The organism is Curtobacterium sp. PvP017 (assembly GCF_054060195.1).
In genome coordinates this window covers 56,071-112,232 of sequence record NZ_JBSSCY010000001.1, presented here as the reverse complement: position 1 = coordinate 112,232, position 56,162 = coordinate 56,071, and the positions used below count along the sequence as shown (strand labels likewise).

At 72.0% G+C, this 56,162-nt stretch carries 56 protein-coding genes and 1 pseudogene (1 of these 57 running past the window's edge); 34 read left to right on the top strand and 23 right to left on the bottom strand.

The window, feature by feature from the left end; genetic code table 11:
- Positions 1-64: 64 nt before the first annotated feature.
- On the bottom strand, positions 65-1,075 hold the full coding sequence (locus tag ACVKXF_RS00555; protein ID WP_396290168.1) for an alpha/beta hydrolase: 1,011 nt from the start codon (positions 1,073-1,075) through the stop codon (positions 65-67).
- A gap of 124 nt (positions 1,076-1,199) precedes the next feature.
- Here ACVKXF_RS00555 and ACVKXF_RS00550 point away from each other — a divergent pair, with 124 nt between their 5' ends.
- On the top strand, positions 1,200-2,054 hold the full coding sequence (locus tag ACVKXF_RS00550) for a PPK2 family polyphosphate kinase (protein ID WP_340197904.1): 855 nt from the start codon (positions 1,200-1,202) through the stop codon (positions 2,052-2,054).
- Positions 2,055-2,322: 268 nt separating this feature from the next.
- Complete coding sequence (locus ACVKXF_RS00545) at positions 2,323-4,425, top strand: DEAD/DEAH box helicase (protein WP_456794523.1); 2,103 nt, start codon at positions 2,323-2,325, stop codon at positions 4,423-4,425.
- 156 nt (positions 4,426-4,581) lie between these two features.
- Here the strand turns inward: ACVKXF_RS00545 and ACVKXF_RS00540 are convergent, their stop codons facing one another.
- Complete coding sequence (locus ACVKXF_RS00540; protein WP_222659529.1) at positions 4,582-5,091, bottom strand: mycothiol transferase; 510 nt, start codon at positions 5,089-5,091, stop codon at positions 4,582-4,584.
- A 48-nt stretch (positions 5,092-5,139) separates the two neighbouring features.
- On the bottom strand, positions 5,140-5,682 hold the full coding sequence (locus ACVKXF_RS00535; RefSeq protein WP_456794522.1) for a MarR family winged helix-turn-helix transcriptional regulator: 543 nt from the start codon (positions 5,680-5,682) through the stop codon (positions 5,140-5,142).
- A 203-nt stretch (positions 5,683-5,885) separates the two neighbouring features.
- Between ACVKXF_RS00535 and ACVKXF_RS00530 the strand changes: the two genes are divergently transcribed.
- The 4 genes from ACVKXF_RS00530 to ACVKXF_RS00515 all read left to right on the top strand — a co-directional run bounded on the left by ACVKXF_RS00530 (position 5,886) and on the right by ACVKXF_RS00515 (position 11,982).
- Positions 5,886-6,491: a hypothetical protein gene (locus ACVKXF_RS00530; RefSeq protein WP_123310232.1), complete on the top strand. Its 606-nt coding sequence runs from the start codon at positions 5,886-5,888 to the stop codon at positions 6,489-6,491.
- 92 nt (positions 6,492-6,583) lie between these two features.
- A complete protein-coding gene (locus ACVKXF_RS00525; RefSeq protein WP_456794521.1) occupies positions 6,584-7,765 on the top strand; it encodes a S24/S26 family peptidase in 1,182 nt (393 codons plus the stop codon).
- 78 nt (positions 7,766-7,843) lie between these two features.
- Complete coding sequence (locus ACVKXF_RS00520) at positions 7,844-9,007, top strand: metallophosphoesterase family protein (RefSeq protein ID WP_456794520.1); 1,164 nt, start codon at positions 7,844-7,846, stop codon at positions 9,005-9,007.
- The gene (locus ACVKXF_RS00515; RefSeq protein ID WP_456794519.1) at positions 9,007-11,982 is read left to right on the top strand and encodes an AAA family ATPase; all 2,976 of its coding nucleotides are present in this window, start codon (positions 9,007-9,009) and stop codon (positions 11,980-11,982) included. Before ACVKXF_RS00520 ends, ACVKXF_RS00515 begins: the two co-directional genes overlap by 1 nt.
- 31 nt (positions 11,983-12,013) lie before the next feature.
- Here the strand turns inward: ACVKXF_RS00515 and ACVKXF_RS00510 are convergent, their stop codons facing one another.
- Together ACVKXF_RS00510 and ACVKXF_RS00505 are read right to left on the bottom strand one after the other, a co-directional pair.
- The gene (locus ACVKXF_RS00510; protein ID WP_185021323.1) at positions 12,014-12,190 is read right to left on the bottom strand and encodes a hypothetical protein; all 177 of its coding nucleotides are present in this window, start codon (positions 12,188-12,190) and stop codon (positions 12,014-12,016) included.
- Entirely contained in the window at positions 12,187-12,999 is an 813-nt protein-coding gene (locus ACVKXF_RS00505; protein ID WP_340197896.1) for a class E sortase, read from the bottom strand. The genes ACVKXF_RS00510 and ACVKXF_RS00505 overlap by 4 nt, the downstream gene beginning before the upstream one ends.
- 92 nt (positions 13,000-13,091) lie before the next feature.
- Here ACVKXF_RS00505 and ACVKXF_RS00500 point away from each other — a divergent pair, with 92 nt between their 5' ends.
- Positions 13,092-13,520 carry a GNAT family N-acetyltransferase gene (locus ACVKXF_RS00500; RefSeq protein WP_456794518.1) on the top strand — a complete coding sequence of 143 codons (429 nt, stop codon included), beginning with the start codon at positions 13,092-13,094 and terminating at the stop codon, positions 13,518-13,520.
- Positions 13,521-13,529: 9 nt separating this feature from the next.
- Here the strand turns inward: ACVKXF_RS00500 and ACVKXF_RS00495 are convergent, their stop codons facing one another.
- Positions 13,530-14,459, bottom strand: coding sequence for an EamA family transporter (locus ACVKXF_RS00495; RefSeq protein ID WP_456794517.1), 930 nt, complete (start codon positions 14,457-14,459; stop codon positions 13,530-13,532).
- A gap of 36 nt (positions 14,460-14,495) precedes the next feature.
- Here ACVKXF_RS00495 and ACVKXF_RS00490 point away from each other — a divergent pair, with 36 nt between their 5' ends.
- The 6 genes from ACVKXF_RS00490 (at position 14,496) to ACVKXF_RS00465 (ending at position 20,612) form a co-directional block, all read left to right on the top strand.
- The gene (locus tag ACVKXF_RS00490) at positions 14,496-15,617 is read left to right on the top strand and encodes a CPBP family intramembrane glutamic endopeptidase (protein WP_456794516.1); all 1,122 of its coding nucleotides are present in this window, start codon (positions 14,496-14,498) and stop codon (positions 15,615-15,617) included.
- Between the two features lie 9 nt (positions 15,618-15,626).
- Positions 15,627-17,480 carry a DNA helicase RecQ gene (recQ, locus tag ACVKXF_RS00485; protein WP_456794515.1) on the top strand — a complete coding sequence of 618 codons (1,854 nt, stop codon included), beginning with the start codon at positions 15,627-15,629 and terminating at the stop codon, positions 17,478-17,480.
- A 91-nt stretch (positions 17,481-17,571) separates the two neighbouring features.
- On the top strand, positions 17,572-18,318 hold the full coding sequence (locus ACVKXF_RS00480; RefSeq protein ID WP_123310215.1) for a lysophospholipid acyltransferase family protein: 747 nt from the start codon (positions 17,572-17,574) through the stop codon (positions 18,316-18,318).
- A 135-nt stretch (positions 18,319-18,453) separates the two neighbouring features.
- The gene (locus ACVKXF_RS00475; RefSeq protein WP_148061676.1) at positions 18,454-18,810 is read left to right on the top strand and encodes a hypothetical protein; all 357 of its coding nucleotides are present in this window, start codon (positions 18,454-18,456) and stop codon (positions 18,808-18,810) included.
- Between the two features lie 256 nt (positions 18,811-19,066).
- Entirely contained in the window at positions 19,067-19,672 is a 606-nt protein-coding gene (locus ACVKXF_RS00470) for a M23 family metallopeptidase (RefSeq protein WP_456794514.1), read from the top strand.
- 91 nt (positions 19,673-19,763) lie between these two features.
- Positions 19,764-20,612 (top strand): NAD(P)-dependent oxidoreductase, encoded by an 849-nt coding sequence (locus ACVKXF_RS00465; protein WP_456794513.1) that lies wholly within the window; start codon positions 19,764-19,766, stop codon positions 20,610-20,612.
- Between the two features lie 7 nt (positions 20,613-20,619).
- On the opposite strand, the gene ACVKXF_RS00460 is transcribed toward ACVKXF_RS00465, so the two are convergent.
- The gene (locus ACVKXF_RS00460; protein WP_123310207.1) at positions 20,620-20,823 is read right to left on the bottom strand and encodes a hypothetical protein; all 204 of its coding nucleotides are present in this window, start codon (positions 20,821-20,823) and stop codon (positions 20,620-20,622) included.
- A 10-nt stretch (positions 20,824-20,833) separates the two neighbouring features.
- The gene (locus ACVKXF_RS00455; protein ID WP_456794512.1) at positions 20,834-21,358 is read right to left on the bottom strand and encodes a MarR family winged helix-turn-helix transcriptional regulator; all 525 of its coding nucleotides are present in this window, start codon (positions 21,356-21,358) and stop codon (positions 20,834-20,836) included.
- Positions 21,359-21,521: 163 nt separating this feature from the next.
- On the opposite strand from ACVKXF_RS00455, the gene ACVKXF_RS00450 reads away from it, so the two are divergent.
- A complete protein-coding gene (locus ACVKXF_RS00450; RefSeq protein WP_185021219.1) occupies positions 21,522-22,415 on the top strand; it encodes an alpha-E domain-containing protein in 894 nt (297 codons plus the stop codon).
- A 177-nt stretch (positions 22,416-22,592) separates the two neighbouring features.
- Here ACVKXF_RS00450 and ACVKXF_RS00445 read toward each other — a convergent pair whose 3' ends face one another.
- Both ACVKXF_RS00445 and ACVKXF_RS00440 read right to left on the bottom strand, forming a co-directional pair.
- Positions 22,593-23,939: an MFS transporter gene (locus ACVKXF_RS00445; protein ID WP_456794511.1), complete on the bottom strand. Its 1,347-nt coding sequence runs from the start codon at positions 23,937-23,939 to the stop codon at positions 22,593-22,595.
- Complete coding sequence (locus ACVKXF_RS00440; RefSeq protein ID WP_111085532.1) at positions 23,936-24,346, bottom strand: MarR family winged helix-turn-helix transcriptional regulator; 411 nt, start codon at positions 24,344-24,346, stop codon at positions 23,936-23,938. The genes ACVKXF_RS00445 and ACVKXF_RS00440 overlap by 4 nt, the downstream gene beginning before the upstream one ends.
- Before the next feature lie 94 nt (positions 24,347-24,440).
- On the opposite strand from ACVKXF_RS00440, the gene ACVKXF_RS00435 reads away from it, so the two are divergent.
- The gene (locus tag ACVKXF_RS00435) at positions 24,441-25,193 is read left to right on the top strand and encodes an SDR family NAD(P)-dependent oxidoreductase (RefSeq protein ID WP_123310199.1); all 753 of its coding nucleotides are present in this window, start codon (positions 24,441-24,443) and stop codon (positions 25,191-25,193) included.
- Between the two features lie 102 nt (positions 25,194-25,295).
- Here ACVKXF_RS00435 and ACVKXF_RS00430 read toward each other — a convergent pair whose 3' ends face one another.
- Both ACVKXF_RS00430 and ACVKXF_RS00425 read right to left on the bottom strand, forming a co-directional pair.
- Positions 25,296-25,565 (bottom strand): hypothetical protein, encoded by a 270-nt coding sequence (locus ACVKXF_RS00430; RefSeq protein ID WP_456794510.1) that lies wholly within the window; start codon positions 25,563-25,565, stop codon positions 25,296-25,298.
- An 11-nt stretch (positions 25,566-25,576) separates the two neighbouring features.
- On the bottom strand, positions 25,577-26,737 hold the full coding sequence (locus tag ACVKXF_RS00425; RefSeq protein ID WP_456794509.1) for an anion permease: 1,161 nt from the start codon (positions 26,735-26,737) through the stop codon (positions 25,577-25,579).
- 87 nt (positions 26,738-26,824) lie between these two features.
- On the opposite strand from ACVKXF_RS00425, the gene ACVKXF_RS00420 reads away from it, so the two are divergent.
- The 4 genes from ACVKXF_RS00420 (at position 26,825) to ACVKXF_RS00405 (ending at position 29,661) form a co-directional block, all read left to right on the top strand.
- The gene (locus tag ACVKXF_RS00420) at positions 26,825-27,697 is read left to right on the top strand and encodes an alpha/beta hydrolase (protein WP_340197886.1); all 873 of its coding nucleotides are present in this window, start codon (positions 26,825-26,827) and stop codon (positions 27,695-27,697) included.
- Between the two features lie 68 nt (positions 27,698-27,765).
- Positions 27,766-28,119 carry a GNAT family N-acetyltransferase gene (locus ACVKXF_RS00415; RefSeq protein WP_456794508.1) on the top strand — a complete coding sequence of 118 codons (354 nt, stop codon included), beginning with the start codon at positions 27,766-27,768 and terminating at the stop codon, positions 28,117-28,119.
- 9 nt (positions 28,120-28,128) lie between these two features.
- A complete protein-coding gene (locus ACVKXF_RS00410) occupies positions 28,129-29,178 on the top strand; it encodes a lipoate--protein ligase family protein (RefSeq protein WP_456794507.1) in 1,050 nt (349 codons plus the stop codon).
- Between the two features lie 153 nt (positions 29,179-29,331).
- On the top strand, positions 29,332-29,661 hold the full coding sequence (locus ACVKXF_RS00405; RefSeq protein WP_123340175.1) for a hypothetical protein: 330 nt from the start codon (positions 29,332-29,334) through the stop codon (positions 29,659-29,661).
- Positions 29,662-29,688: 27 nt separating this feature from the next.
- On the opposite strand, the gene ACVKXF_RS00400 is transcribed toward ACVKXF_RS00405, so the two are convergent.
- The gene (locus tag ACVKXF_RS00400) at positions 29,689-29,976 is read right to left on the bottom strand and encodes a GNAT family N-acetyltransferase (RefSeq protein ID WP_456794506.1); all 288 of its coding nucleotides are present in this window, start codon (positions 29,974-29,976) and stop codon (positions 29,689-29,691) included.
- A 90-nt stretch (positions 29,977-30,066) separates the two neighbouring features.
- On the opposite strand from ACVKXF_RS00400, the gene ACVKXF_RS00395 reads away from it, so the two are divergent.
- The 3 genes from ACVKXF_RS00395 to ACVKXF_RS00385 all read left to right on the top strand — a co-directional run bounded on the left by ACVKXF_RS00395 (position 30,067) and on the right by ACVKXF_RS00385 (position 33,380).
- A complete protein-coding gene (locus tag ACVKXF_RS00395) occupies positions 30,067-30,921 on the top strand; it encodes a DNA-methyltransferase (RefSeq protein ID WP_456794505.1) in 855 nt (284 codons plus the stop codon).
- Between the two features lie 103 nt (positions 30,922-31,024).
- Positions 31,025-32,833, top strand: coding sequence for an alpha/beta hydrolase (locus ACVKXF_RS00390; RefSeq protein WP_456794504.1), 1,809 nt, complete (start codon positions 31,025-31,027; stop codon positions 32,831-32,833).
- Between the two features lie 40 nt (positions 32,834-32,873).
- On the top strand, positions 32,874-33,380 hold the full coding sequence (locus ACVKXF_RS00385; protein ID WP_456794503.1) for a hypothetical protein: 507 nt from the start codon (positions 32,874-32,876) through the stop codon (positions 33,378-33,380).
- Between the two features lie 109 nt (positions 33,381-33,489).
- On the opposite strand, the gene ACVKXF_RS00380 is transcribed toward ACVKXF_RS00385, so the two are convergent.
- From ACVKXF_RS00380 to ACVKXF_RS00370, 3 genes are all read right to left on the bottom strand, one after another.
- Positions 33,490-35,931 (bottom strand): MDR family MFS transporter, encoded by a 2,442-nt coding sequence (locus ACVKXF_RS00380; protein WP_456794891.1) that lies wholly within the window; start codon positions 35,929-35,931, stop codon positions 33,490-33,492.
- A 145-nt stretch (positions 35,932-36,076) separates the two neighbouring features.
- Complete coding sequence (locus tag ACVKXF_RS00375) at positions 36,077-37,321, bottom strand: glycoside hydrolase 5 family protein (protein ID WP_456794502.1); 1,245 nt, start codon at positions 37,319-37,321, stop codon at positions 36,077-36,079.
- Positions 37,322-37,334: 13 nt separating this feature from the next.
- Positions 37,335-38,384 (bottom strand): LacI family DNA-binding transcriptional regulator, encoded by a 1,050-nt coding sequence (locus ACVKXF_RS00370; protein WP_340197878.1) that lies wholly within the window; start codon positions 38,382-38,384, stop codon positions 37,335-37,337.
- A 122-nt stretch (positions 38,385-38,506) separates the two neighbouring features.
- Between ACVKXF_RS00370 and ACVKXF_RS00365 the strand changes: the two genes are divergently transcribed.
- From ACVKXF_RS00365 to ACVKXF_RS00345, 5 genes are read left to right on the top strand one after another with little or no spacing between them, the layout of a single operon-like run.
- Positions 38,507-39,796, top strand: coding sequence for an ABC transporter substrate-binding protein (locus ACVKXF_RS00365; protein WP_456794501.1), 1,290 nt, complete (start codon positions 38,507-38,509; stop codon positions 39,794-39,796).
- A 30-nt stretch (positions 39,797-39,826) separates the two neighbouring features.
- Positions 39,827-40,765 (top strand): carbohydrate ABC transporter permease, encoded by a 939-nt coding sequence (locus tag ACVKXF_RS00360; protein ID WP_340197877.1) that lies wholly within the window; start codon positions 39,827-39,829, stop codon positions 40,763-40,765.
- Positions 40,766-40,803: 38 nt separating this feature from the next.
- A complete protein-coding gene (locus tag ACVKXF_RS00355; RefSeq protein ID WP_123293697.1) occupies positions 40,804-41,658 on the top strand; it encodes a carbohydrate ABC transporter permease in 855 nt (284 codons plus the stop codon).
- On the top strand, positions 41,655-43,955 hold the full coding sequence (locus ACVKXF_RS00350) for a glycoside hydrolase family 3 protein (RefSeq protein WP_456794500.1): 2,301 nt from the start codon (positions 41,655-41,657) through the stop codon (positions 43,953-43,955). Before ACVKXF_RS00355 ends, ACVKXF_RS00350 begins: the two co-directional genes overlap by 4 nt.
- The gene (locus tag ACVKXF_RS00345) at positions 43,943-45,226 is read left to right on the top strand and encodes a glycoside hydrolase family 125 protein (protein WP_456794499.1); all 1,284 of its coding nucleotides are present in this window, start codon (positions 43,943-43,945) and stop codon (positions 45,224-45,226) included. Before ACVKXF_RS00350 ends, ACVKXF_RS00345 begins: the two co-directional genes overlap by 13 nt.
- 39 nt (positions 45,227-45,265) lie before the next feature.
- Here the strand turns inward: ACVKXF_RS00345 and pgm are convergent, their stop codons facing one another.
- The 7 genes from pgm to ACVKXF_RS00310 all read right to left on the bottom strand — a co-directional run bounded on the left by pgm (position 45,266) and on the right by ACVKXF_RS00310 (position 51,614).
- Positions 45,266-46,885, bottom strand: coding sequence for a phosphoglucomutase (alpha-D-glucose-1,6-bisphosphate-dependent) (pgm, locus tag ACVKXF_RS00340; RefSeq protein ID WP_340197873.1), 1,620 nt, complete (start codon positions 46,883-46,885; stop codon positions 45,266-45,268).
- A 92-nt stretch (positions 46,886-46,977) separates the two neighbouring features.
- Entirely contained in the window at positions 46,978-47,223 is a 246-nt protein-coding gene (locus ACVKXF_RS00335) for a hypothetical protein (protein ID WP_123310162.1), read from the bottom strand.
- A 127-nt stretch (positions 47,224-47,350) separates the two neighbouring features.
- Positions 47,351-48,013 carry a class I SAM-dependent DNA methyltransferase gene (locus ACVKXF_RS00330; RefSeq protein WP_123310160.1) on the bottom strand — a complete coding sequence of 221 codons (663 nt, stop codon included), beginning with the start codon at positions 48,011-48,013 and terminating at the stop codon, positions 47,351-47,353.
- On the bottom strand, positions 48,014-48,643 hold the full coding sequence (locus ACVKXF_RS00325; protein ID WP_340197871.1) for a TIGR04282 family arsenosugar biosynthesis glycosyltransferase: 630 nt from the start codon (positions 48,641-48,643) through the stop codon (positions 48,014-48,016).
- Positions 48,640-49,434, bottom strand: coding sequence for a glycosyltransferase family 2 protein (locus ACVKXF_RS00320; RefSeq protein WP_456794498.1), 795 nt, complete (start codon positions 49,432-49,434; stop codon positions 48,640-48,642). Before ACVKXF_RS00320 ends, ACVKXF_RS00325 begins: the two co-directional genes overlap by 4 nt.
- Positions 49,435-49,644: 210 nt before the next feature.
- Entirely contained in the window at positions 49,645-50,715 is a 1,071-nt protein-coding gene (locus tag ACVKXF_RS00315) for an NAD-dependent epimerase/dehydratase family protein (protein WP_456794497.1), read from the bottom strand.
- Entirely contained in the window at positions 50,712-51,614 is a 903-nt protein-coding gene (locus tag ACVKXF_RS00310; RefSeq protein ID WP_456794496.1) for an MTAP family purine nucleoside phosphorylase, read from the bottom strand. Before ACVKXF_RS00310 ends, ACVKXF_RS00315 begins: the two co-directional genes overlap by 4 nt.
- Before the next feature lie 105 nt (positions 51,615-51,719).
- Between ACVKXF_RS00310 and ACVKXF_RS00305 the strand changes: the two genes are divergently transcribed.
- From ACVKXF_RS00305 to ACVKXF_RS00275, 7 genes and pseudogenes are all read left to right on the top strand, one after another.
- Positions 51,720-52,946, top strand: coding sequence for a molybdopterin molybdotransferase MoeA (locus ACVKXF_RS00305; protein ID WP_456794495.1), 1,227 nt, complete (start codon positions 51,720-51,722; stop codon positions 52,944-52,946).
- Complete coding sequence (moaC, locus tag ACVKXF_RS00300; protein WP_456794494.1) at positions 52,943-53,503, top strand: cyclic pyranopterin monophosphate synthase MoaC; 561 nt, start codon at positions 52,943-52,945, stop codon at positions 53,501-53,503. The genes ACVKXF_RS00305 and moaC overlap by 4 nt, the downstream gene beginning before the upstream one ends.
- Positions 53,500-54,012 carry a MogA/MoaB family molybdenum cofactor biosynthesis protein gene (locus tag ACVKXF_RS00295; RefSeq protein ID WP_456794493.1) on the top strand — a complete coding sequence of 171 codons (513 nt, stop codon included), beginning with the start codon at positions 53,500-53,502 and terminating at the stop codon, positions 54,010-54,012. The genes moaC and ACVKXF_RS00295 overlap by 4 nt, the downstream gene beginning before the upstream one ends.
- The gene (locus tag ACVKXF_RS00290) at positions 54,009-54,458 is read left to right on the top strand and encodes a molybdenum cofactor biosynthesis protein MoaE (RefSeq protein WP_456794492.1); all 450 of its coding nucleotides are present in this window, start codon (positions 54,009-54,011) and stop codon (positions 54,456-54,458) included. Before ACVKXF_RS00295 ends, ACVKXF_RS00290 begins: the two co-directional genes overlap by 4 nt.
- A 34-nt stretch (positions 54,459-54,492) precedes the next feature.
- A complete protein-coding gene (locus ACVKXF_RS00285; RefSeq protein ID WP_456794491.1) occupies positions 54,493-55,089 on the top strand; it encodes a hypothetical protein in 597 nt (198 codons plus the stop codon).
- Between the two features lie 97 nt (positions 55,090-55,186).
- Positions 55,187-55,585, top strand: coding sequence for a PLDc N-terminal domain-containing protein (locus tag ACVKXF_RS00280; protein ID WP_456794490.1), 399 nt, complete (start codon positions 55,187-55,189; stop codon positions 55,583-55,585).
- 258 nt (positions 55,586-55,843) lie between these two features.
- Positions 55,844-56,162: pseudogene (locus ACVKXF_RS00275) on the top strand (ATP-binding cassette domain-containing protein) (its annotated part continues 150 nt past the right edge of the window); the annotation flags it as partial.

Below are 56,162 nucleotides of genomic sequence, written 5' to 3'. Positions count from 1 at the left end.
GGCGAGAAGTGTCGCTTCAGCGGCACACAGCCAACCCGCGGTCGTACCTCCACCGGCCCGCGCGTCAGCCCAGCTGGGTCCGCAGGAACGTCGCCACGCGTCGGCTCATCGCCTCGTCGAGCTGGGCGATCGAGTGCGCCGTGCCCTCGACCTGCACGAACGTCACCGGCACGTCGTTCGACCGGAGCGTGGCCGCGAACTCCTGCGACTCCCACAGCGGGATGAACTCGTCCGTCGAGTGCCCGATGAAGAACGGTGCCGTGTCCGAGGTCACGTGGTACTCCGGCGACGCACGGGTGGCCGCCGGACACTTCGCGTACGTCCGGCAGCCGAGGTAGAGCAGCTGCTTCCGCTGGAAGGACGCCGACACCCCGTCGGCCCGGGTCGAGCGTGACGTCAGGTTCGTGGGGCCGCTCAGGTCGACGACCGCACGGATCCGGTCGCCCTCGGCGTACGCGGCGGACTCGTGGTCGGTCACCGCGAGCATCGCCGCGAGGTTGCCGCCGGCGCTGCCGCCGAACACGCCCACGCGCTGGGAGTCGACGTCGTAGGTCTCGAGCGTCGCGGGACGGAACACGTAGTCGAGCGCGCGGCGCACGTCGTCGAGGCCGGCCGGGAACGGGTCCGTCGGCGCCAGCCGGTAGTCCACGTTGAACGTCACGAAGCCCTCGGACGCCAGGTACTTGCACACCGACCGGTACGCAGCGGTCGCCTTGTCGCCGTGCGACCAGCTGCCGCCGTGGATCATCAGCACCGCGGGCCGACCGGTGCTGGCTGCGGCCTCGGCAGGGTCGGCCGTCGGGGTGGCGGACGGCGTCGCCGTCGGGGTCGCGGTCGTCTCCGGGGCGCTGTCGGCCGGCAGGCAGACGTCGAGTCGCTGCAACGGGGCCGTGCCGTACGGCACGTCGGCGACCACGTCGATGCCGTGGTACTCCAGCGACAGCGGGTAGATGACGCTGTCCGCGGTGACCGTCGCGTTCTCGTCGCCGACGGGGTCCGTGCTGCAGGACGCGACCGCGCCGAGCGCCACGACCGCGGCGACGAGCGCGAGCACTGTGCGGCGGCCGGACTTCATCGGTTCCACGGTAGCCGCACCCGGAGCCGCCCACGTCACCCCAGCGGAGGAACCCAGCGGAGGACCCACGACAGTGCCAGGATGAGAGCAGGGGGCATCCGCCGCCCGGACCGCAGGAGGACCCGTGAGCCGTCGCAAGGCCTGGAACGCCGATCCCGAACCACTGCTCCGCGTCGAACCGGGCTTCCGCCTCGACCAGGTCGACCCGGACGCGACGCCGGGCTTCCCCGGCCGCAAGATCGACGGGCTCGAAGCGCTCGCCGCGGGGGCCTCCCGTCTCGCCGCCCTGCAGGAGCGGCTGTACGCGGCGTCGACCGCCGGCGACCAGCGCCGGGTGCTGCTGGTCCTGCAGGCGATGGACACCGCCGGCAAGGGCGGCATCGTCTCGCACGTCGTCGGTGCGGTCGACCCGAACGGCGTGCGCTACGCGGGCTTCAAGGCCCCGACGGCCGAGGAGCGCGAGCACGACTTCCTCTGGCGCATCGAGCGGCAGCTCCCGAGCGCCGGGCAGCTCGGCGTGTTCGACCGCTCGCACTACGAGGACGTCCTCATCCAGCGCATCCGGGCGTTCGCGGCGCCGGACGAGATCGAGCGACGCTACGGCGCGATCACCGAGTTCGAGGACGGTCTCACCGCCGAGGGCACCACGATCGTCAAGGTGATGCTGCACATCTCGAAGGACGAACAGCGCGAACGCCTCGGCGAGCGACTCGACCGCCCCGACAAGCACTGGAAGTTCAACCCGGCCGACATCGACGAGCGCCTGCTGTGGGATCGCTACCAGGACGCGTACCAGATCGTGTTCGACCGGACCTCGACCCCGCAGGCGCCCTGGTACGTCGTGCCGGCGAACCGCAAGTGGTACGCCCGCCTGGCGGTGCAGCAGCTCCTGCTCCGGGCACTCGAGGACATGCAGCTCTCGTGGCCGAAGGCGGACTTCGACGTGGCCGAGCAACGACAGCGGCTCGCCGAGTCCTGACCGACGGGCAGGCCGGGAGGCCCGGGGCGGGTCCGGCTCGCGGCCGTCCGTCGACGACGGGGCTGGCATCAGAGCGCGGGGTCGCGTAGACTCGCTCGGTCGGCCTTCGACGCCGTGACATCGTGATCACGGGCTTTTTGTTGGGTGTGTGTTGCTCGAGGGCTGGAATCACGTCGAATCGCGACGGGATGAACCCCCTCTCCGCAAGCAGCCCCCGCCGATGTCGCTGTCGGGCGCTGCGGTTCGTTGCGCACCCGAGAAAGCAGACATGGCCCCGTACAACAAGGGCGCGGACAACCGCGCCTCCGACCGTCCCCGCCACCCGAACGGCACCCCCGCCGCACGCAGCAGCAAGCACCGCGGGTTCCGCGCTGCCGAGCCGACTGCGCCGCGCCAGAAGCAGCGCTGGGACGCCGAGGAGCGTCGCGGCCGCTCGGCGCAGGGCGAGCGCCCCGCCCGCCCGAACTGGGAGCCCCGCGACAGCGGTGGCCAGCGCCGCCCGGAGCGCGACGACCGCGGTGGACGCGGCTTCAACCGTGACGACCGCGCTCCCCGTCGCTTCGACCGCGACGACCGAGCACCGCGTCGCTTCGACCGTGACGACCGCGCGCCCCGTCGTGACAACGACGACCGTCCCCGTCGCTCGTTCGACCGCGACGACCGTGCACCGCGCAGCTTCAACCGCGACGACCGTGCTCCGCGTCGTGACCACGACGACCGTCCTCGTCGTAGCTTCGACCGTGTCGACCGTGCGCCCCGTCGTGACAACGACGACCGTCCGCGTCGTTCGTTCGACCGCGATGACCGCGCTCCGCGCAGCTTCAACCGCGACGACCGTGCTCCGCGTCGTGACAACGACGACCGCCCGCGTCGTTCCTTCGACCGTGACGACCGCGGGCCCCGTCGCTTCGACCGCGACGACCGTGCACCGCGCAGCTTCAACCGCGACGACCGAGCGCCCCGTCGTGACAACGACGACCGTCCGCGTCGTAGCTTCGACCGCGACGACCGCGCTCCGCGCAAGTTCGACCGCGATGACCGCGCTCCGCGCAAGTTCGACCGCGACGACCGCACGGACCGTGCCCCGCGCCGCTCGTTCGACGAGCCCGAGCGCGGCAAGTTCGTCCCCGCCGACGACGTCAAGCTCGCGAAGCTCCAGGCCGAGTCCACCGTGGCGTCCGACGTCGAGGGCGTGACCTTCGGCGACCTCGGCATCGGCGGCAACATCTCCCGCGCCCTGCAGGAGCTCGGCGCCAGCAGCCCGTTCCCGATCCAGGCGGCGACGATCCCCGACGTGATCGCCGGCAAGGACGTCCTCGGCCGTGGCCGCACCGGCTCCGGCAAGACCATCGCGTTCGGCGCCCCGCTCGTCGAGAAGCTCATGGAGCACGGCGGCGGCACGAAGCGCAAGATGGGCCGCGCCCCGCGTGCGCTCATCCTCGCGCCGACCCGCGAGCTCGCCCTGCAGATCGACCGCACGGTGCAGCCGATCGCCCGCTCGGTCGGGCTGTTCACCACGCAGATCTACGGCGGTGTCCCGTACGGCCGTCAGGAGGGCGCGCTCGAGCGCGGCGTCGACATCATCGTCGGCACCCCCGGTCGTGTGCAGGACCTCATGAACAAGGGGAAGCTCGACCTCAGCGAGGTCGTCATCTCCGTGCTCGACGAGGCCGACCACATGTGCGACCTCGGGTTCCTCGAGCCGGTGCAGGAGATCCTCTCCGCCACCGCCGAAGTCACCCCGCAGGGCAACCGTGCGCAGAAGCTGCTGTTCAGCGCGACGCTCGACACCCAGGTCGCGGCGCTCGTCGAGCAGTTCCTGCACGAGCCGAGCGTGCACGAGGTCGCGGGTGAGGACCAGGCGTCCTCGACCATCGACCACCGTGTCCTCGTGGTCGAGCAGCGCGAGAAGGACCGTGTCCTCGAGGAGCTCGTCGCCGGTGACGGCAAGACGATCGTCTTCGCCCGGACCCGCGCCTACGCCGAGCGTCTCGCCGACCAGTTCGAGGACGCCGGCATCCGTGCGACCTCGCTCCACGGTGACCTGAACCAGTCGCGCCGGACCCGCAACCTGCAGCTCCTGACGAGCGGCCGGGTGAACGTGCTCGTCGCCACCGACGTCGCCGCCCGCGGCATCCACGTCGACGACGTGTCGCTCGTCGTGCAGGCCGACGCCCCGGACGACTACAAGGCGTACATGCACCGCTCCGGCCGCACGGGTCGTGCCGGCAAGGAGGGCACCGTCGTGACCCTCGTCCCGCGTGGCCGCATCCGCAAGATCGAGGGCATCCTCGAGCGTGCCGAGATCGCGGCGGACCTGGTGCAGGCCGCCCCCGGTGACGGCATCGTGTCGGAGCTCGCCGCGCGGTAGACGCGACCCCGAGACGGACGGGAGGCCCGGTACCAGCTGGTACCGGGCCTCCCGTCCGTCACATGGTGAGCAGCAATGGTCGGGTCCCGGAGTCGGACCCGACCATTTCTGCTCACGAAGCGCCCGCGCGCCCGCGCCCGCGCCCGCGCCCCCGCGTCAGCGGTTGAAGAACAGCAACCCGCGCACGAAGCCGGCCTGACCGGCGTGCTGCGTGCAGTCGTCGAGGATGCTCACGAGCCGCGCGCCGGCGGTGACGGGCGGGTCCCACGCGTCGTCGACCACGGGGTCGAGGTCGTCCGGACCGAGCGTGCCGAGGTACGCGACGGTGCGGTCGTGGACCGCGCGCAGGTACCCGGTGAGCAGCGCGGCAGAGGCGCGCACGCGACCGACGTCGTCGCGGGACATGCCGTAGCCCAGGGCCTCGGCCGGGAACGGCAGGCCGAACCGCTCGTACCAGCCGTCCGCGGTCCACACCTGCGCGGTGCCCGCCAGGTCGGCGATCTGGACGTCCTGCCCACGGGCGGTGTGCCACGCGAGCCACGCCAGGGTGTTCGCCCCGGCGGCGGGGCGCGCTGCGAGCTGGTCCTCGGACAGGCCGTCGACGGCGCGTTCGACGGTCTCGGGCACGCGGGAGAACGCTTCGATCAGGACTTCGGACGGTGTCATGCGCACCACGCTACGCGCGCGCCGCGACACACGGGGTCACGCAGATCGTCAGGCGGAACGGGCCGCGGTCTCTGCACGTGAGTGGCGGTCCAGGGCGTCGCCGAGCCCGGTGAACGCTGCGGCGAGCCGGACCCGGTCGGCGGGGGCGACGACCTCGCGGAAGGCGTCCGAGTAGACGGCGCCGATCTGCCGGGCGACCTCGGCGCCCGAGGCGGTGAGGTGCAGCAGCACACTGCGACGGTCCTGCGGGTTCGGGCGGCGTTCGAGGTGCCCACGCTGCTCGAGGCGGTCGACGAGCGAGGTCATGGCGCCGGTGGTGAGCTCGAGGTACTCGCCGGCCTGCTTCGGGGTGACCCCGTCGCCGTCGGCCGCTGCGAGGAAGAACACGAACCGGGTGTCCGTGGCGTTCAGTCCGCGCACGACGCTCTCGTGGTGCAGGACACGGGCGTGCTGCGTCTGGAGCATCCGGAAGGCCGTGAGGAGCTGCGCCAGGTCGGTGTCCGCGTCCACGGTGTCGGGCAGCGAGACGGTCGGGGACACGGGCGCGGGCGGCAGGGCGTCGGGCAGGACGGGCTGGGTGGTGTCCGTCATGGGCAGCTCTTCTCGGCAGGGGGTGGGATGACTCAGTCAACAAGTATCTCACTCGTCAAGACACCCCCAGCACGGGGGTAGTGCCTTCCCTTGTGAGTTGCTCGGCGGAAAAGTACCTTGATCGTCGTAGCAACCACCCCGGCTCCGACGCGACCAACCACCGCGACCACGGCGCCACCGTTTCCGGATCAGGAGCTCTCGCAATGTCTCGTGTCACCCCTCGCGCCGCCCGTCTTGCGGCCTGGATCGCCATCCCCGCCGCCCTCGTCGCCTCGGGTGTCGTCGTCTCGACCGCGTCCTACTCGGCGTTCTCGGCGACCACCGTCAACCCGACGAGCAACTGGACCGCCGGCAGCGTCGCACTCTCCGACGACGACAACAACACCGCACTCTTCACCGCGACCGCCCTGAAGCCCGGCTCGACCGGCGCGAACTGCATCACGGTCACCTCGACGGGCTCGCTGCCCTCGACCGTCAAGCTGTACGGCACCGCCGCCGCCACGACGAAGGACCTCGCGGCGAACATCAGCCTGACCGTCGAGCAGGGCACCGGCGGCGGCTTCGGCTCCTGCACGGGCTTCACGCCGCTCGCCACCGGCGGCACGATCACGGCTGCGAACACCACGCTGGCGTCCTTCGGGACAGCGGCGACGAACTTCGCCACCGGCGTCGGCTCGTGGGCCCCGACCGGCACCGCGTCCGAGTCGCGCGTCTACCGCTTCTCCTACAAGGTCTCGGACACCGCCCCGAACACGGTCCAGGGCGGCACCGCGGCGCTCGGCTTCACCTGGGAAGCCCAGAACAGCTGACCCGGGGAGCACTCCCCACCCGGTGACCGGGGCTGAGCCCGAGCCAGCCCCGGCCGCCACCCCCGAGAACGCGCCCCCGGTCGAAGGCAGTCATGAGCAGCATCGCAGTGCACGGTGGTCCCACACCGCACGCCGTGCTCCGTGACGTCGTCGACTGGGGGCGCGTCGTCGTCGGCACGGTCGCACGCGGTGTGGTCGCCACCCTCCTCGGCCTCGCCCTCTGGGCGGCCGCGCCCGCGGTGATCGGTTGGCAGCCCACCACGGTGATGACCGGGTCCATGGAGCCGCGGCTCACGTCCGGTGACGTGGTCGTCTCGCGACCGGTCGCGTCCGGCGAGGTCCGGACGGGCAAGATCCTGCTCGCCGACGACCCCGACCAGTCCGGCCACCTGCGCATGCACCGGTACGTCGAGGACGGCCCGGGCGGCACCCTCGTCACGAAGGGCGACGCGAACCCGCAGCAGGACTCGACGCCGCTCGAGCGCTCGGCCGTGCACGGGGTCGCGTTCCTGCGCATCCCGTTCGTCGGGGCGCCGGTCCTGTGGCTCCGACAGGGGGAGTGGACGAAGGTCGTCGTGCTCGCGCTCGGCCTGACGGCGCTGCTCGCGCTCTGCACGGTCGACGGATCGCTGCGCCGCCTCGCGGCGGTCGACGACGATCGCGACGACGACGGCGACGACGACGCCCACGGGTCGGGTGGCGGGCCGTCTGATGGTGTCGATGCCGGCCGGGAGGCGCGGGACGACGCCGCCACGCGCCTGGCGTCCGGCGCGACGACCGTCGTCACCCGCCGCTCACTGCGGGTGCACGAGCGTCGCGTCCAGCGGCTGCGCCGCTTCGGCGGCGCAGCGGCGGTCCTCGTCATCGCGGGCAGCGTCGGGGTGCTCCTGCCGGCGCAGGCGGTGGCCGTGCCGTGGTCGCGGACGACCGTGGACCCGGTGTCGAACTTCACGGCGGGCACGGCGACCGGTGTGCCCACGCTGACCTGCACCCCGGCGTCGTCGAGCACCGTGACGATCGCCTGGACGTACACGGACCCGACGGTGCCGAAGTCCTTCGACCTGGTGAACGGGACGACCCAGCTCGCCACCGCCACGACCGCCGGACAACGTTCGCTCGTCTACGGCGGTGCCGGCCTGCTCGACCTCGGCACGACGTACACGCTGAACCTCCGCACGAACCTCGGCAACGGCTGGACCGCCACCAGCACGCCGACCGTCAAGGTCAAGGTCGTGTCGGTCCTCGGTCTGGCCTCGGCGAGCTGCGTGCCCTGAGTTCTCCCCAGGCGGCGGTTCTCCCCAGGCGGCGCGCGGCCGTCCAGCGATGTCCCCGGCCGGCGTTACCGTGTCCGCATGCGCATCCTGCACACCGGCGACTGGCACCTCGGCCGCACGCTGCTCGGTGCCGACCTCCTCGAGCACCAGGCGGCGTTCCTCGACTGGCTCGTCGACCTCGTGCAGGACCGCTCCGTCGACCTCGTCGTGATCGCCGGAGACGTGTACGACCGGGCGATCCCGCCGATCGACGCCGTCCGCATGCTGTCCCGGGTGCTCGAACGCCTGGCGCAGACGGCGACCGTGGTGCTCACGCCGGGCAACCACGACTCCGCCGCACGCCTGGGGTTCGGTGCCGGTGTGATGGACCGCCGGGTGCGCATCCTCGCCGAACCCGCCCGGATCGCCGACCCGGTGCTCGTCGACGACGCCGACGGCCCGGTGGCGGTCTACGGCATCCCCTACCTGCACCCCGACCTGACCCGGTACGCACTGGCCGACGTGCCGGACGAACCCCTCGCACGGTCACACCACGCGGTCGTGCACGCCGCCACCGAACGGATCCGTTCCGACCTCTCACTGCGGGGGAGCACCCGCAGCGTCGTCGTCGCGCACGCCTTCGTCGGCGGGGCCGATCCGAGCGACAGCGAGCAGGACATCCGCGTCGGCGGTGTCGACCGGGTGGCCGAATCGGTCTTCGACGGCTTCGACTACGTCGCCCTCGGGCACCTGCACGGTCCGCAGCGGGTCGGCGACGGCGGCCGGATCCGGTACGCCGGCTCACCGCTGGCGTTCTCGTTCGGTGAGCGGCACCAGCAGAAGTCGGTGACCCTGGTCGAACTCGACGCCGGCGGCGCCGTCAGCACCGAGCTCGTGCCGGCCCCGGTGCCGCGGCGCCTGGTCGACGTCCGCGGCAGCATCGACGACGTCGAGTCCGGGGTCTTCCGCGCCGACGTCGATGCGTGGGTCCGGGTGGCCGTGACCGACACGGTGCACCCCGAGCGCATGTACGCCCGGGTCAAGGACCACTTCCCGCACGCGTTGGCGATCACGCACGAGCCCGCCGACCGTGGCCCGGCGACAGCCGCCCGCGCGGTCACGGCGACGTCCGACCCGGTCGAGGTCGCAGCCGACTTCGTGACCTTCGCCACCGGTGCCGCGCCCGACGACGACGAGCACGCCGTCCTGACCGAGGCGTACGAGGCCGCGGTGCTGGCGCTGCAGCGCGAGGGGGACCGCTGATGTACCTGCACCGACTCGAGCTCCGTGCCATCGGGCCCTACCCCGACCTGGTGTCCATCGACTTCGCAGCGCTCGCGGCCTCCGGGGTGTTCCTGCTCGAAGGGCCGACGGGTTCCGGCAAGTCGACCATCATCGACGCCGTGGTGTTCGCCCTGTACGGCGGGCTCGCCGGGTCCGACGCCAGCTCCGACCGCCTGCACAGCCAGCACGCCGACCCCGCCGTGGAGCCCTTCGTCGAGCTCGTCTTCGAGACCGGCGCCGGGACCTACCGGGTCCGCCGCACCCCGCAGTACGACCGACCGAAGCAACGGGGGACCGGCACCGTCAAGCAGCAGGCGTCCGTGCAGCTGTTCCGCCTGGCGAGCCCGTCCGACGTCGCCGGTGAACCCATGTCGTCGCGCATCCCCGAGGTCGGCGTCGAGATCGGCCGCATCATCGGGCTGGACCGCGCGCAGTTCCTGCAGACCGTGGTGCTGCCGCAGGGCGAGTTCGCACGGTTCCTGCGGTCCCCGGGTGAAGACCGCCGCAAGCTCCTGCAGTCGCTGTTCGGCACGCAGGTCTACGACCGCACCGCCGACGAACTCGCCGCGCGGCGCCGCGCCGTGCAGGCCGAGGTCGACGGCGCCGACGACCGCGTCCGCGACGCCCTGAACCGCTTCGCCCAGGCCGCCGGTCTCGACGGCGCCGACGAGTCCGCCGTGCCGTCGACCGTCGCGTCAATCCGCGCGGCAGCCGACGCCGCTGCGGCCGTCCGTGCTGCGGCAGCCTCGGCAGCGACGACGGCGGCCGAGCGCGAACAGGTGGTCACGGCGCGTGCGACCGCCCTCGGACGACGTGCGGGGCTCCTCGCGCGGCAGACCGCGCTCGACGTCGACGCCCCCGCCGTCGACGACGCCCGGGCGACCGTGGCCCTCGGCGAACGCGCCGCACGGGTCGCCGCCGTGGCCGACGGACTCGACGCCGCGGTCCTGCGGGCGGAGGAGACCACCGCGACGGCCCGAGCGGTGCGCGATCGCCACGGGGTCGCCGAGGCCCCCGACGTCGTCGTGGGCCGGCGCGATGCCCTGGCCGACGACCTGTCCGCGGTGCGCCACCTCGTCGCGGTCGAGGACGGCTCCGCTGCTCGACGGTCCGCCATCGCCGAGGCCGTCGCGACCGCCGAGCAGCTCGCCGTGCAGTTGGTCGCGCTCGACGCCGCGCTCGACGCCCGACCGGCCGAACGGGCCCGCATCGTCGAGGCCGCACGCACCGCGGCCCGGACCGCGGCCGACGCGGACGCCGCAGCGCACGAGGTCACCCGCGTCCGGTCCCTCCGGGCCGAGCTGGTGGCGCGCGACCACGCGGCGCAGCGCGTCACCGCCGCCGAGCAGACCGTCACCGCGGCACGACGATCGGCGACCGAGGCCCTCGCCGCCGAGCGTGCGCTCCGTGAACGCCGGATCGCCGGCCTCGCCGGAGAACTCGGCGCAGCGCTCACCACCGGGGACCCCTGTCCGGTCTGCGGGTCGACGGAACACCCGTCGGTGGCCACCCCGCAGGACGACCACCCGACCACCGAAGCCGTCGACGCTGCGGGCGACGCCACCCGGCGTGCGGACCAACGCCTCGCCGAGGCCGCGTCGGACCTGGCGGTCGAACGCGCCGAGCACCAGCGGCTGGTCGACGTCGTCGGCACGGTCGACGCCGCAGCGCTCGATGCACTGACCGAGGCCGCCGACGCCCGGGTCCGGGCCGCGCACGACGCCGCCGCCCTCGTCCTGCAGCACGAGCGGCACCGGGCGGAGCACGACACCGAGACCGGTCGGCTCCAGCGGGAGCGGAACGACCTCGACGCTCGTCGCACCGTCCTGACCTCGACCGCGCAGGCCGACGCCGAGCGACTCGACACCGACCTCGGCACCGTGGCCGCGGCACGCGAACGGCTCGGCGCGCTCCTCGACGACCGCCCCACGACGCTCCGGACGGCCGTCGAGCTCCTCGACGAGCGACTCGAGGCGTACCGCGCGGTCGTGCAGGCCGACGAACGGGTGGCCGCCGCGACCCGTGCCCGCGACGACCGTCGTGCCGAGGTCGCCCGGGTCCTCGACGACCAGGGCTTCGCCGACGTCGCCGCAGCGCGGGCCGGACGGCTCGACCCCGGCGACACCGAACGGTTGCGGGCGCGGATCAGCGCGGCCGAGGCCGAGCGTGCCGTCGTGGTGGCCGGTCTCGCCGAGCCGTCCGTGGTGGCCGCGGCGGACGACTCCGCGGAACGTCTCGACCTCGACGGCGCCCGCGTCGCTCGTGAGCGCACCGCCGCCGAACTCGAGCAGGCCACCGGGGCGGCTGCCTCCGCCGCCGACCGGGCCGACGCGGTCGACCGGTGCGAGACCGAGGTGACCCGTGCGACCCGCGCCCGTGACGAGACGTCGGCGCGCAGCCGCGCCGTGGTCCGGCTCGCCGACATCGCGAACGGCGTCACCGCGGTGAACCCGACCGGCATCACCCTGGGCACCTACGTGCTCATGCGTCGGTTCGAGGACGTCGTCGCCGCGGCCAACGACCGACTCCGGGGGATGCTCGCGGGCCGGTTCACGCTCGAGACCTCGGACGAACGCGAGTCGGGATCACGGGCACGCCGGACCGGACTGGCACTCGCCGTGCACGACCACACCACCGACACCGTGCGGGACCCCCGCAGCCTGTCCGGCGGCGAGACGTTCACGGTCTCGCTGTGCCTGGCGCTCGGCCTGGCCGACGTCGTGCAGGCCGAGGCCGGAGGGGTCTCGCTCGGCACGCTCTTCGTCGACGAGGGGTTCGGCACGCTCGACCCGGAGACCCTCGACGACGTCATCGGGCAGTTGTCCCGGTTGACCGCGGGCGGACGGCAGGTCGGCATCGTCAGCCACGTCGAGGAACTCAAGCAGCGGATCCCGGAGCGGATCGCCGTGCGGCGCACCGCTGCCGGCGGCTCGCACGTGACGACGACCGTCTGACGCCGTCGGTCGTCACCGCCGTGGCTGACGGCTACGGGGTCGGCGTCGACTCCACGGTGCCGTCGGGCGGCGGCAGGATGTCCGCGGCGATCCACGGGAACACCCACTGGAACAGCACGAACACGATCGCCGCGAGCAGCACGAGCAGCTCGAGCACCTTCAGGACGGTGGGTCCGGGCAGCAGCCGCCAGACCAGGGGGAAGATCACTTGGCGGTCTCCGAGAGTTCCTTCGGGGTGCCCTCGGACGCGGGCATCCAGTAGTCGAGCTTCGCGTGCGTGACGAACCGTTCGGCCGCCGACCACATCGGGTGGCACGCGGTGAGGGTCAGCCAGCGGTCCGACGGCGAGGGGTCGACTCCGGGCTTGTTCGGCACCGGCGCGATCGTCTCGATGTGGTCCGGTGTGACGATCTGACTGTCGGTGACCTTGTAGACGTACCAGACGTCGAACTTCGTCTTCGCGTCGGTGACCCGCACGACGACGGAGTCGCCCTTCTTGAGTTCGGCGATCTGGTTGAGCGGCTTGCCGTAGGTCACGCGGTGGCCGGCGACGGCGAAGTTGCCGGGGGCTCCGGGCATCGCGGTGTCCTGGTAGTGCCCGAGGCCGATCGTGTTCAGGACCTTCTCGCGGTCCGTGCCCTCGCCGATCGGACGGTTGTAGTCCTTGCCGAAGCGGGGGATCTGCATCGTGCCGAAGACGTCGGAGAGATCCGGCGGCTCCGCCAGCACGGGTGCGGTCCCACGGTGCTCGGTGCCGGCCTTGTCCGGGGTCTTCAGCTGGTCGAGCCCCTCGACGAGCTTCGACTGCTCGTTGACCGCCACGACGTCGGTCCACCATGCCGTCCACACCACGTACAGGCCGGTGCCGGCGCCCGCGATGATGAGCAGTTCGGCGATGAGCGAGACGATGGCCCCACCGACCGTCTGGCGCCTCCGGGGGGAGCGCCGCCCGGATCGTCTGCCGCCGTCGTCGTCCCGCGCGCTGCGGCGCGACGGGATGGTGTCGTGTGCGGTCACGGGGCTCCTGATCGGATGGTAGGTCGGACAGGTCTATCAGATCACGACGACGGCTCGGTGACGACGTTCTCCACACCCCGTAACGTGGGGGGATGGAGTACCGGATCCGCCCGTTCCGCGCCGACGACACCGATGCGGTCGTCGCCCTCTGGGAAGCGTGCGGTCTCGTCCGCCCGTGGAACGACCCGCGCCGCGACATCGCGCGCAAGGCCACCGTCCAGCCCGAGCTCTTCCTGGTGGCGGAGGGTGGGACCGGCGGGGTCGTCGCTGCGGGGATGGCCGGCTTCGACGGACACCGCGGCTGGGTGAACTACCTCGCAGTGCAGCCGGACCTGCAGGGCTCGGGCCTCGGCCGGACGCTGATGGCGGAGTTCGAGCGGCTCCTCACCGACCTCGGCTGCCCGAAGGTGAACCTGCAGATCCGGGCCGGAAACGAGCGTGTGCTCGGCTTCTACGAGTCCCTCGGCTACTCCGACGACCGCACGGTGTCGCTCGGCAAGCGGCTCATCCCCGACGTCTGAGCCGTCCCGTCACGCCAGGGTCAGCCCCACCGACGCGACGAACGCCAGCGCGATGCCGACCCACTGCGGCGCGGTCAGCCGCTCGCGCAGCACCACGCCGGCCAGCACGACCGTGCCGATCGGGTAGAGCGCGTTGAGCACGCTCACGACGGGCAGCGTGCCCGGGTCGTCGCTCGCGTGCAGCGCTGCCTGGATGCACACGTTCGCCAGGGCGTCGAATACGCCGCACCCCGCGACCGTCAGCAGCAGACGCGGCGGCCACCAGCGTCCTGGAGGCACGGCAGACCCCGCGACGTCGACCGACGCAGCGGGGTCTGCCGCGCCTCCAGACCGCGCCCCGCGCCCGGCACGCACCGTCACCACGAGCGCCGCTGCGCCCAGCAGCACCGTCTGCAGCACCCGCGCGACCACGAGTGGGTGGATGCCCGCGCCCGGCGGGGTCGCGTCGTACGCGAGCACGATGCCGCCGAACCCGCACCCGGCCACCGCTGCGGCGACGACCCCGCGCACGGTGGGGCGTGCACCCGAGGTGTCCCGCACCGCGGCCACCAGCACCACCGCGACGACGGCCACGACCACCGCGGCGATCGCCAGCGGTGACAGGACGGTCCCGCGGGCGACGGCCACCACGACCGGGACGACGGCCGCGAACACGGCGGTCAGGGGTGACAGCACGCTCATCGGGCCGATCGCCAGCGCGGCGTAGAGGAGCAGGACCCCGACCGCGCCGGACAGCCCCGCGACGGCGCCCCAGAGGGTGCTCGTCCACGACGGTGACCCCCCGAGCACGGCCAGCCCGATCAGCAGCGGCACGATCCCGATCGCCGCGGCCACGGCGGCGACCGTCACCGGACGGACGCGCCGTGACGCGAGCCCGCCGAGGAAGTCGGCGAAGCCGTAGACGACGGCTCCGGACAGGCCGAACAGCACGGTGAGCACGGGTCCCATCCTGCCCGGCCCGGTAGCCTGCGTGGCGTGAGCGTTCCCTACCACCGCCTGCCCCGTGTCGACGCACGATGGAGGTGGTGGCGCCCGCTGGTCGCCCTCGCGTTCCTGGCGGGTTGGTACCTCGCGTCCCAGGTGCTCATCACCGTCGCCTACTTCATCCCGGTCGCTGCGGTCGGGGGTGAGTCCGGCCTCTACGACCTGCTCGAGGACCTGCAGCGCGGCGCACTCGACCCGACGGATCCGCTCGTCCTGTCGCTGACCCTGGTGTCGCTGGTCATCCTGCTGCCCGGCGTCCTGCTGGCCGTCAAGGTCGCGCGCCTCGGGCCCGGCGCGATCCTGACGTCGACGCGCTTCCGGGTGCGGTGGGCGTGGACGGCGTGGTGCGTGCTGCCGACCCTGGTCATCGCGGCGGTCATGTTCGTGGTGCAGACCCGCCTCTTCTGGGACGGCGGGATGATCACGACCGACGGCGGCTTCGCGTGGAACCACGCCGCGATCGGTCAGTCGACGGTCTCCCTCGGCACCCTCACGCTCACGATCGTCCTCGTCGTGCTGCTCGTGCCGTTCCAGGGTGCGGCCGAGGAGTTCATCTTCCGCGGCTTCCTGATGCAGACGATCGCCTCGTGGATCCCGTGGCGGATCTTCGGCACGGTCATCGCCGTCGCGGTGTCGACCGTCGTCTTCGCCGTGCTGCACATCCCGAACGGCTACAACGTCTGGGGCATCCTCGACGTCGGTTCGTTCGGCCTGATCGCTGCGATCATCGTGCTCCGGACCGGGGGGCTCGAGGCCACCGTCCTGCAGCACGCCTTCAACAACATCATGATCTTCGTGCTGCAGGCTCCGGGCTGGTCGGGGATCGACCTGGCCTCCTCGGACGCCAATGGCACGCTCGGCGGCTGGCTCGTCACCCTCGGCACGTCGCTCGCGTTCTGGGGCATGGTCGAACTCCTGGCGTGGTGGCGGAAGCTCGACCGCACGTTCGCCGGACACCAGGCGCCGCGGTTCCGTGGCACGCCACCGGACTGGGCGGGTGGCAAGCGCTGGTTCGGTCCGGCTGGCACGGGCTGGGCCGTCGCGCCGACCCGCGCCGGCACTGTGGACACAGCCGCTGTGGACAGTGCCGTGGGTGTCGCCGGTCGCCCGTAGGCTCGTGGCATGAGCACCACGCCCGCGCCCGCCGCCGTGTCTGCTTCGCGAGCCGCAGCGCTCGACGTCCTGCACCGCGTGTGGGGCTACGACGACTTCCGTGGCGAGCAGGCGGCGATCATCGACCAGGTGGTCGCCGGCGGCGACGCCCTCGTGCTCATGCCCACCGGTGGCGGCAAGTCGCTCTGCTACCAGGTGCCCGCGTTGGTGCGCGACGGCGTCGGGGTCGTGGTGTCGCCGCTCATCGCCCTCATGCAGGACCAGGTCGACGCCCTCGCGGCGAACGGGGTCCGCGCCGCCTTCCTCAACTCCACGCAGGGGCCCGACGAACGGTCCCGGGTCGAGCGCGCGGTCGTCCAGGGCGAGGTCGACATGCTCTACCTCGCACCCGAGCGGCTCCGGCTCGAGTCCACCCGTGCGCTCCTCGACCGGGCGAGGGTCTCGCTGTTCGCCATCGACGAGGCGCACTGCGTCGCCCAGTGGGGCCACGACTTCCGGCCGGACTACCTCGAGCTGAGCGTCCTGCACGAGCGTTGGCCGACCGTGCCCCGGATCGCCCTGACCGCCACGGCGACCCCGCAGACCCACCGCGAGATCTCGGCGCGGCTCGGCCTCGACGACGCCGCGCACTTCGTCGCCGACTTCGACCGCCCGAACATCCAGTACCGCATCGAACCGAAGACCGGTGCGCTGCAGCAGCTCCTCACCTTCATCCGCACCGAGCACAGCGGCGACTCGGGCATCGTCTACTGCCTGTCGCGCAAGTCGGTCGAGCGGACCGCCACCGCCCTGGCCGAGCAGGGCATCCAGGCGCTGCCGTACCACGCGGGCCTCGACGCCCGGGTGCGTGCGCGCAACCAGTCGACCTTCCTGCGCGAGGACGGCATCGTCATGGTCGCGACGATCGCCTTCGGCATGGGCATCGACAAGCCCGACGTCCGCTTCGTGGCGCACCTCGACCTGCCGAAGTCGGTCGAGGGGTACTACCAGGAGACCGGTCGTGCCGGGCGCGACGGCCTGCCCTCGACCGCGTGGCTGGCGTACGGCCTGAACGACGTCGTGCAGCAACGACGGATGATCGACCAGTCCGAGGGCGACGCCGCACACCGTCGGCAGCTCAGCGCACACCTCGACGCCATGCTCAGCCTGTGCGAGACGATCGAGTGCCGCCGGGTGCGACTGCTCGCGTACTTCGGGCAGGAGTCCACGGCCTGCGGCAACTGTGACACGTGCATCGCCCCACCCGAGTCGTGGGACGGCACCGTTCCCGCGCAGAAGCTGTTGTCCACGGTCGTCCGCCTCGAGCGTGAGCGCGGCCAGCGGTACGGTGTCGCCCACCTCGTCGATATCCTGGTCGGCAAGCAGTCGCCCCGCGTCCAGGAGCTGCAGCACGAGTCGTTGGCGACCTTCGGCATCGGCTCCGACCTGTCCGACGGCGAGTGGCGCGCGGTGGCCCGGCAGTTGCTCGCGCAGGGCTACGCCGCGGTGTCCGGCGACGGCTTCGGCACGGTCGTCCTCAGCCCGACGAGCGCCGAGGTCCTGACCGGCAAGGTCCAGGTCCGGATGCGCCGTGACACGGTGAAGGCACCGCGGGCGAGCCGGTCGTCCCGCCGGACCGTGGTCACCGACATGCCCCAGCAGGCGGTCGGACTGTTCGAGGCCCTCCGGGTCTGGCGTGCCGCCCAGGCGCGCGAGCAGGGCGTTCCGGCGTACGTCGTGTTCAACGACGCGACGCTCCGGGGCATCGCGGCGGTGCGTCCGGCCGACGCCGACCAGCTCGCCGAGATCTCCGGGGTCGGTGCCGCGAAGCTCGAGCGGTACGGCCGCGCGGTGCTCGACGTCGTTGCGTCCGAGGCCGACTGACGCCACCGCCGAGCATGCATGCCGCAGCGGGCATGGAGCGCTGCCCGGCGTGATTACACTCGGGAGTCCGCCGTCACGACGAGGAGGCCCGGTGCCCGGTTCGACCAAGTTCGCCACCGTGCTGAGCCGCGCAGTGGTGACCCCGCTCGCGCGGATGCTCTGGCGACCGAAGATCATCGGACGCCGCAACGTGCCGAAGCGCGGACCGGTCATCCTCGCGAGCAACCACCGCTCCTTCATCGACTCCCCGGCGATCACGCTGATGGCCCCGCGCAAGGTCGCCTTCCTCGCGAAGCAGGAGTACTTCACCGGGACGGGGTTCCGCGGGGCGGTGTCCCGGGCGTTCTTCGGCGGCATCGGTGCGATCGGCGTCGAGCGCGGAGCCGGAGCGGCGGCGCAGCAAGCACTGGACCTCGGGCTCGCGCGCCTGGACGAGGGCGAGGCCTTCGCGATCTACCCGGAGGGCACCCGGTCGCTGGACGGACGGATCTACAAGGGCCGCACGGGCGTCGCCTGGCTGGCCCTGACGAGCGGCGCCCCCGTGGTGCCCGTGGCGCTCACGGGCACGCAGGACGTGCAGCCCGTCGGCTCGAAGCTGCCGAAGCTGGCGAAGGTGACGATCGAGTTCGGCAAGCCGATCGACCTGTCGTCCTTCGGTGAGGCGTCGTCCGGACGTGCACGCCGGCACGCGACCGATGCGGTGATGGCAGCGATCCAGGAGCTCAGCGGGCAGGAGCCGGCGAACACCTACAACAACCCGCCCGCAACGATCGTCGAACGGGTCCGGCGTGTGCTCCAGCCGGACGACCCGACCGCGGCGGCCGTCGACCCCGACTGAGCCGGATCCATCCGGTCACTATTGCACATCTGAAATATCGATGGTTGAATGAGGGACGTGCCGCACGGCACGGTTCCCCGACGGGTCGCCCGACAACGGCCCGCGCCCCTCGATCCAGATCGGACGGTCAGCAGCATGTCCTCCACCCCGCTCTTCGACTCCATCGCCCAGCGGCACGACCAGCCCGAGTCGCCCGCCCCTGCCCAGACCCCGACTCCGGCTGCGGCACGAGCAGCTGCGGCCCCTGCGCCGACCTCGCCGATGACCGCGCCCGTCCGCGCCGGTGACTCGACCCTCGTGCCAGCGGCCCTCGTCGCCGCGATCGACGACATCACCGTCCGCGTCACCCCGTCCGTGGTCACCGAACTCCGCGTGCACCCCGAGCAGCTCGTCCTGGTCGAGACGGTCGCCGATGCCATCACCCGAGCGGTCGTCGACGCCGTCGCGACCGAGCTCGACCGGATCGCCCGCGACGGCGTCGTCCGCGTCTGAGCCGGGCGGTCCCCGAGCGATGACGACGTCCCCCGACGGCCTCCCGCTGCGCCCGCGCGGTGCCGACCGGCGGGCCGCGAACCGCTCCACCACCCGCCGATCCGAACCGGCCGTGCGTCGCCGTGCTCGACACGACACGCGCCCGGACGCCCCCAGAGCCGCCGGGGTGACGGTGTCCCCTCCCGTCACCCCGGCTTCCCCCTCCTTCTTCCGCAGTTCCGTCCGGCGTGCCCTGCCTGCGACCGCGACCGCCGCGGTGACGTGTCTCTTCGTCGCCGTGGCCGTCGGCTCGCCGCAGACCGCGATGGCCTCGACCCCCTCGCCACGCGGTCCCGCGCTCGACGTGCAGCAGTTCGTCGCCGACGGGTCCGCTCGGCCCGTCGTTGGCCGCGACGGCTTCACGGTCGGCCGGGTCGCCGCAGCCCGGGCGCGCACCGTCGTCGTCGGGTCGTCCGCCGCCGCGGCCCGCCCCACCGCCGGCACCGTGCCGGCCGCCGGTGGGTTCGGCACACGTTGGGTGACCGGCTGCTCCGCCTGCTCGACGAACCACCAGGGCATCGACTTCGCCGCCTCGATCGGCACCGCCGTCGTCGCTGCGATGCCCGGCCGTGTCGTCTCGGCCGGCGTCCTGGGCGGGTACGGCAACCAGGTGCTGCTGCAGCACGTCGACGGCACCCAGACCCGGTACGGCCACCTGTCGACGATCGGGGTCCGATCCGGTCAGGTCCTGTCGGCCGGCCAGCGCATCGGCGCCGTCGGCAACACGGGCGTCTCCACCGGTGCGCACCTGCACTTCGAGGTCATCGTCGACGGCGTCCCCGTCGATCCCGCCGCCTGGCTGCAGGCCCGCGGGCTCCTCTGACGAGGCCGACGCGGGGCACCAACGGGGCACCGCCGGGGCGCGTACCGTCGAGACGGCCGGGGCAGCGCGCCGCGGCAGGACGGAGACGCACGTGCGAGTGACGGTGTTGGGGACCGGGGCGATGGGTGCCGGCGTGGCGGGGTCGCTGCTGCGCGAGGGTCACCAGGTCACGGTCTGGAACCGGAGTGCCGACAAGGCGGCTCCCCTCGGTGAGCGTGGTGCGACGGTCGCCACGGATCCGAGCGCCGCCGTCGAGCACGCCGAGGTCGTCCTCTTGACGCTCTTCGACACCGACGCCGTGGTCGACGTGCTCGAACAGGCCGCCGGTGACGCGCCGACCGACGCCGTGTGGGTGCAGGCGTCCACGATCGGTGTCGACGGCACCGAGACCGTCGTGCAGCTGGCAGCGAAGTACGGCATCACCCTGGTCGAGGCGATGATGCTCGGCACCAAGGCACCGGCGGAGCAGGGGAAGCTCACGATGCTGGCGGCGGGCCCCGCTGCCGACGTCGACCGCGTCGTCCCCGTGCTCGACGCGATGGGTGCGAAGACCGTCCGCGCCGGCGAGCGGGTCGGCGACGGCACCGCGCTCAAGCTCGCGGCCAACGCCTGGATCGCGTCGATCACCGCGGCCACGGGGCAGTCGCTCGCCCTCGCAGCGGCGCTCGGGCTCGACCCGCAGCTGTTCCTCGACGCGATCGACGGCAGCGCGAGCGACTCGGCCTACGCGCACACCAAGGGTGCGTCGATCATCGCGGGGGAGTTCCCGGCGCAGTTCGCACTCGACGGTCTGCGGAAGGACATCGGGCTCATCGCCGATGCCGCGCGGGCGAACGGGGTGTCCACGACGCTCCTCGACGCCCTGGGGCGCGTCTACGCCGACGCCAGTGCGGCCGGCCACGGCGGCGACGACATCGCGGCGGTCGGCACCGCCTTCTGACGCGGCGTCAGTCGCGGCGGAAGAGCCGGCGGAGCCGCTTCGTGAGCCGGCCGACGGCCTCGTCGTTCATGGTGTTCGCCAGGTCGAAGGCCTCACGCGTCGGATCGGCCCCGCTCTGGATGCGCCGGAGTGCGGCGTCGGCGCGGGCCCGGGAGTCGAGTTCGGCGAACGGCATGTCGTCCTCGGGGTCGTGCGTGCCGCGAGGGTCCATGGGCAGCAGGCTACGCGCGACGAGCCGTGCGGCCCCCGGCGTCGATGTCGACGTCGTCGACCACGCGGACCATCTCGTCGAGGAAGTCCACCACCACCGCCATCTCGTCGGTCGGCAGGTGCTCCGTCACCTCGAGCGCACGGGCGTCGAGCTCCTCGATGACCCGCACGGCGTGGCGCATCGAGGTCCCCGTCGCGGTGAGGATCACGCCGCGGCGGTCGATCGGGTCCTGGTGCCGCTCGACGTGACCGCTCCGGACGAGTCGGTCGACGAGTGCCGAGGTCGATGCCGCCGTGATCTCGAGCCGCTCGGCCAGGTCCTTGGCGTTGACGGTCCGGCCGTCCTGCTCGGCGTCGATGAGGACCCGCAGCGCGAGCAGTGCGTTCTCGCCGATGCCCAGGGCCTCGCGGGCACGACGCTGCGCGGCGCTCTCGGCGGTGCGGTACCGGCGCAGGGCGTTCAGGACGTCGACGGCGGTGACCGGGGAGTCCTCGTACCAGAACCCCGCAGTGCTGGTCAGGACCTCGGACGTCATCCTGCAATGCTAGACGCTCTAGTTAGATTGTCTAGCGAGAGCCCCTGATCGCAGCCGAGACCCCGGTGCGGGCGCGGACATCGGACACCGCAACACCCGTGACGCGGTTCCGAAACACTCCCGCAACGCCCGCTCGTTAGGTTCTGGGGATGCAGGAGCAGCCGTGCTGAGCCGACTCGCGGGGAACGTCTTCCACGTGGGGAGCGCGGTCGAGCGCACCGACGTGGTCGCCCGCCTGCTCGACGTCTACGTCGCCCGCCGCGAACCCGGCACCGTCGAGGACGACCGGGCCGTCGCCGCCGAGCTCCGCGCGGTCGTGGGCACCGCCGGGCCGGCGAACGACACCGATCGGTCCGCGACGATCGACGCACTCGCGCTGGACCGGCACGAGCCGGCGTCCATCGCCGCCGCGGTCGCCGTCGCGCGTGACCACGCCCGTCGGGCTCGCGAGGTCGTCTCGAGCGAGCTCTGGGACTGCCTCGACGTGACCCGTTCGCGCATGCCGCGCAAGATCGCTCCGGGCCGGGCGCACGAGTTCCTCGGTTGGGCACGGGAACGCAGCGCCCTCGCCATCGGCGTGGTCGAGGGGGATGCCAGTCGCGACGAGGTCTGGGAGTTCTTCACCCTCGGCCGCTCCCTGACCCGGGTCGCCTCGACCGCCAGGCTGCTCGCATCGGGGCTGCTCGAACCGGACTCGGTCACCTCGTGGACGGCGGCGCTCCGGGCGTGCGGCGCGGGCGAGGCCTTCCTGCGTGGCCGCGACCACCACCCGGTACCCGACGACGCCGCGGCGTTCCTGCTGCTCGACGAGCACAGTCCGCGGTCGCTCCGCTTCACGGTCCGGCGGGCGGCCGAGTGCCTGGCCGACGTGGCACCGTCCTGCGTGGCCGACGAGGTCGCGGCCTTCTCCGCCGCGCGCGACCGGCTCGAGGCCGTCCCCGCGGACTCGGTCCTCGGCATCGTGGGCGACGCCGGCCACCGACTCGCGGCTGCCGCGGACCGCGTCGCGGCGGCGCTCGACGAGCGCGTCTTCGCGGCGACCCAACCCGCGCACTGATCGCGGCCATGGGCGGCACCGGCGACGGACGGGAGGCCCGTGGCGGCGTCGACCCGTGCCTCCCGTCCGCCCCGCGAGAGCGTCAGAAACCCGCGAACAGTCCGCGGAGATCTGTCGCTTTCGCGGACTGGATGCCGTCGCGTCGCGGAGATCTGTCGCTTTCGCGAAGTGGACGCGTCAGACGGCGCTGGAGCGGTCCGCGACCGCTTCTTCGCGCTCGAGCTCCTGGCGGAGCGCCGCGCGCGAGGCGCGTGTGCCCACCACCGGGATCGCGTGCGTGACCGCGAGGTGCAGGCGGGTGTCCGCGTCGTACCGGAGCCGCAGGCGCTGGAACCGGACGAGCCAGACGATCGCGATGGCGAGTGCGACGAAGCCGGACGCTGCGCCGACCGCGATGGCCCAGCGAGGACCCCACGCATCGGCGATGGCGCCGACGATCGGGGCGCCGATCGGGGTGCCGCCGGCGAAGATCGCCATGTAGAGCGCCATCACGCGGCCGCGCATCGCGGGTGTCGTGGTGGTCTGGACCAGGGCGTTCGCGGTGGTCATGAAGGTCAGTGCCGCGAGTCCGACGAACACCAGGACGAACGCGAAGGTCCAGTACGTGGGTGCGAGGGCGGCGGCGGTGCAGGCGAGGCCGAAGCCGCCGGCGGCGAGGACCAGGGTGCGCATCCGCGGTCGGTCACGGCGCGCGGACATCAGGGCGCCGAACACCGACCCGATCGCCATCACCGAGTTGAGCAGGCCGAACTCGCCCGCGCCCTGGTGGAACTCGACGCGGGCCATCGTCGAGGTGAAGATCGGGAAGTTCACGCCGAACGTGCCGACCACGAAGATCATGCAGAGCACGACGATGATGTCCGGCCGGGTCCGCACGTACCGGAAGCCGGCGACGATCTGCCCCTTGCCGCGGCCGGCGTGCAAGCGCTCGGCGAGCTGTGCGGGGTCGACGAACCGCAGGGCGATGAGGACCGCCAGGAACGATCCGGCGTTGATGACGAACACCCACCCCGACCCGATGGCGGCGATGAGCACACCGGCGACCGCGGGACCGATCAGGCGCGCGGCGTTGAACGAGGCGGAGTTGAGCGCGACGGCGTTCGCGACGTTCTCGCCCTGCACGACGTCGGAGACGAACGCCTGCCGGATCGGGGTGTCGAACGCGGCGACGATGCCGAGCGCGAGCGCGAAGCCGTACAACGCGAGCAGCGTCGCGGTGTGCGTGAGGACCATGACACCGAGTCCGAGCCCCAACAGGCCCATCAGCGCCTGCGTGAGCATGAGCATCTTGCGGCGGTCGAAGCGGTCGGCGGCGAGGCCGGTCAGGGGGAGGAGCAGCAACTGCGGGCCGAACTGCAACGCCATCGTGATGCCCACCGCGACGGCGTCGTTGTCGGAGAGCTGGGTCAGGACGATCCAGTCCTGGGCGGTGCGCTGCATCCAGGTGCCGACGTTCGACACCAGGGCACCGGCGAACCAGATGCGGTAGTTGCGTCCGGCGAGGGAGCGGAACATGGCGGTCACTGCTGGGCCAGCCTCCTCATGATCTCGGTGGCGTCGGCGAGGGTGGCGCGCTCGACGGGGGTGAGTGCGGCCAGTCGCGGGGTGAGCCAGCCGTCCCGGCGCCGACGGGTCTCCTCGACGAACGCGGCTCCGGCGGGGGTGGCGCAGAGGACGACCTTGCGGCGGTCGTCGTCGTGGCCGCCCTTCGAGACGAGGCCGCGCTCGACCAGGACCGCGATGGTCTTCGTCATCGAGGGCGGGGTGACGCCGTCCTGGCGGCTCAGGTCGGCCAGGGTCATCGCGCCGTCCCGGTGCAGGCGCGCGAGGGCGGCGAACTGGGCGTCGGTGACGGTCGTGTCGGCCTTCTGCGCGCGGAGCGTCCGGGACAGCCGGTTCACGGCGATGCGGAGGTCGGTGGCGTCGGTCACGGGTCGTTAGCCTAGCTCATTAGTTCAGTGAACGAACTGGTTTGCGGGTGTACCGTGGTTCTGGACAACAGGTGTTGTTCAGAGAGAAGGAATCATGTCCGAGTTCGAGGGCAAGGTCGCCATCGTCACCGGTGGTGGCAGCGGCATCGGCGAGTCCGTCGCGAAGGAGCTCGCCGCGGCGGGTGCCACGGTCGTCGTCACCGACATCAAGCTCGACGCTGCCCAGCGGGTCGCGTCCGAGATCACGGAGGCCGGCGGGACCGCCAGCGCGTTCGAGGCCAACTCCGCCGTCGCCGCCGACAACGAGCGCATGGTCCAGTACGCCGTCGACACGTACGGCGCGCTGCACCTCGCCGTGAACAACGCCGGCATCGGCGCCGCCCCGCAGAAGATCGGCGAGTACGACATCGCCGCCTGGGACCGCGTCCGTGCGGTCGACCTCGACGGTGTCTTCTACGGCCTCCGCTACGAGCTGCCCGCGATGGTCGCCGCCGGCGGTGGCTCGATCGTGAACATGGCGTCGGTGCTCGGCACGGTCGGCATCGCGCAGAACGCCGCGTACGTCGCGTCGAAGCACGCCCTGGCCGGCCTGACCAAGGTCGCCGCGCTCGAGTACTCGGCGCAGGGCGTCCGCACCAACGCCGTCGGCCCGGGCTTCATCGACACCCCGCTGCTCCGCAACGCCATGACGCCCGAGGCCATCTCGGCGCTGGAAGAGGAGCACGCCACGAAGCGCCTCGGCACCGACAAGGAGGTCGCCGCGCTCGTGCTGTTCCTGCTGAGTGACAAGGCCTCGTTCATCACGGGCAGCTACCACCTGGTCGACGGCGGGTACTCCGCGCACTGACGTCGGTCGAGTACCTGGTCGAAACGGGCGTACCTGGTCGGAAGTTTCGACCAGGTACGCCCGTTTCCGTTTCCCACCGCGGGCGCGATGGGAAGGAACGCGCTAGTGGAACTGGGGGATCGTGAGCCAGATGCCGGCGAGCACGGCGGCGACGCAGACCGCGAAGCACAGCACGGCACCCGCCAGTGCTGCCGGCGGCGTGTGCCCGGAGCGCGGGGTCTCCTCGGCGTACTGCGTGCGCTCGCCGCCGGTGTCCAGAGGCTGCCCCGCGCCGAGCAGCCTCAGGCCGAGCGTGTAGACCAGCACGATGCCGACCGCGGCCACGAACCCGACGCCCGCGACCGTGCCGATGCTGGCGAAGTCGATCTCCATGGTCGTTCCCCTCAGTTCTGCGCGCCGGCCGGCTGCGGCTCGGCCTGGTCGGTGGGTTCGGTCGATCCCGCGGCGACGTCGTCGTGCGAGATCGGCTTGCGCTTGGCGAGGACGGTGAAGGTCAGCCCGCCGGCCAGGGCGAGCACCGCCACCAGCACGAGGCCGACCGCCGAGGTCGAGGCGAGCCAGGTCGCCAACCCGCCGACCACCGCGGCCGCCGGCAGCGTGATCACCCACGCGACGACGATGCGGCCGACGACCGACCAGTGCACGTCGGCGAGCTTCTTGCCGAGCCCGGACCCGATCACCGAACCGCTGGTGACGTGCGTCGTCGACAGGGCGAAGCCGAGGTGCGACGAGATGAGGATCGTCGCCGCCGAGCTCGTCTCGGCGGCGAAGCCCTGCGGCGACTGCACGTCGGAGATCTTCTTGCCGACCGTCTGCATGATGCGCCAGCCACCCATGTAGGTGCCGAGGCCGATCGCGAGTCCGCATGCCAGGATCACCCAGAGCGCCGGGCCGGTGCCGCCGTCCTGGTAGTTCGCGGCGATGAGCGTGAGCGTGATGACGCCCATGGTCTTCTGCGCATCATTCGTGCCGTGCGCCAGCGACACCAGCGACGCCGAGACGGTCTGGCCGTGCCGGAACCCGGTCGCCGCACCGTGCGTCGTCGCGTTCTTGGTGAGCGTGTACGCCAGGTACGTCGCCACCAGCGCGATCACACCGGCGATCACGGGGGAGACCAGTGCCGGCAGCACGACCTTCGACACCACCGTCGCCCAGTCGACCGAGTTCAACCCGGCGCCGATGATCGATGCGCCGATCAGCCCGCCGAACAGCGCGTGCGTCGACGACGACGGCAACCCGAGGTACCAGGTGGCGAGGTTCCAGAGGACCGCGCCCACCAGCCCGGCGAAGATCATCGTGGGGGAGATGTGGACGCCGTCCTGGCCCTCGCGGATGATGCCCTGCGAGACGGTCTTGGCGACCTCGGTGGAGAGGAACGCGCCGACCACGTTGAGGACGGCGGAGATGAGCACGGCGGTCCGGGGCTTGAGCGCCCCCGTGGCGACCGACGTGGCCATGGCGTTGGCGGTGTCGTGGAACCCGTTCGTGAAGTCGAACACGAGGGCCACCACGATCACGAGCACGACGATGACGAGGACGTCCATGCCGGGGACGGTAGGCCCGCCCCGAAGCCCCTGCGTGAACGCCGGATGAACAGGTCCGTGGGGGTGCCTGTCTGCGAGGATATTCACGTGCCCACCTTCTCCGCAGCGCGAGGCGACGCCTCGTTCACCGACGCCCACGGCGTCGAGATCGTCTACTCGACCTGGCGAGCGGCGCGCCCCAAGGGCATCGTGCAGATCGCGCACGGCGTCGGCGAGCACGGGTTGCGGTACGAGCCGTTGGCACAGGACCTCGTCCGCGCCGGGTACACCGTGCACGCGAACGACCACCGCGGGCACGGGCGCACCGGCCTCGGCCAGTGGGACGGCGACCACGCCAAGCTCGGACGGCTCGGACCCGGCGGACTGCGCGCCGCGATCGCTGCCGTCGAGCAGATGGGGGAGGTCGCCCGTGCCGACACCCCCGGCGTGCCGCTGGTGCTGCTCGGGCACTCGTGGGGCTCGCTGATGGCCCAGCGCATCGTGAACACCGCGTCGGAGTCGTACGACGGCGTCGTGCTCTCCGCCACCGCGTACCGGCTGCCCGGGTGGATGAACAGCGGCGACCTCAACGCGCGGCACGCGGGCTCCGGGCCGACCAAGTACGAGTGGCTCACCCGCGACCGGAAGATCATCGATGCGATGTCGGTGGACCCGCTCGCCGTCGAGGCCGACGTCATCGGGCTGTTCGGCCTGTCCGACACCCTCCGGCTGCTCGGGGTGCCGCGTCGGGGGATCCCGCACGACCTGCCCATGCTGCTGCAGGTCGGGTCCGACGACGCCCTCGGCGGGCCGCGATCGGTCGAGCGGTTGGCGCAGGCCTACCGGCGTCGCGGGCGGCTGTCCGACGTCACGGTGCAGGTGTACGAGGGCGCGCGGCACGAGGTCTACAACGAGACGAACCGCGACGAGGTCGTGGGGGACCTGGTCACGTGGCTGGACCGGGTGACGGCCCGTCGCTGAGGCGACGGCCGGCGAGCGGACGGAACGCGGTGTGGGCGGGCGGCGGTGCGGATGACGACCGGGGTGACGTGGACGAGGTGACCGTCGCGGTCCTCGACCTGGCGGCGGTCGAGGCGGTCGAGCGGCGGGAGCCGGCTGGCCGGCAGTACGTGCGCCCCGCATTCGCGGCCCAGACGCGCGGCGAGCAGACCGTCCTGGTGGCCTGGATCGACGGGGTGCCGGTCGGCTCGGGCGAGGTGACCGCTGATGTCCGGCCCGAGTTCCGGAACCTCCGCGTCGACGCGGACCGGAGAGGTCAGGGCGTCGGGACGCGGCTCATCGCGGCGGCCGAGGCGCTGGCCACCGACCGGGGCGTGCTGCGGATCGGAGTCGCGCTCGAGGCGTCCGAGTACCTCGAGAAGGACCTGCTCGCGCGGGCGTAGGCTCGACGCGTGCACGGTGAGTACAAGGTCCCAGGTGGAAAGCTCGTCGTCGTCGACCTCGAGGTCGACGACGGGAACATCCGGGAGTTCCGGCTCGCCGGCGACTTCTTCCTCGAGCCGGACGACGCGCTGCCGCTCATCGACACGGCGGTCAACGGGCTGCCCGCGACGACCGACGCCGCCGGCATCACTGCGGCCGTCCGTGCCGCGCTCCCCGCCGACGCGGTGCTGCTCGGCTTCACCCCCGAGTCCGTCGGGGTCGCCGTCCGCCGCGCGCTGTCCCGTGCGTCGTCGTGGCAGGACTACGACTGGCAGATCATCCACGAGGGCCCGATCAGCCCGAACGAGCACCTCGCGCTCGACCAGGTGCTGACCGAAGAGGTCGGCGCCGGACGCCGCGGTCCGACCCTGCGCATCTGGGAGTGGGACCAGCCCGCGGTCGTCATCGGGTCGTTCCAGTCGCTGAAGAACGAGGTCGACCCGGCCGGTGCCGAGAAGTACGGCGTCGAGGTCGTCCGGCGGATCTCCGGCGGTGGCGCGATGTTCATGGACGCCGGCGCGATCATCTCGTACTCGCTCTACGTCCCCGCCGACCTGGTACAGGGCATGACGTTCGCGGACTCCTACGCCTACCTGGACGAGTGGGTGATCGAGGCGCTGAAGTCCCTCGGCATCGACGCGTACTACCAGCCGCTCAACGACATCACCTCGGCCAAGGGCAAGATCGGCGGCGCCGCGCAGAAGCGACTCGGCACCGGATCCCTGCTCCACCACGCCACCATGAGCTACGACATGGACGGCGAGAAGATGGTCCAGGTCCTGCGGATCGGGCGCGAGAAGATGAGCGACAAGGGGACGACGTCGGCCGCGAAGCGGGTGGACCCGCTGCGCTCGCAGACCGGGCTGTCCCGCGCCGAGATCATCGACCGGCTGGTCGGCACGTTCACGAAGCTGTACGGGGCGACTCCCGGCGCGGTGACCGAAGCCGAGCGCGAGAAGGCGCAGGAGCTGGTGCGGACGAAGTTCGCGACGAAGGAGTGGCTCGAGCGGGTGCCCTGAGCGAGCTCGTGGTGGGCGGCCGGAGCAGAGGGGGGACGCTCCGGCCGCCGCTCGACCAGTGTGACGACCGACTCCATGAACCACACGTGCGGATCATGAGAATCCCCCGCGCGGCTGATGTCGTGGCCGGATCGTCCACGTAGCGTCGCTCGCGTGAACTGGTTGATCTTCCTGGGGGCGGTGGCCGCCGTGGCCGTCGTGGTGTGGATCGCCGATCGCGTGGGGTGGATCGACCTGTCGAACAAGTCCACGCGCAGCGGCGGCTCCGGAGGCATCGGCGGGATGCTGGACGAGGTGTTCGCGCCGACCCGCCACGAGACGCAAGCCGAGTACGAACGGCAGTCGCGCCTCCCGAAGGAGGCACCGTCACCGGCGGACGACGACCACGACCTGCTCAGCGGCAGCGTGCTCATCAAGGTGCCGACGGTGCGGAGCGCCGGCCGGCACGAAGCCCGCGTCGGGACGCACGACCGGTCGTACTGACCGGTCGACGGTCGCTCGCCGCGCGCGTCAGCGGGTGGTGAGCTCCTGGTAGTCCGGGTGCCGCTCGATCCACGCGTGCACGTAGCTGCACTGCGCGACGACCCGTCGTGACGAGCTCGCGCGCACGTCGTCGAGCGCGTGCTGCACGAGGATCGACGCGTGCCCGCCACCACGGTGCTCGGGATCGACCTCGGTGTGCACGAAGCCGATCTCGTCGCCGTCGATCTCGTACGCGGCGAGGCCGATGACCTCGCCGTCCTCGACCAGGGAGTACTGCTGCTTGTCGGTGTCGTTGCGGACCTCGGGTGCTGCCATGCGCCGAGGCTACGCCGCGAGGCCGAGTCGCCGCTGGCTGTGGCGCCGCCCGCGAGCCCGAGTCGCCGCTGGCTGCGCCACAATGGTCCCGTGCACACGGGAGACGACCGAGGCCCGGACCGCGTCGTCCTCGGCGACGCCCTCGACGTGACCCCGGCGCTCGCCGACGGGTCGTTCACCGTCGTGTACCTCGACCCGCCGTTCAACACGGGGCGGTACCAGCGGCGGCATGCTTCGTCCGCGGTGCCGAGCGCTGACGGGCCGGTGATGGGGTTCCACGGACGGACCTACGAGCGGGTCCGCGGCGACCTGATGCGGTTCGACGACCGGTTCGAGGACTACTGGACGTTCCTCGAGCCACGGCTGCTCGAGGCCTGGCGACTCCTCACCACCGACGGCACCCTGTACCTGCACCTCGACTACCGCGAGTCGCACTACGCGAAGGTCCTGCTCGACGCGCTGTTCGGCCGCGAGTCGTTCCTCAACGAGATCGTCTGGGCCTACGACTACGGCGCCAAGTCCAAGTCGCGGTGGCCGACCAAGCACGACACGATCCTGGTCTACGTGAAGGACCCGTCGCAGTACTGGTTCGACTCGTCGGCGGTCGACCGCGAGCCCTACATGGCACCCGGGCTCGTCACGCCCGAGAAGCGGGAGCGCGGCAAGCTCCCCACCGACGTCTGGTGGCACACGATCGTGTCGCCGACCGGCAAGGAGAAGACGGGCTACCCGACGCAGAAGCCCGAGGGCGTGCTGCGGCGGATCGTGCAGGCGTCGTCGCGCGAGGGGGACTGGGTGCTCGACTTCTTCGCCGGCAGCGGGACGACCGGCGCGGTGGCGTCGGCGCTCGGGCGGCGGTACGTGCTGGTGGACGACAACCCGGCGGCGATCGACGTGATGCGGAAGCGCTTGCCGGGGGCGTCGTTCGAGGTCGCGACGGGCTGAGGCCGACGGCGGGTTCCGGGACCGGAACGTCCACCCCTCGTCGTCGGTGGGTATGGTGGGGAGCCTCGGCCGTCGACGGACGGACGCGAGCATCACGGGGGCGATGTTGGGGACCATACCGTTCGACGAAGGCGCGGCGAACAGCCTGATCACGGCGGCGACGGCAGCGGACATCACGTTGCTGTTCGCGGCGTCCGCCCGTCGATCAGCCGCCGAGGACGCCGCAGCCGACTTCTCCGGCGCCTACGCGGACCGCTTCGCCGAAGCCGCGGTGGCCGAAGCCGGTGACCGTGTCCGCCTCGCCGGGGCGCTCGGTCGACTCGCCGACGCGGTGCAGGTCGTCATCGGTGAGGCCCAGCGAGAGCGCGAACGGCTGGCGAACGTCGACGCCTGGCAGGGACGCGAGACCGCGCGACAGCAGGCCGACGACGAACCGCTGGGGATCTTCGAGGTCGAACCGACACCGATGTTCGACCCGAAGCCCTCGGACGTCCCGATCCGGCCCACACCGATCTCGGCGTCGTTCTCCGCGTCGGACCGCCCGCGAACTGCCGGCGGGTCGAGCATGGGCCGGAGTTCGGCGGACCCGGAGCGGCTCCGGACCTTCGTGGCGTCGGCGCGCGCCTCGGATCGCGGGTTCTCGGAGCGTGCGGAGAAGCTGCGGACGGCGTGGTCCGGCTTCACGACCGACTGTTCCTGGGCGGAGGTGTCCAGTTCGACGCTCCTCACGGGGTTCGACCGGTACCTGCAGGAGAACGCTTCCGATGCCGATTGGATCGAACGGATCGCGTCCGCGTTCGAACGCGCTGGCGGGAGCAACGGTCTCTCGAACACGGTCCTCGACTTCGCCGCGGCCGCGACGATCCCCCCGTCGTTCCGGACCCTGCTCACACCAGGGGCCACGCCGGCCGAGGTCGCGGCGACCTGGGCGGGTCTCGGCCTGACGAAGGGGGACGAGGCGGACCTCCAGGCGTTGCCGCTCGAGGTGCTCGCCATGCTCGGGAATCTCGAGGGGATCCCGTACTGGGCGCGGGACACCGCGAACCACGAGGTCCTCGACGACCGACTCGCACGGAAGAACCTCGATCCCGACGAGCGCGAAGCGCTCAAGAGCATCCGGGCCAGCTTGGGGGAGAACCGGTTCCTCATCTCCCTGACGGGAGACGTCCCGCCCCTGGCCGCCGTCTCGATCGGCGACCTGGACACCGCGACCAACGTCACCTGGGCCGTTCCCGGGATGGCATCCAGTACCAAGACGATGACGGGGTGGGTCCAGGCCGCGCAGAACGTCGCGGACGAGCAGTTCAAGGTGGACGGCCCGGGAAACCGCGCGGTGATCGCCTGGATGGGCTACGACGCACCGCCAGCACCGCCCGACCTCGGCGTCTTCAACGAGGACGCGGCCGAGAGCGGCGGGGCGAACCTCGCGGCATCGATCCGTGGGCTCGACGCCGCTCGTGCGGGCGACATGCCCCGGACCAACGTCCTGGCGCACTCGTACGGCACCACGACGGCGTCGATCGGGCTCACGGCACCTGGCGTCCACGTCGACTCGTTCACGTCGATCGCTTCCGCCGGCATCCCGCAGACCATCCCGACGGCGGAGGACATCCAGGCCGACCACGTCTACGCGGGACAGGCGCAGGACACGATGGTCGGCATCCCCGGGCTGGGCGACCAGTACGCGTACATCGGCAGGGGCTTCAGCGTGCCCTACCGACTCGACCCGACGAGTTCCAGCTTCGGCGCGGAGACCTTCGGCGCGGACGGCACCGACGGCTTCGAGCCGGTGAAGGACCACGGCGTGCACACGGAGAGCGGCAACGGCTACCTCGACCCGGGAACCGAGTCGCTGCGGAACGTGGCGAAGACGACGACCGGGCACGGCGACCGAGTGACACCGGCAGGGTGACATGCTGGACACCCGACGACCGGACGGAGAACCGACACCGATGACCGCTCTGAAGCAGTGGATCGCAGTCACCGTGACCACGATCGCGATCGTCGGCGCAACCGCCGGCTGTTCTGGAGGACAGATGCAGAACCAACCGACCCAGGAGCCGGCGGATGCGAAGCGCAGCATCCAGCAGCTCGTCGACGAAACGACCGACGCGCTCGGCGGGACGTGGCAGGTCGAGGAAGGGCCGCGGCTCGGCACGTGCGAGGACGAGCGCGGCGTCGGCGAGGGCGTGAACTACACGTACATCAAGTCCCGTGCAGACCGCGGCGACGTCGACCAGGGGATCCGAACGGTCGAGAAGCTGTGGGGCGAGCGCGGACTCGACACGAAGCGGTTCTCCGACGCCGACGGGTCCTACAGCGGTGTCGACGGCAAGGGGGACGGCGTGGCGAACATCGGTTTCCAGTCCTCCGACCTCGGCGGGGGCGACACGGTCAGCGGTACCTCGGCGTGCGCTGCCGGTGACTACGTCGAGATGCGCGAGCGAGAGCGCTCCTAGCGTCCGCTCCGTTCACGACGTTCCACGGGTCGTTCGACGCGTGGAACGTCGGAACGGGCGCGCATCACGAGCGCTGGCAGCCGGGCGGGCAGACCAGCCCGCCCGCGCACTACTCCGCCGAGTGCCGCCCGTGCGGGTGCTCCGCGTCGGCGTCCGGGTCCACTGCCGCATGGGCGGCCCTGGTCCGGATCGCACCGGTCGTCGTCGGGGGCTCGTCGACCGGCGCAGCCGCCGAGTGCGCGCCGTGCGTCGTGGCGTCGGGCAGCGGAGCGCGGGTGTCATCCGTGGCGACGTCGTTCGGCAGCACATCGTCGGGCAGCACCGACACGTCGGACGAACCGGCAGCGCGAGCCGACCGGGGCTGGGCGGGCACGTCGGGCGAGGTCGGCACCGAGTCCGACGAGGCGACCGCGGCCGAACCCGATCCGTCGCCGGCGCCCGAACCGGCACCTGCGCCTGCTGCCGCAGCGTCCGCGTCAGCGGTCCGTGCGGCGTCCGCCTGCTCCTGCAGTGCCGACGTCTTGCGCAGCGGCGGGACCCGGAAGAACCAGGTCAGCACGAACGCGAGCAGGATCACCGCGAGCCCGACGTAGTACACGCGGACGGCCGAGTCGCTGAACCCGACCAGGAACGGACGGGTGAGCCGCTTGTCCGCGCCGTTCAGGAACGAGGTGTCGCTCGTCGCCGCGGAACCGGACGAGCTCGCACTCGAGTCACCGCTTTTGAGCTGCTTGATGAGCGTCGGGGCGACCTCGTCGACGACGTTCTCGCGTTGCGCCTCGTCCGAGTAGTCCACCTGCAGCGTGCCGTCGACGACGGTCGCGTTCGCCTTGGCCGCAGCCGTCTCGAGGGCCTGCTGCTCGGCGGCCGGCTTGGCGTCGTCGACCTGCTGGGCGATGACGGTGTCGGCTGCGGCGGCGGGGAGCTTGCCCGCTGCGACCTGCTGCTGCACGGCGGCCGTGACCTGCTTCGTGACGGCGGCGTCGGCGGCTTCCTTCGCCTGCACGGCGCCCTTGTTCAGGCCGTCCTGCACGTTCTTCTGCACGGGATCGACGATCTTCGTCCAGATCTGGTCCATCACGCCCTTGTTCTCGGACGCGTTCGCCACCGACGGCGTGAGCGCGGCGTTCAACGCGCTCTTCAGGTCGGTCTCGTTCTGCATCGCTGCGGTGATGTTCGTCGGCATCAGGGTGAACAGGACCGACAGCAGCACGGCGGTGCCCATGGTGCCGCCGATCTGCCGGAAGAACGTCGCGGCGCTGGTCGCGACGCCGATGTCCCGCGGGGACACGGAGTTCTGCGCCGCCAGGGTCAGCGTCTGCATGAGCTGCCCGAGCCCGAGGCCGATGCCGAACATGCCGAGCATCAGGAACCAGAGGGGACGGTCGGCGGTCAGGAAGGTCAGGACCGTGAAGCCGAGCGCGGTGAAGGCCGTGCCGGTGATCGGGAAGACCTGGTAGTTGCCGGTCCGCGAGATGATCTGACCCGAGGCGATCGACGAGATCATCAGGCCGAGCACCATCGGGAGCATCGCGAACCCGGACTCGGTCGGGGTGACGCCCTTCACGATCTGCAGGTACAGCGGGATCGTCAGCATCGCGCCGAACATCCCGAAGCCGACGAGCACGGACAGGATCGCGGACATCGAGAACACCCGCGAACCGAACAGCTTCATCGGGAGGATCGCGTCGCTGCCCATCGCCCGTTCGACGATGATGAACGCGATCAGCCCGGCAGCGCCGATGCCGTAGCAGGCGAAGGCATCGGGGGAGCTCCAGCCCCACTCACGGCCCTGCTCGGCGATGAGCAGCAGCGGTACGAGGGTGACGATGACGAGCGTGGCGCCCCACCAGTCGATGCGGGGCTTGCCGCGGTCGCCGAACTTGGGCAGGTGCAGGAACGTCAGCACCATGAACAGCGCGATGACGCCGATCGGCACGTTGATCAGGAACACCCAGCGCCAACCGGAGATGAACAGCAGCTCGCTCGCGCCGGCGAAGACACCGCCGACGAGCGGGCCGATCACCGACGAGATGCCGAAGACGGCCAGGAAGTAGCCCTGGTACTTCGCTCGCTCGCGGGGCGCGAGCATGTCGCCCATGATCGCCAGCGGCAGGGACATCAGACCACCGGCGCCGAGCCCCTGCAGCGCGCGGAACCCGGCGAGCATGAGCATCGAGGTCGAGAACGACGCCGCGAACGAGCCGAGGATGAAGATGCCGATCGCCGTGATGAACAGCGGCCGCCGACCGAAGATGTCGGAGAGCTTGCCGTAGATCGGCGTCGTCACGGTCGAGGCGATCAGGTACCCGGTGGTGACCCAGGCCTGCTGGTCGAGGCCGTGCAGGTCGTCGCCGATGGTGCGGATCGCGGTGCCGACGATCGTCTGGTCGAGGGCTCCGAGGAACATGCCGGCCATCAGGCCGTAGATCACCAACAGGATCTGTCGGTGGTTCATCACGACGTTGGACGCCGTGGTGGGGGCCGAGGGTGCGGTCGCCGTCTGGGTCATGAGCAGGGTCTCCCGGTACCGATGCGCTGGCGAAACGATTTTTGCGCTGCCTGCAAAGTTACATCTGCCGCAAGTGGTCGGTCGCTCAGGAGCGGCTTCCTGTGTGGATCGGCAGTCACGGTACGCCCGGATCGCGGGCTCGGTGACGAACGCGGTCAGGGCCGGGAGGCCCGGCTCGGCCCCGTCAGACCGCTGCGGTCTCCACGACCCGGGTCACACCCCGTGCCGCCAGCGCCGCGGGCTCGGCTGCGGTCCGGCTCGTCACGACGGTCACGGCCTCGCCGGCGGCGCGCAGTCGGTGCCAGTGCTCGAACACCGAGCCGCCCGGCGCCAGGTCCGTCCGACGGAGCGGCAGGTCGGCCTCGTCGACGTCGACCACGACGGCACTCGTCCGCGGGGTCGGGGCCGGAGCGGAGCGCCGGGCATCGGCGACGACCTCGGCGTAGCGACGACCGAGCGGCTTCACGCGGTTGTCGACGTCGAGCAGGCCGAGCGAGTACTCCAGGTCCTTGAAGTCGCCGAGGTCGCGGGAGACGTCGTGTGAGCACCACCACGTGACCGCGTGCAGGCGCTCGGTGGTCAGGGCCGCGGCGACGGTGCGCTCGAGGAACTCCGGCATCTCGGATTCGGCGAGGTGCCGGTCGGGGGCCCCGACCTCCTGCAGCCAGACCGGTCGGTCGAGGTCGGTGGCGAAGGCGCGGGCCAGCTCGATCATCCACTCGGCGTGCCGAACGGACTCGTCGGAGAGTGCGCCGTACCGACCGGCCACGCCGTTGAAGATCCAGGAGTGCACCGTCGTGACGTCTCCGAGTCGGCTGGCGTGCGCCGGCACGAACGGGTGGCCGTCGCGGTACCAGAGGTGGTCGTTCTCGGAGTGCGTGACGACGTGCCGCGGGTCCTTGTCGCGGGGCGCTCCGAGCAGGGACTCGAGCCAGTGCGTCACCTGCGCGGTGTCGGCCGGCATCGCGGCGGGGTTCGGCGGCTGGAACTGGTTGAGTTCGTTGCCCAGGGTCAGACCGGTGAAGTTCGGGCGGTCGCGCACGGCGTCGTACACGGCGGCGACCAGGGCGGCCTGCGCGTCGATCGCCGGCTGGTCGGTGAACATGTTGCCGTCGTGCCAGTTCACGAGCCACGCCGGGATGAAGTCGAACCCGGACATGTGCCCCTGGACGACGTCGACGCTGGCGTCCAGCCCGAACTCGGCGGCGATGTCGACCACCAGTGCCACGTCGTCGAGGGCCCGTCGTCGGATGAGCGTGCGGTTCGGCTGCAGCGTCGGCCACAGCGGGAACAGCCGGACGTGGTCGAGGCCGAGGGTGGCGATCGCCTCGAGGTCACGGCGGATCGCGGACTCCTCCACCGACTGCCACTGGAACATCCAGTCGGTCGAGGGCACGTAGTTCACGCCGAAGCGCGTGGCGGTGGTCATCGGTCTCCTTCGGTCAGGGAGCGGTGGCGGCGGTGGTGGGCGCGGGGCCGGTCGAGCCGCGGACGTGCAGGGCGCGCCCGCCGACCTCGGCATCGTCGACCTCGTCGCCACGGACGAGGCGTTCGACCAGGGCCACCGCGGTGCGGGCGGACTCCTCGACGGGGGCGTCGAGGGCGGTCAGCGACGGACGCACGATCGACGAGACCCACGAGTCCTCCCACGCGACGACGGACAGGTCCTCGGGCACGCGGACGCCGAGCTCGGGGGCGTGTGCGATCACCTCTGCCGCGATCGCCTCGCCGTCCAGGACGATCGCGGTGGCGCGGTCGAGGCGGGCGAGCAGGTCGGCCACCGGGTCCTCGGCGTCGGCGCGCCACCCGAGCACGAGCGCGTCCACGCCCCGACGCGCGGCCGCGGCGGTGAAGCGGGCATCGCGGGCGCCGGTGTGGGCGAGCGCCGGGCCGTCCCCGACGCGGGCGATCCGGCGGTGCCCGAGCGCACCGAGGTGGTCGAGCAGGGACTCGGTCGCGTCGGCGTCTCCCACGGTGACCGCCGGGACGGTGCTGCCGGGGATCGGCGCGCCGAGCATGACGGCCGGGGCCGCCAGGTGCTGCAGCATCGGGATGCGGGGGTCGTCGGTGCGGACGTCGACGAGCAGGAAGCCGTCGACCCGCTGCTCGGTCCACCACTGGCGGTAGACGGCGGCTTCGTCGTCGGCCTGCACGAGGGTGACGGACAGTGACCACCCGATCGCGGCGAGGGGCTCGGTCAGGCCGGCGATCAGCCGCATCGTGAACGGGTCGCGCTGGAAGGTGTCGCGCGAGCGGGCGAGGACCAGCCCGAGGCTGTGCCCCGCGTTGCCGGAGAGCTTGCGGCTCGCCAGGTTCGGCCGCCAGTTCAGGTCGTCGGCGGCCTTGCGGATGCGGGCCGCGGTGGCGGCCGAGACGTTCGGCCGGCCGTTGAACACGTGCGAGACCGCCGAGGTCGAGACGCCGGCGCGCTTGGCGACCTGCGCGATGGTCACGCGGCGGCGGTCGACGGCTCCGGCGGTGGTGTCGCTCATGCCGTCGAGCGTAGAGGCTTGACCACCTCGTGTAAAGCGGTATACGTTGCTCGTCACCTGAAGTACACCGCTGTACCAAAACGCATCGCGACCGCTCCACCATCCACTGCCAGGGAGGCACCGTGACGGACGGCATCAGTAGGCGCACCCTCATCGGAGCCGGGCTCGGCGCCGGCATCCTCGCGCCGATCCTGGCCGGGTGCAGCGCGCTCACCCCGGCCTCGAGCGGCCCGGGCACGCTGAGCGTGCACACCCAGCTCAGCGGCGCGGTCGCCGGCGCGCAGACGTTCACGGACGTCGTCGCCGCCTACCGTCGTCGCACGGACCGCAAGGTCGCCCTGCTGTCGAACGGGTCCGACCTGCCGATCGTCTTCGAGACGAGCTCGCTCGCCGGCAAGGAGGCGGACGTCGCGATCGTGAACATGGTCGGGCGCACGTTGTCCTGGACGGGCGAGGACGCCACGATCGACGTCTCCCGGTACCTCGACGAGTGGGACCTGCGCGACAAGATCATCCCCGAGGCGCTCGAGGAGTGGACCGACGACCAGGGGCGACTCCGGGCGTTCCCGTTCACCCGGACGAACTGGCCGGTGTCGTACAACACGGCACTGCTCGAGGAAGCCGGCGTGAGCGAGATCCCGACGACCTCGGACGCGCTCATCGCCGCCGCCGACCGCCTGCGCTCCGCGGGCATCGGGCCGGTCACCGTCGGCGGGTCGGACTGGAGCGGACAGAAGCTCCTCATGCAGGTCATGCAGGGGTTCGTGTCGCAGGACGAAGCGGCGAAGGTCTTCTCCACGGGCAGGATCTCTGAGAGCGCCGGTGCCGTCCGCGGCGTCGAGCACTTCGTCGAGCTCCGCGACGCCGGGGTCTTCGTCGACTCGGTGCAGGGCTTCACCTCGGACTCCGAACTGACGCAGTTCACCACCCGCAAGGCCGCCATCGTCCCCGCGATGTCCTCCGCCCTCGCGCTGGTGTCGAAGGAGCGCGCGAAGGAGGTCACCGTCGGTGGATGGCCGGTGCCGTCGAAGGACGCCGCCATCGCGCACCCGAGCGTCATCAAGAGCTACAACGGCCACGGCATCTGGATCAGCGAGAACGGCCGGGCGAAGCTCGACCTCGTCAAGCCGTTCGTGCAGTCCCTGTACTCGTCGGCGGTGACGAGCGAGTTCATCCTCGACTCCGGCCGGGACATGAGCCGGATCACCGACACCGTCAGCCGCGACTTCCCGCTCGTCGCCCAGGCGTCGAAGCTCACCGACGACCAGGTCACCCCGGTGATGCTGCCCGACCTGCTCGTGCCCGACTCGGCCTACGAGCCGATGATCCGCGCGACCAGCCTGGCCTACGGCTCGGGCACCTCGGCCGAGCGCATCATCGACCTCTTCGAGCGCGCCTACACGGCCGCCTGACCCACCCGACCCTGCGAGAAGGAGCTCCCCATGGCAGTGCTCGTCGAGGAACCACCCGTCCGGTCGGCGTCGAACCCGCCCGGGCCCGTCCGCCGCGGATCCCGCGCCGTCGGCACCGGTCGCGGCAGCTTCCCGACCTTCGCGATCCCGGCGCTCGTCTGGTACGGCCTGTTCATGATCGGGCCCGTCGTGGCCATGATCGTGATCGCCTTCCTGAGCTGGCCCGGCATGCTCGTCTCGCCGACCTTCGCGGGGCTCGACAACTTCCGGGTGCTGTTCTCCGACGAGACCTTCTGGGCCGCGGTCCGGAACAGCACGGTCCAGATCGTCGTCGGCCTGCCGATCATGATCGTGCTGGCGTTCCTGCTCGCCTTCCACGTCGTGCAGAAGCCCCGCGGTCACAAGGTGCTGCGCTACCTGCTCTTCATCCCGGCACTCATCTCGGCACCGGCCACGGCGATGATGTTCTACGCGATGCTGAACCCCGACGGCCTGGTCAACGGGGTGCTCGCGACCCTCGGCATCGGCGGCAAGGCCTGGCTGGCCGACCCCGCGACCGCCCTCGGAGCGCTCATCGTCGTCGACCTGTGGGCCGGCATCGGCTACTCGGCGGTGCTCATCGCGAGCCGGCTCGACGGCGTCGACACCGAGGTCGTGCAGGCCGCCCGCATGGACGGCGCGGGGTCGTGGCGGCTGGCGTGGGGTGTGTACTGGCCGATCGCGCGGGACTTCATCGGGGTCGTCGCGATGCTGCAGTTCCTGTCGATGCTCTTCAGCTCGGCGCAGAACGTGCTCCTGCTGACCCAGGGCGGCCCGGGCACCGCGACCACGACGCTGTCGTACCTCGTGTACCAGAAGGCGTTCGTCGACACCGACCTCGGCTACAGCCAGGCGGTCGGCGTCGTCCTGTTCGTGCTCGGACTCGCCGGGATGTTCGTGATCCGCCGCGTCCTGCGCAAGACCCACTGACCTCGACGTCCCTGACCGACAGACCCCGGGAGACCACCATGGCGAAGCCCACCGCCGGCATCCGGCTGCGAGACCGGATCGGCTCCATCACGAGCGGCACCGTGGCGTGGATCTACGCCGCCCTGCTGATCCTGCCCTTCTACTACTTCGTGGTGTCGTCGTTCAAGGACAACGACGGCATCTTCGAGTCCCCACTGGCGCTGCCGGCGTCGTGGGACCTGTCGAACTTCACCGAGGCGATCCGCCAGGCCTCGCTCGGACCGGCGATCGCGAACTCGGCGATCACGACGGTGGCGGCCCTGGTCCTGACGCTCGTGCTCGCACTGCCGGCGTCGTTCGCCCTCGCCCGGGCCACCGGTCGCGCGGGACGGATCGTCGAGGGGCTGTTCTCGCTCGGGTTCCTCATCCCGTCGTTCGCGGCGCTGTTCCCGACGTTCCTCCTCGCCGCGGGCATGGGGCTGTTCCACACCCGGACGTTCCTCGTGCTCCTGCTGCCGGCGACCGCGATGCCCCTGGCCGTCGTGATCCTGACCCAGTTCATGCGGACGATCCCGCGCGAGCTGGAGGAGGCCGCGTCGATGGACGGCGCCTCGGCGTGGCAGGTGATGCGCCAGGTGTACCTGCCGATCTGCATCCCGGGCATCGCCACCGTGCTGCTGCTGAACTTCCTGTCGTTCTGGAACGAGTACCTGTACGCCCTGGTGCTCATCGGGCCGGACACCGCGCAGCGGACGATCCAAGTGGCGCTCCCGACGCTGAAGGTCGACGCCGGCACCGACTACGGGATGCTCATGGCCGGCACGCTGTTCACGCTGCTGCCGGTGTACCTCGTCTACTCGATCCTGCAGCGCCAGATGCAGCGCGCCCTGGTGTCCGGAGCGATCAAGGGATGACCGCGCACCCGACCGCGAGCAGCCTCGACGTCCGCGCCCGCATCGGCCAGCTCAACCAGCGTCTGAAGGGCTGGGAGGCCGTCCGCTGGGTCGACGGCCGGCCGCGGATCACCGACGTCCTGCGCGCCGAGGTCGACCGGTGGGGTGGCATCGGCGCGGTCTACGGCGTGCTCCGTGCCGACCCCTGGTCCGGCGTGCACTGGGGCAACGGCATCCCGCCCGAACGCTCCGCCGAGGCCTACGCCGCCGTGCAGGACCACGTCGTCGCGCACAGCGACGGTGGTGTCCCCACGCTCTTCGTCGAGGAGGTCCCGCACGGGCTGCAGGCCCTCGGCGGCACGACGGTGCCGGTGAACCTCGCGCTCGGCGCCGCCATGGACGAGCAGCTCGTCGAGGAGCTGGCCGCCGCGGTCGCCGCCGAGGTCCGGGCCCGCGGCACCCACGTCGCCCTCGTCTCCGGGCTCGACGTCCTGCGCGACCCCCGGTGGGGCCGGAGCGAGGAGTGCTGGTCGGAGGACGCCGCGCTCGCCGCGATCATGGTCGCCGCCACCGTGCGCGGCATGCAGGGTGGTGGCCCCGGCCCCATCGACGACCGACATGTCGCGGTCGTCGCGAAGCACCTGGCGGGGCAGGGCGCCGGCATCGGCGGTCGCAACGGCTCCGGCGCGCCGATCGGTCGTCGCGAACTCGCCGAGGTGCACCTGCCGCCGGCGCTCGCCGCCGCACGCGAACACGTCGCCGGGTTCATGGCGGCCTACAACGACGTCGACGGGGTGCCGTGCTGCGGCAACCGCGACCTGCTCACGACCACGATCCGCGACGCGTGGGGCTGGGACGGGCTCGTCATGGCCGACGGGACCGCCGTCGACCGGCTGCGCGACGTCACCCCCGACCCGGCCTCGGCGGCTGCGCTCGCCCTGCGTGCCGGGGTCGACCTGAGCCTGTGGGACGAGGCGTACACGCACCTCGACACGGCGCTGGACCGCGGCTCGGTCAGCACCGAGGACCTCGACCGTGCGGTCGACCGCGTGCTCGCCCTCAAGCGCCGCGTCGGCCTGCTCGGCACACCGGAACCGGCACCGGCACACGTCCCGACACCGGGACCCGTGCCGCCCGCCGAGGCACTCGAGCGCACGACCATCGCGCTCGCCGAGCGTGCCGCCGGCCGCGCCGTGGTCGCCCTGGGCGGAGCGCTGCCCGCGATCGCGCCCGACGCTGTCGTCGCCGTGGTCGGCCCGAACGCCGACGACGTCGACGCGCTCCTCGGCGACTACGCACCGCCGAGGCCGCCCGTCGACCCGGGCGCGGCCACCGTCCGCTCCGCCCTGGAGGCCCGGCTCGGCCCCGCCCGGATCCGCACCACCCGGGGCAGCGGGCTCCGACACCCCCTGCCGGGCCCCGACGGACTCCTCGCGGTCCGCACCGCGCTCCTCGGCGCCGACGTGGCGGTGGTCGTGCTCGGCGGGTCGAGCCGGCGCGCCTACGACGACGGCTTCGAGGACAACGGTGCCGTCAGCGGTCCGGCACCGGACACCACGAACGGCGAGGGGGTCGACCTGGCCTCGATCGCCGTGCCCGAGGCGCAGCTCGACGTGCTCCGCGCCGCTCGCGAGAGCGGTCTGCCGGTCGTCGCGGTCGTCGTCGACGGTCGCCCGCGGGTCCTGACCGAGGTGCTCGCGCTGGCAGACGGTGTGCTGGTCGTGCCGTTCCCGGGGCCTTCCGGCGGTCGTGCCGTCGCGGACGTGCTGTTCGGCGCCCCGGCCGAGGGGCGGCTCCCCGCGACCTGGCCCGGCGCCGACGGCGTCCTGCCGGTGGCGCACGACGAGCGGCTCGAGACGGCGCGCGGCTACGTCGACGTGACCAGCCGTTCGACCGTGACCGGTGCACCCGGGCCGGGCGACGGGGTGGACGTCCGTCTGGCGGAGGGGAGCGACGCGGTGACTGCCGTGCGCCTCCTGGCCGGGGGGACGGTGACGGTCCCGGTGACGGTGCGCAACAGGTCGGACGCGCCCCGTCGGGTGTCGGTACCCCTGTGGGGGCGGCGGCGGGAACCCGGTGTCCGACCGCGGCGACGGCGACTGCTCGCCCTGGTGACGGTCGACGTGCCCGCTGGCGGGACCGTCGACACCGCGTACGCGCTCGGACTCGATGCGCTCGGCACGTGGGACGCTGGTCTCCGGCTCGGTGCACGGCCGCTCGAACTCGACTGCTGGACGGACGACGTGCTCGATCCACCCGGGTCGACGCGGACCGTCCGCGTCACCGACGGACAGGAGTCAGTGCGATGGGTGTCGTGACGCGGACGCAGCTCGAGGAGATCACGCCGACGCTGGTGGCGGCCGCCGACCGGGTCCGCGCCGCGGTCGGCGCCCAGGTCGGGGACCGGGTGGAACGCGCGCTCGTCCGGACGCTGCGGGACACGATCTCGCTCGACGACGACGGCGCCTTCGTCATCACGGGGGACATCCCGGCGATGTGGCTCCGCGACTCGACGACACAGATGACGCCGTACCTGCGGTTCGCGGCGGACGACCCGGCGCTCGCGGACCTGCTCTGGGTGGTCGTGCGGCGGCAGTTCCGGCTGATCGAGCACGACCCGTACGCGAACTCGTTCAACCGCGAGCCGAACGGCGCGCACTACGACCCGGACGACCTGAACGCCGACCCGCTGGTGTGGGAGCAGAAGTACGAGGTGGACAGCCTGGCCTACCCGGTGACGTTCGTGCACGCGCTGTGGCGGGCGACCGGCTCCACGGCGGTACTCGACGAGCGGGCGCACCGGGTGTTCCGCACGATCGTGGCGCAGTGGCGCGCCGAGCAGGACCACGACGCCTCGGCGTACCGGTTCGTGCGCGACGGGGCGATCCCGACCGAGACCCTGGCGCGTGACGGCCGCGGTACCCCGGTCGCCGTGACGGGCATGACGTGGTGCGGGTTCCGCCCGTCGGACGACGCCTGCACGTACGGCTTCAACGTGCCCGCGAACCTGTTCGCCGCCGAGGCGTTGCTCGCCGTCGCCGCGATCGCCCGCGAGGTCTGGTCCGACACGGGGCTGGCGGACGACGCCGACGTGCTGCGCGCGAGCATCCTGGACGGCGTCCGGCAGCACGGCATCGTGCCCGGGCCGGCGGGTGCGGACGTCTACGCCTACGAGGTCGACGGCCTGGGCGGCGTGCTGCTCATGGACGACGCGAACACGCCGTCGCTGCTGTCGCTGCCCCTGTCCGCGCCGTCGGTGCTCGACGACGCGGTGTGGGCGGCGACGCGGGACTTCGTGCTGTCACCGGCGAACCCGTACTGGTTCAGCGGCACCGCGGCCGCCGGGGTCGGCAGCCCGCACACGTTGCCGCAGCGGGTGTGGCCGATCGCCCTGGCGGTCGAGGGCCTCGTGTCCGGGTCGCCGGCGCGCCGTCGGGAGCTGCTCGACGTGCTCGTGGCGACCGACGGCGGGACCGGCGACATGCACGAGTCGTTCGACGTCGAGGACCCGTCGCGGTTCTCGCGCCCGTGGTTCTCGTGGGCGGACGCGATGTTCTGCGAACTGGCACTGGCGGCGGCCGAGGACTGATCCTCGGCCGCCGCCAGTGCGGGTCGCGCGGGTGGTCGGCTAGGCGCCGAGCGCGGCGTCCACGATCTCCTTGGCCTCGCGCTGCACCTGCTCCAGGTGCTCCTGCCCGACGAAGCTCTCGGCGTAGATCTTGTAGACGTCCTCGGTGCCGGACGGCCGTGCGGCGAACCACGCCTTGTCCGTCACGACCTTGACGCCGCCGACGGCAGCGTCGTTGCCGGGGGCCTTCGACAGCTTGGCCGTGATCGGGTCGCCGGCCAGGGTCTCCGCCGTGATGGCCTCGCCGTCGAGCTTCGACAGGCGGGCCTTCTGCTCCTTCGTGGCGGCGGCGTCGACGCGCTGGTAGACCGGGTCGCCGAAGCGCTCGGTCAGTTCGGTGTACAGCTGCGAGGGGGTCTTGCCGGTGACGGCGACGATCTCGGACGCCAGGAGCGCCAGGATGATGCCGTCCTTGTCGGTCGTCCACGCGGTGCCGTCGGTGCGCAGGAACGACGCCCCCGCGGACTCCTCGCCACCGAAGGCGACGGAACCGTCGATCAGGCCGGGCACGAACCACTTGAAGCCGACCGGGACCTCCCACAGGCGCCGGCCGAGCGACTCCGCGACGCGGTCGATGATGCTCGACGACACCAGGGTCTTGCCGATGGCAGCGTCGTCGCGCCAGGCCGGACGGTGTGCGTAGAGGTACTCGATCGCGACGGCGAGGTAGTGGTTCGGGTTCATCAGGCCGCCGTCGGGCGTGACGATGCCGTGCCGGTCGGAGTCGGCGTCGTTGCCGGTCAGGACGTCGAACTCGTCCTTGTGCGCCAGGACCGAGGCCATCGCCGACGGGCTCGACGGGTCCATCCGGATCTTGCCGTCCCAGTCGAGCGTCATGAACGACCAGGTCGGGTCGACGTCCGGGTTCACGACGGTCAGGTCGAGGCCGTAGTGGTCGCGGATGAGGTTCCAGTAGGGGAGCGAGGCGCCACCGAGCGGGTCGGCGCCGATCTTCACCCCGGCGCGCTTGATCGCGGCGATGTCGATGATGTTCTCGAGGTCGGCGACGTAGGTGTGCAGGAAGTCGTAGCGGTCGGGGGTGGCGTGCTCGGTGCGCTGCACCTCGGCGTTGCCGCCCTCGATGATCGCGTTCGCTCGGTTCGCGATCCAGCTCGTGGCGTCGCTGTCGGCCGGTCCGCCGTGCGGCGGGTTGTACTTGAAGCCGCCGTCGCGGGGCGGGTTGTGGCTCGGCGTGATGACGATGCCGTCCGCGGTGTCGGGGTTGCCGGCGCGGTTGTAGCGAATGATCGCGTGGCTCAGCGCGGGGGTCGGCACGTAGCCGTTGTCGCTGTCGGCCAGCACGTGCACGCCGTTGGCGGCGAGGACCTCGAGTGCGGTGCGCTCGGCGGGGCCGGACAGCGCGTGGGTGTCGCGCCCGATGAAGAGCGGGCCGTCGGTGCCCTGCGACTGCCGGTACTCGACGATCGCCTGCGTGATCGCGGCGATGTGGGTGTCGTTGAAGGCGGAGTCGAGCGAGGAGCCGCGGTGTCCGGAGGTCCCGAACACGACCTGCTGCTCGGCGACGGAGACATCGGGCACACGGTCGTAGTAGGCGGCGACGAGCGCGTCGATGTCGACGAGGTCGTCTGCGGTCGCGGGGGTGCCGGCGCGGTCGTTCATGGGTCCATCCTGGCATCGCGCACCCGGAGACGTCCGGCCGGCGTACAGCCCGGGCCGCAGAGCGCGGGCCGGGCCGTGTCCGCCGGTGGGGGTCAGGCGGTGCGGAACGAGCCCGTCGCCGTCCGGAACGAGCCCGTGGCGGTGCGGGTCGACGCGGTCCAGGTGCCGGGACGCGACCGCTGCGTGTCGGTGAAGCGCCCGAGGCGCCCGGTGATCGGCGCGCCCGTGTAGGTGCCGACCGAGTCGGTGGCGCGGGTGCCCGTGAAGGTCCCGCGCTCGTCACGTCCGCCGAGCCCGGACACGAAGGTGCCGCCGAACGGGAAGGTGCTGTTCGTCATGGTGGTCTCCTCGATGTGGTGGCGGCATCGAGGATCGCCGGTCCGACGACCCTGACGCCGTCGGCTGGAGACACCACCGTACGTGACTGTCTTGCATCATGCAAAACAAGTGCACGAACGTGCGCGATCAGGCCAAGAGCTCGCAGAAGCTCCGGCCCGCGACCGTCCAGCTCTGCCGCGCCACGAGGCCCGCGTCCGCCGCGTGCCGGTGCAGCGCGTCGAGCCCGACCTCGGCCCAGGGGAACCCGGCGCTCTCGTGGCCGTCGGTGTCCACCACGCGGGCGGTGTACACGCGGTCGGCGAGGGGGTCGGGGTTCGTCTCGACGATGACCCGGCCGCCGGTGCGGACGATCTCGCCGCAGCGCTCCAGCAGCGCGGCGGGGTCGCCGCCGATGCCGATGTTGCCGTCGATGACCAGGGCGGTGTCCCAGTGCCCCTCGTCGGGGACGGCGTCGAACACCGACCCCTGGATCGCGGTGCCGCCGGATCGCTGGGCGATCGCCACGGCCTCGGCGGAGACGTCCACGCCGAGTGCGGGGATGCCGCGGTTGCGCGCGGCCACGAGCATCCGACCGGGGCCGCAGCCGATGTCGATCACGGGGCCGTCGGCGTCGTCGAGCAGCGAGCGGTCGACGCGGTCGGCCGCGGCGCTCCAGCGGCTGACGTCCATCGTCGTCACGACGTCGGGGCGGTCCGGGTCGGTCAGCCGGAGCCGTCCGTCCGAGCGCAGGGCCCTGGCGTACGGCTCGCCGCCGCCGGCGCCGAAGGAGACGGGTGCGTGCATGGTCATCTACAGACTCCCCACGGTCTCGGCACGGAGTGCCTGGGTGAAGCCGGACTCCGGCGCGATCTCGGCGACCCGCTCCGCGTCGGGCACGGTGTCCACGTCGAGCAGTTCGCCGAGGATGCCGACGTCGAGGCCGGCGTCGGTGAGGCGTGCGAGCTGGACCGCACCGGTGTCGTCCTGGGACATCGGGACGCCGCGCAGCAGGTCACCGGTCGGGTCGTGCAGGTAGAGCGACCAGAAGCCGCCGTCCTCGGCGGGGCCGAACCAGGCGCCGCGTTCCGGCTGGTCGAACACCGGGGCCAGGTCGTCGGCCGACACCTGCGGGGTGTCCATGCCGACGAGCAGCAACGGTCCGTCGATCGCGTCGAACAGGAAGCCGAGGCGCTCGTCGAGACCGCCGCCGGGCTGGTGGAGGACGTCGAAGCCGTCGGCCGACTCCGGGACGACGTCGCCGTCGAAGAACAGCACGCGGCGCTCGGCGGGCAGGGCGCGGACGGTCGACAGGGTGTCGGCGAGGCTCGCGGACGCGACACGGGCGGCACCCTCGGAGGAGAGCGCCGGGGTCAGCCGGGTCTTCACCTTGCCGGGCAGGCACTCCTTCGCGACCACGGCCACGGTGATGCCGGCGGTCATGCTCGCGTCCCCTCAGCCGAGGCGGTGACGGGTGCGGAGCCGGGCCGTGCCGCGGAACCGGTCGGGGCGGTGGAGCCGGCCACGTGACGGACGGAGGCCGGTGCGACGACCCGGACACGGGCCTCCCGGCGGTAGGCGCGCAGCAGGCGGGTCATGTCGCGGACCGCGTTGACCGTGCCGCGGAGCGTGCCGGTCACCTTGCTGTCGCCGATGCGCTGCGCGTAGCCGATGTCGGACTCGTCGACGCGCCAGCCGGCCGCGTGCGCGGCCAGGACCATCTCGAGCGGGTAGCCGCTGCGGCGGTCCTGCAGGTCGAGGGAGACGAGGTCCTCACGACGCATCACGCGCATCGGACCGAGGTCGCGCAGCCGGTAGCCGGTCGCACGGTGCATGAGGACGGCGAGGACGCGGTTCGCGAACCGGGCGTGCGGCGCCCAGGCGCCCTTGCCGGTCGGGACGCGCCGGCCCAGCGCCAGGTCGACGCGGCCGCTGGCGACGCGGTCGACGAGCGGCGGCAGTTCGGCGGGGTCCATCGACGCGTCGGCGTCGCAGAAGGCGACGAAGTCCGCGGTGGCCGCACGGACGCCGGCGGCGCAGGCGGAGCCGAAGCCCTTCACCGGTTCCGTGACGACGAGGGCGCCGTGGGCGCGCGCGACGTCGGCGGAGCCGTCGGTCGAGCCGTTGTCCACCACGATCGCGCGGTAGCCCTCCGGCAGGCGTGCGATCACCTTCGGCAGGGCATCGGCCTCGTCGAGGCACGGGAGGATGACGTCGACACTCATGTCCGTCATTCGGTGCCGTTCGTCAGAACGACGGGTCTGTCCTGTCATGCACTCGACGTAACACGACGACGCGCGGCGGGGTACAGGAAACCTGTACCCGCTGGTCAGTCAGCGCACTGTTCCGCGGCGCGGTCCCCAGAACGGGGGACAGGCGCGCTTCGTGAGCAGAAATGGTCGGGTCGCGTCCGGCGACCCGACCATTCCTGCTCACGAAGCGGGCTACTTGACGGCGCTCCGGAGGGGAGCGGTGGCGAAGTCGCGCATGCCGGCCGCGAAGTCGACCTCGGCGCGCCAGCCGAGCTCGACGGCGATGCGGTCCGAGCTCGCCGTGACGTGGCGGACGTCGCCCAGGCGGTACTCGCCCGTGACGACCGGCTGCGGGCCGTCGGGGCCGGCGATCGCCGCGGCCATGTCGCCGATCGTGTGCACGACGCCGGACCCGACGTTGTACGCGCGGAACGAGTCGGCGGGCAGGTCGGCGGTCGCAGCGATCGAGGCGGCGTTCGCCCCGGCGACGTCGTCGACGTGCACGAAGTCCCGGCGCTGGGCACCGTCCTCGAACACGCGGGGCGCCTCGCCGCGTGCCAGTGCCGAGCGGAACAGTGAGGCGACACCGGCGTAGGGGGTGTTCGCGGGCATGCCGGGTCCGTACACGTTGTGGTAGCGGAGCGCGATCGCCCGGCCGCCCGTCGCGCGCGCCCAACTCGAGGCCAGGTGCTCCTGCGCGACCTTCGTCTGCGCGTACACGTTGCGGGGGTCGAGCGCGGCGGACTCGTCGATCAGTCCGGGCAGCAGGGGGTGGCCGTCCGGGCCGATCGGGTCGAAGCGGCCGGCGTCGAGGTCCTCGCGGCGACGGGCCGGCGGCCGGACGGGCTGGCCGTCGGACGTCGTGTACGCGCCCTCGCCGTAGACGACCATCGAACTCGCGACGACGAGCCGGCCGATGTCGTGCCGGTCCATGCCGGCGAGGACGTGAGCGGTGCCGGCGTCGTTCGACGAGACGTAGTCGGGGGCGTCCTGGAAGTCGACGCCGAGGCCGACCTTGGCGGCCTGGTGGCAGACGACGTCGACGTCGTCGAGCGCGGCGTCGAGCGAGACCCGGTCGCGGACGTCGCCGTGCACGAACTCGATGCCCTGCTGCTGGTGGGCTCGGACGACTTCGCCGGGATCGCCGTGGACGTCGTCGCGGAGGGAGTCGAGGACGCGGACCTCGTGGCCGTCGGCCAGGGCGCGGCGGACGATCGCGGAGCCGATGAAGCCGGCGCCGCCGGTGACGAGGAGGCGGCTCATGCGGTGGCACCCGTGGTGGCGGCGCCCGTGGTCGGCTGGGCCTGCATGATGCTGGCGCTCGCGCTGGTCGGGACGAGTTCACGCGGGGTGAAGTCGGCGGGGATCGCCCCGACGATCTCGCCGATGGCGCGGACGATCACCTCGTTGGCGCGGGCGAGGCGTTCCATGACGAGGGCGTGGGTGACCACGGCCCCGGCGTCGTCGACGTCGGCGCCGCTGGCTGCGGCTGCGGCCTCGTCCTCGGTCGGGGCCAGGCCGGCGTCGGCGTCGGTGACGAACGACAGGTTGACCGTGGCGATGCCGAGTTCGGCGGCGAGCGGGACCTCGGGCGTCATCGTCATGTTGATGGTGTGGCCGCCGGCCTGGCGGAGCCAGACGGACTCGGCGCGGGTGGAGAACCGGGGACCCTGGATCACGACGCACGTGCCGGTCGGACGGAACGGCACGTCGAGTGCGGCGATCGCCTCGACGGCCGCGCGCCGCAGCGTGGGGTCGAAGGGGTCGGCGAACGACAGGTGCTGGACGTCGTCCTCGAAGAACGTGTCCGCGCGGCCGAAGGTGCGGTCGATGAGCTGGTCGGTCACGACGAAGGTGCCGGGGGCGTAGTCGGGGTGCAGGCCACCGACGGCGCTCGAGGAAACGATCGCCCGGACCCCCAGGGAGCGGAGCGCCCAGACGTTGGCGCGGTGGTTGATGCGGTGCGGTGCGACGGAGTGCTCACGACCGTGCCGGGTGAGGAAGGCGACCCGACGGCCGGACATCGTGCCGATGCTGATCGGGCTCGACGTCGGGCCGAACGGCGTCGGCACGTCCAGTTCCTCGGCGGTGCCATCCTCGAACAGCTGGTAGAGGCCGGAGCCCCCGATGACACCGATCGTCACGGCTTCGTCGTTCTCCACAGGTCCTCCGAAAGGTCGTCGGCGCGGTCTGCGCGCTGGATACGCTACTGACGCCGGCCCCGGACGAACCGGGAGCGGCGACACCATCCCTGTTCGGAGGCACCTGTGCGAACGATCGGTCAGCACCGCGACGACCTGGCGGCGCTGCTCGCGCCGGTGGTGGCGGGCCTCGGAGCTGCGTCGTGGCGGATCGACGACCTGGCCGTCGACGGCCGCGCCGGTCACGGGCACCGCGTACTCGCTGCGCCCGTCGCCTCGCCGGTCCCGTTGCCGCCGTTCGACAACAGCCAGATGGACGGGTTCGCGGTCCGGGCGGCCGATGCCGGGCAGGACGTCCGGGTCGTCGCACCGATCCCGGCCGGGGTCGTGCCCACGCCGCTCTCCGTCGGCACAGCGGCACCGATCATGACCGGTGCGCGGATCCCTGACGGCGCCGATGCGGTCTTCCCGGTGGAGGCCACGTCGCCGGGGTCCTTCCCGGCCGCGCTCGACCTGGGGCACGTCACGGTGCCCGCTGACCTCGTGCCGGGCACCTTCGTGCGAGCGACCGGCAGCGACCTGGCCATCGGTGCGTCCATCGCTCCGACCGGTGCGCCGATCACCCCGGCCCTGCTCGGCGCGCTCGCGTCCGCCGGAGTGTCCACCGTGCAGGTCCGCCGCCCGCTGCGGGTCCTCGTCGTGTCGACCGGGTCCGAACTGCAGGGCGCCGACGCCGACGCGGCGACGATCGGTGACGCGAACGGCATCGCACTGCGAGCGGCGCTCGCCGAGGTCGGGGCTTCGTCCCGCGCGGTCCGGGTCCCCGACGACGTCGACGCGTTCGTGACCGAGCTCGACGACGCCGTGGGGGAGTGGGCCGACCTCGTGCTCACCACCGGGGGGATCAGTGCGGGCGCGTACGAGGTCGTGCGGCAGGCACTCGAACCCCGCGGGCTCGCCGTCACCCCGGTCGCGATGCAGCCCGGCGGGCCGCAGGCGTTCGGCAGCGTGGTGCTCGCCGGTCGCCCGGTGCCCGTGGCCTCGTTCCCGGGCAACCCCGTCTCCGCACTCGTCTCGTTCGAGGTCTTCCTCCGTCCGCTGCTCGCGCCCCTCGTCGGACTGCCGGCCGACCGCGCCGTGCTGCACCTGCCCGCGGCCACGGCTGCGCAGTCACCGGGTGGCAAGCACCAGGTGCGACGCGGTCGGGTGTCCGACGGTGTGGTCCACTTCGTGGGTGGACCGAGTTCCCACCTGCTCGCGCACTACGCGGCAGCCACGCACCTCGTCCACGTCCCGGTGGGGGTCGACGCCGTCGAACCCGGTGACGTCCTGACCGTCTGGAGTCTCCGATGACCGATCCCGTCGACACGTCCGGCGTGTCTGATCCGTCCGACGCGGCCGATCCGTCCGACGCGGCCGATCCGTCCGACGCTGCCGAGCAGGCCGACCTGTCGCACGTGCGCGCTGACGGGTCCGCGCACATGGTCGACGTGTCCGCGAAGGACGTCACCGACCGCTCGGCGACCGCCACCGCCACGCTCGTCACCCGGCCCGACGTCGTGGCCCGCATCCTCGACGGCTCCCTGCCGAAGGGCGAGGTCATCGGGACCGCCCGCATCGCCGCGATCATGGCGGTGAAGAAGACGTCCGACCTCATCCCGCTCTGCCACCCGCTGCCCATCGCCGGCGTGCAGGTCGACATCACCGGTGCCGACGACCGCGTGCTGATCGAGGTCTCGGTGCGCACGACGTCGCGGACCGGCGTCGAGATGGAAGCGCTGACCGGCGCGAGCGTCGCCGCACTGACCGTGTACGACATGGTGAAGGCCGTCGACCGAGCGGCCTCGATCACGGACGTCCGGGTGCTCGAGAAGCACGGCGGGCGCTCCGGGGACTGGAGCAACCGATGACCTCGCAGCCGACCAGGGGCCGTGCCGCCGTCGTGGTGGTGTCCACGCAAGCCGCCGCCGCCCCCGCACTCGACCGCACCGGGCCCGTCATCGCCGGGTGGCTCCGCGAGCGGGACTTCACCGTCGCCGAACCCGTGATCGTCCCCGACGGCGGGGCCATCACCGAGACCGTGACCGCCGAACTGCTCGCCGGAGCCCGGATCGTCGTCACGACCGGGGGAACCGGCGTCACCCCGACCGACCGGACACCCGAGGCCGTCGCACCCCTCATCGACCTCGAGCTGCCGGGCATCCTCGAAGAGGTCCGTCGTCGGGGCCTCGCCGGAGCCGGTCCGACCGCACTGCTGAGCCGCGGCATCGCCGGCATCAGCACCGGTGGAACCCTGATCGTCACCCTGCCCGGGTCCCGCGGCGGCGTCGCGGACGGACTGGCCGTACTCGACGGGCTGGTCGATCACGTGCTCGCGCAGGTGCACGGCGAGGGCCACGCACCGCGGAGTGCATCGTGACCGCGTCGCCGGCCCGGGCACCGGATGCGCGCGTCGTCCTCGCCGACGTCGTCGACCGGGGGATCACCGTCGACGAGGTCTCGGCCGCCGTCGCCACCGAGCAGGACGGCGCCGTCGTCACCTTCGCCGGCGTCGTCCGCGACCACGACGGCGGCAAGGGCGTCACCGCCCTCGACTACGAACGACACCCCAGCGCCGGCGACGTCATCGCCGAGGTCGCCCGCACCGTCGCCGACGCCCACCCCGACGTCCGGATCGCCGTGCTGCACCGCGTCGGGTCGCTCGGCATCGGGGACGTCGCGCTCGCCGCAGCGGTGGCGTCGTCCCACCGGGCGCAGGCGTTCGCGGCGTGCGGCGAGCTGGTCGACCTGGTGAAGGAGCGCGTGCCGATCTGGAAGCACCAGCGGTTCACCGACGGGACGGACGAGTGGGTCGCGGCGCTGTGATGGATGCTCAGGTAAGGGTGGTTGAGTCGCACCGGTGACCGAGACGCAGACAGCTGCCGACCAGCGGTGGGCCGACGCGGAGACCCGGGCGCGGGCATTCCTCGCGCAGTCGCGGAATCACCGCGTCCTGCCCATCCGCGGGTTCGTGCTGGCTGTCGCCCTGACGTTGGCGCTCCTGGTCGTCATCAGCTTCACACTGCCCCCGGGCTCCGACGCACGGCTGACGCTCTCCGCCATCGGAGCCGGCATCGCGGTCCTCGTCTTCGTCGCAGAGGTCATCCGGGCCGTCCGGTTCCGACGCCGTGTGGGCCTCGCTGTCGTGCGTGTCCAGGTGCTCGCGTCGTTGCTGCAGCGCGAGCAGCGTGCGGTGTCCCGGGCAGCGACGGGCAAGACGGAGGCGCCGGCGGATCGACGGATCGTGGTCGACGCCGTCGCGACCGATCTGGCGAGCGGCGACGGTCTCCCGATGCTCGCCGGACAGCTGGTGGTCTGGTCGGCGCTCGCCGTCTCAGGGGTGACCTTCTGGCCGCTCTACCTCGTCGGAGTCCTGGTCGCGGCTGTCCAGTTCGTGTGGACCACCCGCTCGGCAATGCTCGCCCAGCGGTACCTCGCTGCGTCACCGACATCGTGAGCACCGAGCGCGCCGACGCCGACCCTGTGCACCTTCGCAACCGCGACGCTCGTTCGGGGCATGGTGAGACTCCAAGCGGATCCATAGAATCGCGAACATGAGCGTTCTGCTGCCCGGGATCACCGTCATCCTGTTGGTCTTCGCCCTGATCGACATCCTGACGAAGAACGACGACCAGATCCGCGGCCTGCCGAAGATCGCGTGGGTGATCCTCGTGATCCTCGTCCCCGTCGTCGGCAGCATCGTCTGGTTCGCCATCGGCCACGACTGGGCACCGGGCGAACGGAACCACGGCCGCTACATCGAGCCCGCCCGCCACGAGGACCGGTACGCCACCCTCGGCGACGCCCGCAGCGCCCACGGCGCGAAGCGCGTGACCAGCACGGAGCAGGAGCTCGCCGAACTCGAGCGCGAGATCGAGTACTGGGAGGCGCAGGCCCGCCTGAAGCGCGCGAAGGAAGCCGCGGGCGAGGGTGACGCCGCACCCGCGAACTGACGCACCGCCCAGCGGAGCTGAGCCGGCCCCGGGGAGCTGACCCGGGCCTCCCGGCTGACGCGCCGGCGCACCGTGCGCGGTCCGTCGACTGGTGCGAGGTTGCGCGCTCCGTGCGCCGCTACAACCTCGCACCGAGCGGGCAACCTCGCACCACTCGAACAAGCGCGCACCGTGCGCCCGGCCCCGCCCGGCCCCAGCCAAACACCCCAACCACCCACCCCGCACCGACCACCCCGCCACGCCGCCTACCCTTGACGCGTGGCACATCTCCTCGGCGCCGAGAACCTGCATCTCGAGTTCCCCACCAAGGTCGTCTTCGACAACGTCACCCTCGGCATCGACGAGGGGGACCGGATCGGCGTGGTCGGACGCAACGGTGACGGCAAGTCGACCCTGCTCGCGCTGCTGTCCCAGCGCCTCGAACCCGATGACGGCCGCGTCACGCACCGCCGCGGGCTGACGGTCGGCTACCTGGACCAGCGCGACATCCTCCCCGAGGGTGCGACCGTCGGCAGCACCGTCGTCGGTGACCTGGAAGAGCACGAGTGGGCCGGCGACCCGAAGATCCGCGACGTCA

Coding starts and splice junctions, on each gene's coding strand:
- ACVKXF_RS00390 (WP_456794504.1), top strand. CDS start 31,025: ATGTTGGGGACCATACCGTTCGACGAAGGCGCGGCGAACAGCCTGATC.
- ACVKXF_RS00430 (WP_456794510.1), bottom strand. CDS start 25,565: ATGGAGATCGACTTCGCCAGCATCGGCACGGTCGCGGGCGTCGGGTTC.
- ACVKXF_RS00515 (WP_456794519.1), top strand. CDS start 9,007: ATGTACCTGCACCGACTCGAGCTCCGTGCCATCGGGCCCTACCCCGAC.
- recQ (WP_456794515.1), top strand. CDS start 15,627: ATGAGCACCACGCCCGCGCCCGCCGCCGTGTCTGCTTCGCGAGCCGCA.
- ACVKXF_RS00370 (WP_340197878.1), bottom strand. CDS start 38,384: ATGAGCGACACCACCGCCGGAGCCGTCGACCGCCGCCGCGTGACCATC.
- ACVKXF_RS00500 (WP_456794518.1), top strand. CDS start 13,092: ATGGAGTACCGGATCCGCCCGTTCCGCGCCGACGACACCGATGCGGTC.
- ACVKXF_RS00455 (WP_456794512.1), bottom strand. CDS start 21,358: ATGACGTCCGAGGTCCTGACCAGCACTGCGGGGTTCTGGTACGAGGAC.
- ACVKXF_RS00345 (WP_456794499.1), top strand. CDS start 43,943: ATGGGTGTCGTGACGCGGACGCAGCTCGAGGAGATCACGCCGACGCTG.
- ACVKXF_RS00315 (WP_456794497.1), bottom strand. CDS start 50,715: ATGAGCCGCCTCCTCGTCACCGGCGGCGCCGGCTTCATCGGCTCCGCG.
- ACVKXF_RS00530 (WP_123310232.1), top strand. CDS start 5,886: ATGTCTCGTGTCACCCCTCGCGCCGCCCGTCTTGCGGCCTGGATCGCC.
- ACVKXF_RS00400 (WP_456794506.1), bottom strand. CDS start 29,976: ATGGCAGCACCCGAGGTCCGCAACGACACCGACAAGCAGCAGTACTCC.
- ACVKXF_RS00280 (WP_456794490.1), top strand. CDS start 55,187: ATGAGCGTTCTGCTGCCCGGGATCACCGTCATCCTGTTGGTCTTCGCC.
- ACVKXF_RS00360 (WP_340197877.1), top strand. CDS start 39,827: ATGGCAGTGCTCGTCGAGGAACCACCCGTCCGGTCGGCGTCGAACCCG.
- ACVKXF_RS00375 (WP_456794502.1), bottom strand. CDS start 37,321: ATGACCACCGCCACGCGCTTCGGCGTGAACTACGTGCCCTCGACCGAC.
- ACVKXF_RS00425 (WP_456794509.1), bottom strand. CDS start 26,737: ATGGACGTCCTCGTCATCGTCGTGCTCGTGATCGTGGTGGCCCTCGTG.
- ACVKXF_RS00325 (WP_340197871.1), bottom strand. CDS start 48,643: ATGACCGCCGGCATCACCGTGGCCGTGGTCGCGAAGGAGTGCCTGCCC.
- ACVKXF_RS00320 (WP_456794498.1), bottom strand. CDS start 49,434: ATGACGGACATGAGTGTCGACGTCATCCTCCCGTGCCTCGACGAGGCC.
- ACVKXF_RS00350 (WP_456794500.1), top strand. CDS start 41,655: ATGACCGCGCACCCGACCGCGAGCAGCCTCGACGTCCGCGCCCGCATC.
- ACVKXF_RS00330 (WP_123310160.1), bottom strand. CDS start 48,013: ATGACCATGCACGCACCCGTCTCCTTCGGCGCCGGCGGCGGCGAGCCG.
- ACVKXF_RS00335 (WP_123310162.1), bottom strand. CDS start 47,223: ATGACGAACAGCACCTTCCCGTTCGGCGGCACCTTCGTGTCCGGGCTC.
- ACVKXF_RS00295 (WP_456794493.1), top strand. CDS start 53,500: ATGACCTCGCAGCCGACCAGGGGCCGTGCCGCCGTCGTGGTGGTGTCC.
- ACVKXF_RS00460 (WP_123310207.1), bottom strand. CDS start 20,823: ATGGACCCTCGCGGCACGCACGACCCCGAGGACGACATGCCGTTCGCC.
- ACVKXF_RS00435 (WP_123310199.1), top strand. CDS start 24,441: ATGTCCGAGTTCGAGGGCAAGGTCGCCATCGTCACCGGTGGTGGCAGC.
- ACVKXF_RS00520 (WP_456794520.1), top strand. CDS start 7,844: ATGCGCATCCTGCACACCGGCGACTGGCACCTCGGCCGCACGCTGCTC.
- ACVKXF_RS00540 (WP_222659529.1), bottom strand. CDS start 5,091: ATGACACCGTCCGAAGTCCTGATCGAAGCGTTCTCCCGCGTGCCCGAG.
- ACVKXF_RS00545 (WP_456794523.1), top strand. CDS start 2,323: ATGGCCCCGTACAACAAGGGCGCGGACAACCGCGCCTCCGACCGTCCC.
- pgm (WP_340197873.1), bottom strand. CDS start 46,885: ATGAACGACCGCGCCGGCACCCCCGCGACCGCAGACGACCTCGTCGAC.
- moaC (WP_456794494.1), top strand. CDS start 52,943: ATGACCGATCCCGTCGACACGTCCGGCGTGTCTGATCCGTCCGACGCG.
- ACVKXF_RS00535 (WP_456794522.1), bottom strand. CDS start 5,682: ATGACGGACACCACCCAGCCCGTCCTGCCCGACGCCCTGCCGCCCGCG.
- ACVKXF_RS00475 (WP_148061676.1), top strand. CDS start 18,454: ATGTCCTCCACCCCGCTCTTCGACTCCATCGCCCAGCGGCACGACCAG.
- ACVKXF_RS00385 (WP_456794503.1), top strand. CDS start 32,874: ATGACCGCTCTGAAGCAGTGGATCGCAGTCACCGTGACCACGATCGCG.
- ACVKXF_RS00525 (WP_456794521.1), top strand. CDS start 6,584: ATGAGCAGCATCGCAGTGCACGGTGGTCCCACACCGCACGCCGTGCTC.
- ACVKXF_RS00355 (WP_123293697.1), top strand. CDS start 40,804: ATGGCGAAGCCCACCGCCGGCATCCGGCTGCGAGACCGGATCGGCTCC.
- ACVKXF_RS00555 (WP_396290168.1), bottom strand. CDS start 1,075: ATGAAGTCCGGCCGCCGCACAGTGCTCGCGCTCGTCGCCGCGGTCGTG.